Source organism: Paraburkholderia dipogonis (assembly GCF_046027395.1).
GTDB lineage: Bacteria > Pseudomonadota > Gammaproteobacteria > Burkholderiales > Burkholderiaceae > Paraburkholderia > Paraburkholderia dipogonis_A.
On sequence record NZ_JAQQEG010000044.1, the window covers coordinates 1 to 54,645 of the forward strand.

A 54,645-nucleotide genomic window follows, 5' to 3' on the forward strand; every position below is an offset into this window, starting at 1 on the left:
GCGGGGTCCCCCGCCCTGTGCCCCGCCCGCGCCCGATCACAGAACGTCTGAGTAACGACGCGCGAAAATTGACGGCTCAGGAAACCTGCGCGGCCCGGAGCGCGTCAGATCTTCCAGGCTGGACCCGCAGGAAAGTCATACTCATCAAGCGACGCCGCATGCATCTCGATGCTGTAACCCGGACGTTGCGGTGGCATATAGCGGCCATTGCGGATCACAACCGGATCGACGAAATGCTCATGCAGATGATCCACGTATTCGAGCACCCGGTTTTCCAGCGACGCCGACACGCAGATATAGTCGAACAGCGAAATGTGCTGCACGTACTCGCACAAACCGACGCCACCCGCATGCGGGCACACGGGCACGCCGAATTTCGCCGCCATCAACAGAACGACGATCACCTCGTTCAGACCACCCAGCCGACAACTATCGACCTGACAGAAGTCGATGGCCTGCGCCTGCAGCAACTGCTTGAACATCACCCGGTTATGACAGTGCTCGCCCGTCGCGACGCCGATAGGCCGAATTCGCTGACGGATGGCCGCGTGGCCGAGAATGTCGTCGGGACTCGTGGGCTCCTCGATCCACCACGGATCGAATTCCGCCAGGCGCCGCATGTTCGCGACCGCTTCGTCGACATCCCACACCTGGTTCGCGTCCATCATCAGCTTCAGGTCTTCGCCGATTTCTTCGCGCAGGATGCGAGCGCGGCGCATATCCTCGTCGAGATTGCCGCCCACCTTCTGCTTGAAGTGCGTCCAACCCTGCGCGACGCCTTCACGCGCGAGCCGGCGGATCTTGTCGTCGTCGTAACCGAGCCAGCCCGCGGAAGTCGTATAGGCCGGGTAGCCGTGCGCGAGCATCTCCTTTTCGCGCTCGCCTCGCGTCTTCGCGTGACGATGCAGCATGGCGATCGCTTCCTGCGGCGTGATCACATCCGTCACGTAGCGGAAATCGAGGCAACGCACGAGCTCTTCGGGGCTCATGTCGACGAGCAGCTTCCACACGGGCTTGTGTTCCGCTTTGGCCCACAGATCCCAGGCCGCGTTCACGACAGCCGCGGTCGCCAGATGAATCGCGCCCTTGTCCGGCCCGATCCAGCGCAACTGGCTATCCGACGTCAGCGCGCGCCAGAAAGCGCCCATATTCGCGGCGATATCCTCGAGACTTTTGCCGACGATCAACGGAGCAAGCGCCTGTACCGCAGTCACGCAAATCTCGTTGCCGCGTCCGATCGTGAAAGTGAGGCCGTGGCCAGTGAGCGCGTCGGGCGAATCGGTTTCGAGCGTGACGTAGGCGGCGGAATAATCCGGCGCGGCGTTCATCGCATCGGAGCCGTCCAGTGAGCGCGAGGTGGGAAACCGAATGTCACGGACGGACAGCTTGGTGATCGTGGGCATCTGAACACGCTCCTCTACGACAGCCATCGACTTCGTTCTAAATGCAAAGAGGGCCGTGGCATCGAACGATGCCGCGACCCTTCCCTCTCGACACGCTCAAAACGCGACGGTCAGTCGTAGAGCACTGCCGCGATCTTCGGATCACTCATATTGGTCTTGTCGTACCAGTAGAACCCCGTGTCGACTTTCTTGGGCAGCTTCTCGCCTTTGAGCGCCTTCACCGCGGAGTCGACCACGCACTTGCCGATGCCGACCGGGTTCTGCGTAATGGCGCCGGCCATCAAACCCGAATTGATGTCGTCCTTCTGCTCCTTGCCCGAATCGTAGCCGATCAGCACCAGCTTCTTGCCCGATTCCTTGACGCCGATCGCGGCGCCCTCGGCCGAGCCTTCATTCGCCCCGAAAATGCCCTTGAGATTGGGGTTGGCCTGGATCATCGTCTTGGCGATTTCCGCCGATTTCAAATGGTCGCCGCCGCCATATTGAACTGAGACGATCTTGACGTTCGGGTGCTTCGCTTTCATTTCATTGAGGAAGCCGTCGCGGCGATCGATGCCGGTGCGGCTCGTCTGATCGTGCACGATCACGCCGACTTCGCCGGCATTGCCGATCGCCTCGGCCATCTTGTCGGCGGCGAGGGCGGCCGCGGCGAGGTTATCCGTTGCACACGTCGTCAGCGGAATATCGCTGTCCACGCCGGAGTCGAACGCGATCACGGGTATCTTGGCGGCCTGCGCGCGCTTTAACAGCGGAATGGCCGCCTTGCTGTCGAGCGCGGCGATGCCGAGCGCCTGCGGTTTCTTGGCGAGCGCGGCCGAGAGCATGTCGATCTGCTTGTCGACCATGGCCTCGGTTTCCGGACCCTCGAAGGTGATCCTGACGTTGTGCTCCTTGGCCGACTGTTCCGCGCCGGCTTTGACGGCCTGCCAGAACTGATGCTGGAAGCCCTTCGAAATGAGCGGGATGTAGGTGTCCGCGTACGTCACGCTCGTCCCGCCGATGAGAGCGCCAACGCCGACCACGACACCGATTAGTTTTCTTTTCAACATGGTGTTTCTCCTCCTAAGATGGGCTATCAACTTCAGCCGTTGGGGAGCTTATGGCGCTCCATTCCTTATTCTTCCCCGCGTCGCGTCAGCTTTTCTTGCGCCGCAAAATATCGCCGTATACCGCGAGAATGATGATGAGGCCTGTCACCACGATCTGCCATTCCTGTGCGACGGACATGATGCGCAGACCGTTGGTCAACACGCTCATGATGAACGCGCCGATGATCGTGCCCAGAATCGTGCCCGCACCGCCGCTCAGCGAAGTTCCGCCGATCACCACGGCCGCGATCGCTTCGAGTTCGTAACCTTGGCCTAGCGCAGGCTGGGCCGAATTCAGGCGCGAGGCGATTAGCAGACCGGCGACGCCGCAAATCGCTCCGCTCAGGCCGTAAATGGCGATCTTCCACCGATCGACGTTCACGCCGGACAGACGCACCGCCTCTTCGTTGCTGCCGAGCGCGAACGTATAGCGGCCGAGCGCCGTGCGATTTAGCGTGATCGAACTCACCACAGCCAGGAAAAACAGAATCAGGACCGCGTTCGGAATCGGCAGGCCCGGCAATAGATCACCGATCAGAGAATCCTGCGAGATCATGTAGAAGTTTTCGGTGTCGGTGAAATAGATCGGCTTGTCGGCCGAGACGACCAGCGACAGCCCTTTCAGCAGCATCATCATGCCGAGCGTGGCAATGAACGGCGGTATTTTCATTTTCGCCGTGAGGGTGCCCGAAACGGTCCCACAGATCGCGCCCGTGCCAATCGCGGCAAGGACGCCGGTCCACATCGGCAAATGCCAGTAGGTCAGAAACACGCCGCAAATGACCGCCGTGAAGGTCATCAATGTGCCGACGGACAAGTCGATACCGCCGGTGATGATGACGAACGTGCAGGCAATCGCCAGCACGCCGTTGACCGCCGTCGCCTGCAGAATCCCGAGCATGTTGTCCATCTGCATGAAAGCGGGAGACGCGAAGCTGAAAAACACCAACAGCAGGATCAGGCTCCCGAAGGCGAGCAGCTTTTGCAAAGCGGTCGGCGTGAAGACGCGGGCTCTAAGGCCCGAGGACCTCTTTTTATTACCTAGCGCCGAAGTATCCGATTGCAATGTCATGAAAGACCTCTCGAGGCTCACGCCGCGTTTAGGGGTTCGCGCTGCGTCGCCAGTTGCATGATGCGCTCCTGGGTCGCTCCCGTCGCTGAAAGTTCACCGGTAATGCGGCCCTCGCACATCACGACGATGCGGTCGCTCATGCGCAGGATTTCCGGCAGTTCCGACGAGATCATTACGATTGCCTTGCCCTGATCGGCGAGCGAGCGCAGAAGCTTGTAGATTTCGCTTTTGGCGCCGACGTCGATGCCGCGCGTCGGCTCGTCGAAGAAGAGCACGTCGCAGTCGCGCTCGAGCCATTTCGCAATGACGATTTTCTGTTGATTGCCGCCCGAGAGCAACCGCACTTCCTGTGTCGCGGAAGGCGTGCGAATCGCGAGCAGAGTGATGAAATGGGCAGCAGTCTTGCGTATCTGCGCGCGGCGCAGGAAAAAGTTAAGCGACAGGAATTTGCGCAAGTTGGACATCACGATGTTCGATTCGACGCTCATTGCGGTAGCGAGGCCGAACCGCTTGCGGTCTTCCGAGAGATAGCCGATACCGCGCGCCACCGCATCGCTCGGATTCCTGATCGTCGCTTTCACGCCTTTCACGACGATCTCGCCCGACTCGATCGGATCGGCGCCGAATACCGCGCGAGCGACTTCCGTGCGACCGGCGCCCATCAAGCCAGCAAAACCGAGTATCTCGCCCTTGCGCAGCGCAAAGCTCACGTCCCTGACCAGCGGGCCGGCGTTCAGCTTGGTGACTTCAAGTGCGACCTCACCCTGGTTGGCGATGTGCTGGGAAGGCGCGGCGTCGGTCAAGGTTCGCCCGACCATCATGCCGATGATCGCGTCCACGCTGGTGTCTTTCGCCGCGACGGTGGCCACATATTCCCCGTCGCGCAAGACGGTGACGCGGTCGGCAATCTGCTTCAGCTCGTCCATCTTGTGCGAGATGTAGATGATTCCCACGCCCCGGTTCTTCAGCTCGCGAATGATGCGGAACAGCTCGGCGATTTCGGCATCGTTGAGCGCCGAGGTCGGTTCGTCCATGATCAGCACGCGCGAATCGAACGATAAAGCCTTGGCGATCTCGACCATCTGCTGCCTCGCGACAGTGAGCGTGCTGACCACCGCGCGCGGGTCGAGACTCACATGCATGCGGGCGAGAATGTCGTGCGCCTGCGCGTTGAGCTTGTCTTCGTCGAGGAACAGGCCGAGGCGCCCGCGCGGCTCGCGGCCAATGAACATGTTCTGGGCGACGGTCAGATGGTTCATCAGCTGGAGTTCCTGATGAATGATGCCCACGCCCACGGCCTGCGCCTCGCGCGGGCTTTGGAAATCGACCGGCTGGCCGTCATAGAGAATTTCGCCGGTATCTCTCGTGTACACGCCGGCGAGGATCTTCATCAGCGTCGACTTGCCGGCGCCGTTCTCGCCCATTAGCGCGTGGACTTCGCCCGCCATGAGTTCGAATTGGACCTCGTGAAGCGCCCTCACGCCGGGAAAGCGCTTGCTGAGCCGTTTGACGGAAATGAGCGGGGTCATGATGCGGATCGAACGACAAATCCGCGAGCGCCGCTGGCCTCATTGCGAGGAGCGGATCGAAGAAGCCTGGAACGCCGCTGCGCCGGGCGCCGCAGGGTATCACGGCGCAAAGCGCGGTTGAAATCGCAACGAGAAGCCAGACGCATTGCTGGGCCCTCAAATCGATGTGCCACGATTTTACGACGCTGAACGTCGCCGGCTCAAGGTTAGGCATTCCCTAATGTCATGAGGCGAATGCGGCGCGCGCCCGCTTCCCACTATTTGATTTTCCGCCGATTTCAGGCCGATGCGTTGGCCTTCAATATCAGAACAGTTGAGCGCCGAGTTCGCGCAGGCTGTTCCATTTCACGGTGCTGACAAACGTGCGGCCCGTGGTGTCGAGCGATTCGATCATCGCCCGTTGGCCGCGCGCTTCGGCGACGACGCGCACGATGCGCGCCCGGTAGCGCAGCAGCGCGCCAATCGGCGGGCACAGCGCTTCTCGGCGAATCCGCGATCGTTTCTTTTCCATACCCAATTTATATCGATGTCCAGCGAGTTGCAGGGCCGCCGACTATCCACGGCGTCTCTGCGCGTGATGCTACCAGGTTGGCCGGCAATGGTCCAGGCCGTCTAGCGGCGTGCGGCCTGGCCTCGCGGTGTACCGACCGCTGCCGGCCGCGAAGCTTACGGCAGCCTGAAACCGTGCTAATTCATCGCTAATTCAAGCCCGATATCCTCATCGTCATGGTAACGACGGAGATGACCCATGGTCGACGTGCTTGAATGGCTCATAGATATCTCGGTGGCGAGCGCGAGTGCCGCAGCCACCGGTTCGATCTTCCTGCTGCTGGTCGGCGTGGCCGGCGAGACGCGCCGGCATGTCGTCAAACATCGCGATGTGGGCCGGATGGGAAAAGCGCAGCGCCTCATGAAAATCGGTGCACTTGCAACGATAGCGACGGTTCAAACACCTGCCCGCCGCTATCAATGCATGCGAACAGACGCATCGGGATCAGCGAGCCGGTCTTAACGGAAATCCATTCCCCTATATTTTTACAGTGCAAAGATAACTTGACGGGCGTCGCGCTATGAGACGATAATCTTACCGATGTAAAGATATCGCACCTGACATGAACAGCATGGTGATTCGATCAGTGGCACTACTGAAATTCCGGATCGCCCCTAACGGCGCAGCCTGCCGCGCAAACAAGGAATCCACTTGATGACAGCCACCTGCATGAATATGCTGGGCGATGAACGTTTAGACACGTTAAGCGAAATAGCCAACGATTGTTTGGGCATCGAGCCCCTCGCTTCGCATGTACAAAGACAGGACGCACGCTTTGTCGTCGTCCGCGCCGAAGATATTGCTCGCGCGCTGGAGAGCGCGTAGGACGTCGGCCTGATCAACGGATACCGGCTGCATCGGCTGAACGGCATGTAGTCCGTGACGTATGCCGGCAATCGGCAGAGGAGCATCGCAGCGTGAATCACCTGTTCATCGCATTCGGCGTCTTTTTGTGTGTGTTCAGCAGCGCGCTGCTTGGACTGTACTTGAGTTCCGTGCTGCCCGATCATCACTTGAGCGAAGCGTCGAGCAGCGCGATCAAGCTCGCCATCGGCCTTGTGGCGACGATTGCGGCGTTGGTGCTCGGCTTGTTGATTTCGTCCGCGAAGGGCTCGTTCGATACCGTCAATAACGACCTGATTCACAACGCCGCCAACATCATCCGGCTCGATAGCGTGCTGTCGGAGTATGGGCCGCGGACTCAAGACTTGCGCGGTTCGCTCAGGCGCAATTACGCCGCCTGGATCGATCTGCTCGCCTCCTCCGACGCCACCCGCGCAGCCAGGTTGAACAGCCCGGAAATCATCGGGCGCATGGAGGAGTTCCAGCGCCGCATCACCGCGCTCGAACCGACCAGCGACGCCCAGCGCGAGTTGCGCGCACGCGCACTGCGTATTGCCGACGACGTCTTTACCGCGCGCTCGCTTGCCTTGTTGCAACGGGCCGGTTCGTTGCCGCTCCCGCTACTCGTTGTGCTCGTGTGCTGGCTGTCGATCATTTTCGGCACCTTCGGACTTCTCGCACCACGCAACGGCACGCTCATCGTCGCGTACCTGCTTTGCGCGCTGTCCGCGTCGGGCGCGATCTTTCTGATCCTCGAGATGGACACGCCGCTCGACGGCATCGTCAAGATTCCGATCGCCCCGATGCGTGATGCGCTCGCGCGCCTCGGTAGTTAGCCGGCCCATTGCGTGGCGCGCTTACGGGCCATGAGGCAGTCACGCGTGAAACACTTCCCGTCGATATGTTCAGCGCGAAGATTTTTGACTTTTCCCTTTCAGTCGGTCAATATATCTTTTCACTGTAAAAATACTGACCACGACCAACAACCATGAAAGAAGCAACGTCACGCCGCAAGGCGTCCGCGTCCCCAAAAACCACAGCCCCGGCCGATCACTCGTCACGCGACAAGCCCTATCATCACGGCGCGCTGCCCCACGCATTGCTTGAAGCGGCGGAGGTCGTACTACGGCGCGACGGCATTCGCGGCCTGACGTTGCGCGCTATCGCGCGCGAGGCCGGCGTATCGCATACGGCGCCCCAGCATCATTTCGGCGACACGGCCGGTGTGCTGAGCGAACTTGCCGCCAGCGGACACCGGCGGCTCGCCGCTTCCATGGCGGAGCAGGCGGACGGTATCGAAGCGGGCCAGGCGCGGCGCAAAGCCATCGCCCGCGGCTACGTCAGCTTCGCGGTGGCCAATCCCGATTTGCTGCACCTCATGTCGCGCAACGAAATGCTCGACGCGGCGCGCCCTGCTCTCGCGCAGGCGCGGCAAGTGTCGGCGCGCGCCCTGGCCGGCGTATTCGGCGCGCCAACCGAACGCGCGGAGGAGGATAAGTCCTCGTTCGGCCGGATCACCGCGGCTCAGGCCATCGCCATGACCGCGGGCTGGGCCTACGTTCACGGGCTTGCTTTGCTTCTGATCGACGGACGCCTGAATGCGCTGGCCGCATCCGCCGACGGCATACGAAGCGCCGAGGATCTGGTGGAAGCCGCGATCGAGCACGTCCAGATCGTTCCCGCCGAGCCCGCAGGCAAAGGCCGCAAATGAACCGTGGGGCTCACGCCGCGATGTAGCAACGCTCATCCTGAAGTCAATGACGGAAAGGCATGCTTCCTCTCGCGTCCTGGCCACTCCCTTCTCCTGAAGTTCACATCCATGCTCAAATCGCTCCGCAACCAACTCGTTATCGCAATCGGCGCCGTGGTGAGCCTGTTCGCCATTCTGCAGGGCGTGAGCTCCTACCAGTTCTGCGTGGCCGGCATGAGCGCGGTGCTCGACCTGCGCATGGAACAGGTCGCATCGCGTTTGCGAGTCGGCTTCGGCGACGGCATCCCGACGGTTCCGGCGCGCGGCTCGCAAGACGCCCGCGATATTTTCATCGTCATCTGGAAAGAAGGCGAAACACAGCCCGTGCGGTCCACCGAGCCGTCGCTGCTCCTGCCGCGCGATGCGGCCACGGGCTTCACGTCGCCGGTTGTCAATGGCGAACGGTGGCGGATCTATACGGCTCGCGACGGCGCTCAGACCGTCCAGGTCGCGCAGCGCCTGTCCGTACGTCATGAGATCGAGGAGACCGCCGCGACGAAGACCCTATGGCCGATCGTCGTGCTGATTCCGCTCGTCTGGGCCGCTGTTATCTTCGTCGTGAGTCGTTCGTTGCGGGAACTGAACCGGCTTGGCAACGAGGTCCGCGTTATCGATGTGAACCATCTGCAGGCGTTGCCGCTCGCGGGTGTGCCCGCCGAACTGCTGCCGTTCATCCGCTCGATCAATCTGATGATCGAGCGACTTGCCCGCTCCATCGAGAGTGAACGCAAATTCATTTCCGACGCGGCGCACGAGTTGCGAACGCCGCTCACGGCTCTGCAATTGCAGGCTGACAATCTGCAACGCGACATCATGCCGAGCAATCAGGAACGGTTTCGTGCGCTTCAAGGCGGTATCACGCGAAGCAGCAATCTGATTTCGCAGTTGTTGCGGCTCGCCCGCGCGGACGCGCCGCCCGTCGGTCAATCTCTGACACGGGCGATGGTCAGCGTCGATGTTGGGGCCGCCGTCGTCAACGCCATTGCTGATGTGCTGCCGATTGCCATGCAGCGTGGCATCGATATCGGCGCGGACGAAATGGTCAACGCCAACGTGCGCGCAATCGAGCTCGACGTCGGCACGGTGATCAAGAACCTCGTCAGCAATGCAGTTCGCTATACGCCCGACGGCGGCACAATCGATTTGTCGACCCGTGTGCAGAACGGCATGGTGAATGTCGAAGTGACGGACACCGGTCCCGGCATCGACGAAACCCTGCTGCCCCGCGTATTCGATCGTTTCTTTCGCGCCAATACGGACATTGAAGGCAGTGGGCTCGGGCTGTCGATTGTGAAGGCGATTGTCACGCGGTATGGCGGGACGGTGACGCTGCGAAATCGCAGCGACGGACAGTCCGGCATTGTTGCGACGGTCAGTTTTCCGATTGAACCGGACGGTGCTGCTTGATGAGTGGCCTATCCGGTAGCCGGAAACAGCGTGGCGCGATCGTGCCGCTCTACCTGCCTGGCACATAACATCACCCTGCGTTCATCGCCCCACTCATCGCTCATTTGCAACTCATTCTTCGCGCCTACGATGATGTTCATCGACGGGCAGCGCTTCATTTTGAGGCCATTCATTCATAACGCTCGTCGTACTAACGAACGGAGCACGTCATGTTTGAAAAATTTGCCAAGGGCCTGGGTTCATTCTTCTTCAATTCACGAGACCGTCATCGCGACGCGTTTCTGGCCGAATCGGTCGATTTCATCGACCTCGAAAGCCGCATGCGGATGCTCGAGATGAACCATCAACCGTTCGCGTTTTATTCGCGCGACGCGTCCCGAGTGCAGGCCGATTGAACCGCCTCGACTGCGGCGCGGAAATGCAATAGCTGAGCGTGAAACGCGGGTGGACTGCGATAGTCGGTCCGTGCCCGCGCACATTGCCGGAAACTGGGAAGACCAGGACGGTCGGCACTCGATATCACCATAGATCCGCTCAGGCGAACGCTGTCAGCGCGCCCGGCATTCGCGTCAAAACGCGCCAGTGCATAAATTAATTGGCGACTCGCAAGCGTTGAACCGGCGATTACTGCCCGACATGTGTCGGGAGTAATCGCCGGTTGCGATTTTCTGTCTGCGTCATTGTTTAGTGACGGAGGTAAATCGAATTCAAGCCCACGTTGTTCGGACGCAACATTTCGGCTGGAATTGCGCCAGCATGCGTGCCGTTGTTCTCGATAGCCGGAGCGGTATGCGTCGACATCTGCGGTGAATCGACACCGATGACTTCATAGGCCACCATCTCGACCTGCATTTCATCGACCTGAGTGACAGGTTGTGCGAACGCCGCAGTCGGCAAAGCGATCATGGCGGCGAGCAGTGTGGTGCGGAAAAACTTGTTCATGGTCATTCTCCTTCGGAGTTGCAGCTTCATTCTGGGTATGGGATACGGCTCGTGCTATCGCGACGTCGCTTGCCAGGTCGATCCCGGCTCCGTCCGCAAATGAACGGCGGCAGTTCGATGCGGCGAAGTCAGCGCGGCATCGAGCTTTTCCACGACGATTGCCAGCCACGCCGCGATGCCCATTCCACACAGGCCGACGCTCACAAAAACCAAAAGGGATGGATGAAAGCTCATTTCCAGGTCCTCAGCCGTCCGATGCTCAACGCGAGATAGCGGCGGCGACCTGTCCTTTTTATGAAGCAACCCGGCCAGCCACGAAGACATATTGCGCGCCCAGAATTAGCGCTGAATGAGCGAGTCCGGCTTACCCGCCTTGCCCTTCGGCCAGCCCTGTCCGCACCGCCTTGTGCTGCGCCGGACGTTCGAGACCACGGGCTCGCATCCGCCCGCGCCGCTCAATCCATTGCGCACATTCCCCGACAATGCCGCGCCTGAACAGCAAAACACAGGCTACGGACATCGCGCCGGTCGACCTGGAAGATGCTATAGCCACTTAGGCACATCGACACGTGCGTGGCTGTGAAGCTTGTCAATTAAAGCGCTCGCGTCTGCATCCACGGATATCGAATGCCGATGCGCCGCAGGCAGGAATTTCGTGTCGACCATATGGTCGATAAACCCTAGAAACGCTGCAAAGAAACCCGCCGTGTTCAATAGACCGACAGGTTTATCGATCTCCGAAAGTCGGTTCATCGTCCACACTTCCATCAGCTCTTCAACGGTGCCGATTCCGGACGGTGAGTAGTGAAGAAAGCAATGATGTGCGCGGCGGTGGCCGCTGGAATGCTCGTGAGCGGATGCGCAGCCACACCGCCCGGTGCGAATGCGGTGCCGGTGCCCCCTGAGCGCGTAATGGCGTATCAGGAGAAGCCGCAAGGTGTGGACTATGGCACCGTGATCATTACGCGCGATAGCTCGTTCTTCGGTGCGGGAAACGCCGCGACGTTAAACATCGACGGCAAGCCGGTGGCTGAAGTGGGAAGTAGTGAGCGCGTGCGGCTGTACGTGCCGGCTGGTGAGCACATCTTCAGCGCGAAGATGCCGATGCTTCCGCGCAAGGATGTGGAAGCGATCATCAAACCGGCGTGACCCCGCTACTACCGGCTCACCATTCACTCATCGGGTGATATTGATCTTGATCCGACACTCGCAGATGAGTGAGACGGAATACGGGATGGCGGGCGGGTTATATTCGATGTTTTCCTTGTTCCCTGAAGGACGATCCGCCTATGACTTACCACGCCGTTACTGTCACGCTTGAAGACATCGGCAGAGTAGTTGAACAGAAAGACCAATATGGACTGAGAACAGTCAGACTTACCTTTAACGTAACAGTCGCGGGAAGACGTCAGTATGCCGTGCAGATAGCCGGTGCACCCCGGCTTGAAAACGGCATGGTGGTGACGGCGGTCCTGCGCGATCCCAAGAACTGGCAAACGTTGGCAGGGTGGTTGAATCATGCTACCGGCGAGATTTGCGGTGTAGAGTCACCCGGCAAACCTCTGTTCTTTTTCCTATTCGGATTGCTTGCGTCAGTTCTCTATTCCCTCAAAACGTTAAGCGGAAATACCAGTACGGGCGGCCTGATTTTCACGTTCCTTGTGGTGATAGCGTTGAATGCGTGGCTGCTATCCTGGTGGCGTAAATCAGCGATGATCCACAGGCTTCTGAAGCCCCGTGCGTGAAGACTATTCACATCTCCCATTGTCCTGAGATAGCGAAATACGCCCGCGCGAAGCGGGCGTTTGCATTCAGACACGATCTGTCACCTGGCGCACCTACAGATAGCCTCCGACCGTGGCCGTGTTGATCCAGAACTTCGCTGACTTGCGCCGCAACATTAACACGGCTCCGACGCGGAGCCACGCACAAAGAGCTATCAGCGCGATAGCCCACACGCCTAATACGTAAAGATATGGACCACCCGATATAGTCCACGCGAGACTAAACGCCGCAATCCATTTGAGGAGGTCGTAACCGCGTCTTTTCCGTTTTATCCCCCAGCCTATTGCCAAAGGGTTTGCCACCACACTCGCGAACACCGCCAGATAACCCACCCAAGGCAAGGAATAAAAATGAAGTAGCACGATTTCGACCAGACCTTCACAGAGGAATGCAAGGAAGAAACAAATGAGCGCGGCTCGGATACAACTTGGCATTCGCAATCGGCTCATGGTTACCTGTACATCGTACTCTGGCAATAAGTCATCCAGCTGCTTTCATCTCTGCCATTAAGCTGAACGTAGTCATATTGGCAACGATCCGTTTTGTATTGGGATTCGTTGACCGGCGTGAAGCTACCCGGCACCGGTGACCCTTTAATTCTGAAGATGGTGCCCGACACCATGTCGTCGGTCATGCAAGCGAATAGCCCTTTCCCCGACATCAGTTCGTCGTATGAGTAGAGATTCCATCCACTCCCATCCGGCATGCCTCCCCAGTAAAGTGACGCGCTTGCCGGTGACACGGGGCTGGAAAGCTGCATCGTTTTTGACAGCGTAGCGCCGAGCCATATTTTCGCTGAACTCACATACGGTTGAAACGACGACTGCAAGTCAGCAGCCAGCGCGAGCGCACCAATTGCCGCCGCTGCGCCGGGACCGATTTCCGCCCACACAAGGAGCGTTACGACGATTGTTCCCGTGGCATTCATCAGTGTCAGCACATCTCCCGGTTGAACCTTTTTGTTCGGGTCTTTCCAGTCCGTCACGATCCGCGTTAATGCAGATGTGGCGGATAGGCCGTTCGTGATGATACGGATCGGTTGCAGTATTGGCGCGACATTGGAGACGGTCGCGACGAGATTACTGCCGTTTTGAATGAGTGACAGGGAGTCATTGGGGCTGTTCCCCGCAGACATAAACGCCTGATAGGTGCTCATCGAATTCGATCCGGACTCCACGCATTGCAAGACCATTTCTACTCGTGCCATTTTTTATTCAGCCTTTGATTCGGTATTCCACGGGGCAATTGAACTGACAATCGAACTCACGGACGGCGCATTCGAAGGATTCGAGTCGATCACATAGCGGTAATAGAGTTGCGTGCTACCGGCTTTCGGTGTGTAGACGGGTTGTGCGATAAAGGATTGCGCTGCGGTGAGAGTGAACGGCACGTTGTCGATGATCTGCGAGAACGACCGATCCGTTGCCACCTGTGGACTGGCTGCGATGTCGCCCTTCGGATTGTCGTAGTTGATGATGCGCACCCAGAATATCCACGATCCGTCATCGCGTTTCAGTGCGGTCGCACCGTTTGTTAACGCGTATCCATGCCGCGAGGTGGTAGAAACCTGGGGAGATGCGGGGGTCGCCCTTGCGATGTGCGAAGCGATACCCACAAGAGACACTGCGCTAGTGCGCAAAAATAACCGTCTGTTTGTCATCGTTTTTATCTGGTTGAATGGCTTTCGCCGTTTGTCAATGTAGCTTTCACTACAGTTACAAACTTATTACCACCGCAGACGCGTATGACATCAGAGAGGTCCTAAAGCTAACTTCCATCTTGCAGGGGAAACGGGGGGTGTTCAGGATGAGGGCGGGACTTGCCCTGGCGTGGCGCGATGGCGATTTCGGCCGTCCGGTTTCTTCGGCCTGTGACACGAAAAAAGGCACGATTGCTCGCGCCTTTCGTCACTCAAATCGCCTTTGGTTCATTCAGGCGGTGGCCCGTGGTCGCCGCTTGCCGGGTGGCTTACGCTGGGCAGGTTTCTGCTGCTTGGCTTCCTGCGGCGCGGCTTCCTGCTGGATCGTTTGCTCCTGCATGCCGAGAACGCTGCCGGTGGGGACCGGCTACGCGGTCTGGACCGGCATTGGCGCAGCGGGTACGGCGATACTGGGCATGGCGGTGCTGGGCGATTCCGCTGCGCCGATGAGGGTCATGTGCATCCTTCTTATTCTGGTGGGCGTCATCGGGCTCAAGTTGGTCTCGGGAAGCTGAAAGGGAGACTGCGCCGACGGTCAGGTGACCGCCGGCGACATACGCGACCAAACGCCCTCTCGAATGCCGACGCGTCCAGCAGCCTTCCCGCTCAATGAATGGTCTTCAATTGCGACCACAACCGGTTTTCAAGCCGCAGGATTTCAATCGGCTTCGGCTTCATCAGCGTCATCTTCCTGAACACGTCGTCCGGCGGATAGACCGACAGGTCCTGCGCAATGGCGGGCGTGACAAACTTGCGCGCAGGCACATTGGCCGTCGGGTAGAACACCTCGTTGGTAATTGCCGCGTTCACCTTCGGGTCCTCGATGTAATTGATCCACTTGAGTGCCGCCTCCGGGTGCGGCGCGTCCTTGGGAATCGCCATCATGTCGAACGCGACCAGCCCGCCTTCCCTGACGTTCGAGAACTTGACGTCGAACGGCTGTTTAGCCTCGGCACTGCGTCGATGCGCGATGCCCACATCGCCGGCAAAACCGATCGAGACACAGACGTCGTTATTCGCAAGATCGTTGATATAGCCGGACGAGTTGAACTCTGTCACGTAGGGACGCACTTTCTTTAACATCTCGAACGCGGCCTGGTAATCGGCCGGGTTGGTGCTGTTCGGATCCTTGTGCATGTACTGAAGCGCCGCTGCGAACACATCGACCGATTCGTCGAGAAACGAGACGCCGCATCCCTTCAGCCTGGAGAGATTGGCGGGATCGAAAACCAGCGACCAGCTATCGAACGGCGCGTTTGCGCCGAGCACCTTCTGCACCGCCTGCGCGTTGTACCCGATGCCGATCACGGCAAATGCCCAAGGCACGCCGTACTGGTTTCCAGGGTCGGCTCCCGCGACCATCTGCATGAGCGTGGGGCTCAAATTCGCGAGGTTCGGCAACTTCGACTTGTCGAGCTTCTGATATACACCGGCCTGAATCTGCGCGCCCATGTAATTCGACGTCGGCACGACGATGTCGTAGCCCGAGCTTCCCGCGAGCAGCTTGGCCTGCAGCGTGTCATTGCTATCGTAGTTGTCGTATCGCACGTGAATGCCAGTCTGCTTCTGGAAGTTCGGGACCGTGTCTTTCGCAATGTAGTCCGACCAGTTGTACACGTTCAGTTCATTATCGGCGGCGTGGGCTGGCGGCGCCGTCCATGCGGCCACGGCTGTCGCTATACAGGCACTCGCAAACGCCGCATGCCGCAAGCGGGATCCGAAACAGGAAACGCGCATCGTGTTTTCCTCGGGGCAGGTTATGAATGTGGAAAGGGATTGTTCAGTGAGGCCGTGATCGAACGCAGCGAAGGTATCAAGACTCGGTGGCCGCGCGATGAGCTTCGTATCGCAGACGCATGGAAGCGCCGATATCGAAGAACGGTCGGGGTGGGACCCAGCCCGGTTTTGCGTTGTCGAGGACTGCGGTCAGCAGCGCCGATTGACCGCCCGATGCCATTTCCGCAAGCAGCCGCCCCCACAGCGTGCCGCGTGCGACGCCCGAGCCGTTGCATCCGGCCGCGGCATAGACACCGTGCTCGAGTTGCGCGAAGCGAGGCTCACCGGAGCGCGTTGCACTCAGATGGCCCGTCCATGTGAATTGCAGATGCTCGTCTGTAATCCAGGGGAATCGGCGCTGCAATCCCTGCAGATGTCTGGCCCGGCGAACCGCGAGTGAGTGTCCCGCAAGATCGCGATGGCGATATTCCACGGTGTTACGAATCAGCAGGCGTTTGTCGCGCGTCAAGCGTAGCGTGGCACCTGCGGCACGGGTCGAAAGAATTCCCCATTCGGCCGCGTTGCCCAGTTGCGCCTGTTCGTCTTCGTTCAGCGGCCGACTGAGGGACGCACTGAGTTCGAGTGGAAAGACGGCGCGATCTGCCATTCCCACCCTAGGCAAAAAGGCTCCAACGCAAACAATGACCTGACCGGCTTCAATATCGCCGTTGTTCGAACGCGCGCGAATACCACCGCCATTCATCCGTTCGAGGCTGGATATCTCTGTGTTCTCGTAGAGTGAAATATTTTCGGGCAACGCATCCAGCAGTCCTTTGGCGTATTTGGCTGGCTGAAGCAGGCCGTTACCGCCGCCGCACCAGATTGCCGCCTGGTAGAAAGGCGAACCCAATCGTTGCGTCATCTCCCGGCTTCCCAGCAATTCCGCGTTTGCGCCTGCTTCACGCAGGGTTTGCACCTGGGCTTCCGCCTCGTCGAGTTTCGCTGGATCGTGGACGGCGAAGTAATAGCCGGCATCGCTGAAGTCGCACTGGATGCCCAAGGTCGCCACGCGTCGCCTCACCTCTTCGCTCGCCGCTTTGCCGATTGCGGTCACGTCCAGGTATTTCCCGTTCAGCGACCGCCCGGCCAACTCGTCGCGATCGGGACGCTCATAGGCGACCACGAAACCGGAGTTGCGCGCCGAAGCGCCTTGAGCCGCGCGCTGTCGATCGACCACGACAATGCGCGATTGCGGGTGCATTTCAGCCAGCGCATGGGCTGCCGACAAACCCGTGAAACCCCCGCCGATCACCAGCCAATCCGCTCGATGAGTTCCTCTCAGGACTGCTCCAACGGGCGAGACACCAGCCTGGGCAATCCAGCCGCATACATTTTCGATCAAAACAATTCTCCTACGTCGACGCGAGCGATCCTGGTTCGGCGAAAGCATGAAAAATTGGCATCGTTGCCCGACAACACCTGTGCTTTTGTGCAACTATATGGCGAGCTCAAAGCGGCAACCATCGTTATTAATTCATCGAAGCATTAAAAAAACGCATGGATAAACTCTATCGTCCGCCGTCTCTCCAAGCCCTTCAGGCGCTCGCACTGGTGGCGGAGTCGGCCAGTTTTACCGAGGGGGCAGACAAGCTGCACCTGACTCAAAGCGCGGTGAGCCGGAAGATTCAGCAGTTGGAAAGTCACTACGGTGCGCCGCTGCTCGTTCGCAACAGCCGCAACATGCAATTGACGGAGCACGGCAAAGCGGTGCTCGAAGTCGCCAGAAAGGTACTTGGAGAACTGCGAGCGCTCGATGAGCAACTCACCCGGCGTGACAGGCCGTTCCGCATCCGCATATTCGTGTCGCTCGCGGTTCGCTGGCTACTGCCGCGAATGATCGACTTTTATGCCCAATGTCCCGACCTGTCGCTCTCGATCGAGACGGTCGCGACGGAAGTCGTCGAACCATCGGGCGAGTGCGATGCCTATATCCTCTACCTCTCCGAAATGCCCAACGACCCGGCATTTCTGACGCTATTCGAGGAGTTCCTCGTACCGGTATGCGCACCTTCGGCCGTCAACGGCAAACCGCCGCCGACCTCGCTGGCCGAGTTGGCGGAACACACGCTCATTCACGGCTCGACCAGCCACCACGAATGGACTGTCTGGCTGCAGGCCAACGGCAAGTCGGCTACGAACGGCTATAAGCACATCACCTTCAATCTGGATGAATTGGCGATGGATGCGGCGAGCCGGGGACTGGGTGTCGCCATGACGGACCTGACGCTGGCCGAGGACGCGATCAGGCGCGGCAATCTGATTGTTCCGTTCGGCACGCCTTTGAAGACCACCGGGGTATATGTGCTTTGGCTGCAGACGGCCGGAGCCCTGCATCCGGCGCGGGAACGCATTCTCCAATGGTTCGCTCAGCATTCCGTACGGACGTAGATCGACTCTGCGCCGGATAGAACGGCATGCGGGTTAGCGGCGTTCATGCTCCGCGACAACTCGACAGCCAAACCACTCGAGCCATCACTTCGGCAACAGGCCCTTCGCCTGATCGAGCACTTTGTCGACGGCCTTACCAAACCCGCCTGCCTGATCGTCGCTCTTCTTCTGCGCCGGGGCCTGCGAAGCGGCGACACAGGCCGCACGCATTTCCGGATGCTCCGTCCAGCACGTGTTAGCCAACTGCTTGGCGCGGTTGATATCCCCATGCTCGCGGTACCACGAGACCACGCTCGGCCAGGTCACCGACGTCCTGCCGAAGTACTCGAACTGTTGCAGCAAAAACGCTTCGCCCTGCTTCGGGTCTTTCTGCCCTATGCGGTTGGCAAGATTGGTCTGTACCGCCCATGAGCGGTCGCGCGAATTCAGATTGCGCCGCAGCACTTGGGTCTGCGCATCCGACGGCGCGGACCGCGATAGTGTCATCAGATTCGACAAGAGGAACACGGGATAAGCATGGTCCGTGGTGGGACCGGATGCAACCATCGTCGCCACTTGCAACGCTTGCGAGTAGCTACCTGCCGCCTGCAGATCCTGCATCTCGGATATGGCCTTGTAGTGGGCCAGAATGAGCGCAGTCGAGCCGCGCTTCCGGGCGGCGTTCCAGGGCTCGATCCGCGGGTCGGGCCGCTTGTCTCCGAGCATCGGGCGCACGAGTTCGGTCAAGTTGTCCTCGCGAGCGGCCGGATCGCCGTGATCGTCGTGCAGCGTTTCGAGTTGAGCCGAGATCTGGTCGTCAATCACCGCGCGCGCGTCGAAGAGATTTTCTGCGACGCTCGCCTGCGCGCCCGCACGCGCGGACGTGTACTGCGAGACCGCGTCACGCAGCTCGCCAATGCTGCTGAGCTGGTTCACCGTTTGTGCTGCGCTGCCGCCGACACCCGGCGCGACCGGCTGCGTGCGTGCCTGCGCTGCGGCCTGCTGGCCCGCCTTCTCCCGCCCTGCCTGCAGTTGCTTCTCACGCAGCTTCTGACGTCGTGCTTTGGCATCCTGATCGTAGGCTATGACGCGCTCGAAGAAAGCCTTGAAACCGTCGACATACGAGTAGCCGCAACGCAAGCTGATCGTCGCGCCGAACCGGTCCGCCTGCTCCTCCACGCTGCGTTGCCAGGCGGGAAACAGCACCCGTGTACCAAGCGTCTGCACCACCGCGATATTGTCCACCCCGGTCCATGAGTTGGACGTCGGCGATTTGTTCGTCACCGTCCAGGCGAGCGACACGATGGCGAGCGACGTATCGCCGGCCGTGCGCGCGTCGAAAATCGCGTGATGGTTGAGGTAGATATGGCCGAACTCGTGAGAGAGGATCGCAAATATCTCGTCTTCCGATTCGGCTGACTGCAGCCAGCCCACGGACACAAAGATGTTCCCGCCCGGACTTGAGTTCGCGTTGAGTCCATTCTCCGAGATGATATGCACCGAGCCCGGATAGTTTGGCGTGCCCGCGGTTTTCTTGATCGTTGCGAGCAGGCCGTTCAGATACGCCTCCATCTCGGGCATCGGCACGAGGCCCCAGCCGTCGGCACGCGCGTTCATCAGATCGAGCCTGATGTCGGGCCAGTCGCGAGCGGGCGGCGGCGGAATGGAGCCGACGGTGTCGAGCGTCGGTCCTTTCGCGGAACCGCCGCCGATGCCCAGGTTCGACAAGCCGCCCGGCATTTTGACGTCCGCGCACGCCCCGAGCAGAAGGCCTGCGCATGCACCACAAAAGTATCGGCGTCCGGTGCGCATGATCAATTACCACACCGGTTGGCGGCGGCGCCCAGCGTGCCGGCGGCCTGGACGCCAGCAGACTGACTGCAGCGGGCCTGCGCATTGCGAACGACCTTCACAGTCATGCCGTCTACCCAATAGGGCTTGCCCTCGGACGTCACGGGATAGAAGCCATTTTTAGACGCGCCCATTACGGCAAGCCGCGATTCCGCCGCGTTTTTCGAACTGCTCTTGGTGTCTGGCGCACTGTAAATCTTCACAGCTTCGCCAGGTTTCAGCGCTTCGACAGATGTCGGAGTTTGAGCGAAGGCGTTGCCGCCAGTTATCGCAGCGAACGCCGTGGCCGCCGTTGCAGCCAGCAGGGCGTGCTTGATCCGCTGCCGGGCATCTCGAACTTTTTGCATGATCACTTCTCCTTGCTGTCGGTGATCCAGTTGAACAGATGTTCGCTCCACTCGAGCCATTCGACTGCAATAGCGCAGGCGAGGATATGCGCCACGACGAGAAAGGGAACATGCATCCCGGCGCCGAGCAGGATCATCGCCACGCCGAATGACACAAGCACGGCGAGGCTGATTGCAAGCAACGCGATATTGAAAACGGCCGTGATCGACTTCGCGAGCCACCAGTGCGGATGGAATCGCTTTCTCCAATGCGTGCGCTCGTGATGGAACTCCGCAAATATCTTCCTGACTTTCTTCTTGATGCTCACAATGATGAAGAACCCGATGAAACCAATGCCACCAAGAATGAGAATCTTGACCCACCGGCTGACGGGCATTTTGAATTTGAGCTCCCAGGCTTCGACGTCTTCCAGATCGGAGTGATCGGTCAGGAGATTGTCGAGCGCGGCGGCATGCAGAAAGACGCCAGGAATACGGTCTTGAAGGGGCGAGAGGACGAGGTCATTGGAATACGCGAACGATGTGCCAATCATCACGAAGCGCCCCCTGAACGCGTCGTTGAGTTCAGGATCACTGAGCTCCGTGTCTTTCGTCGCACCAACGTTCAGTCCGTCGCCCATCCGCTTTGGCAGCTGGCTAGCGTGGATAGTCCGATAATGCACGCAGAGCGGCCGGCTCAATGGACGCAAGAACGCACGTGCCTCCGCCCGCAACAAGAGTCTGATCTGATCCTCGTTCGAAGTGCAGTACATTTCCTCGTCGCCGTCCCCAGAGTCCACTCGCGGCCAAAACCCGTGACGCTCCTCCCTCTCTTCGTCCATGGACTCGTGCCAACGCAAGCCGTATGCCGCCGTGTCGAGCGGCCACGTGACCGACATGAACGCGGCCCTATCGCACGGCACATCCAGTTTTCCGCTGTACACGTCCTTGAAAATCGCGAAGGCGGCGCTCCGTGGACAATCGCCTTCCGAAGTGGCGGGTTGCTCCGGCATACTGTGCGCTGTTTGCTCGGGGCTCTGTTTCTGTTTGTTGGTGGATTCGTCCTTGGGATAAACGAGTGGATAAGTCCATGCTAGCCGGTCTACCGAATGGGCAGAAAATTCAATGCCAACACGTCTCAGGTTCATCAAGTCGTGATCGCTATCGAGATCCGGGTTGGTGACAAGCGTGTTTCCGGACGTCCGGCGAGCAGCCAGAAACACCGGTATTTTGTGCGACGTCAAGCGCATGACCGCTTTTTTGAAGTCGTTGAAGTCAGAGTCCTTCAATGTTTTGTGAGGACCAGGCTTGACTGTCTCGCCAAGGCATTCGGTTTCCTTGAGTTTTGCGGGACCCTGTCCCTTGGACTGGGAAAGAATCACATCGATGAACACACCCTTCGGCGGAAACTTGTTGAGATATCCCAGGAGCCAGCTGTAAAAAGGATAATGAGCCGGCCAGCCTTCCTTGCAGGCAGTGAGAACCTCGGCATCGATTACGAGCACGGTGATGCTCTTGCCGTACCAATCGGTCTGTTCCTTATCGACAACCTTCTTTCGCTCGCGGTCAAACAGATAGCCTGAGAACGGCGCCGCGTAGCGCGCCATCGTCTGCGCACCCATTTCCTCACCAAAACGTGTAGGCAGCAGAAAAGCAAGCACGATACCCAGCACTACCGATAGAGCAGCCCGGCCGAACAAATGCCAAAAGCCGCCGCCTTCGTGCTTCGCATCTTTATGCCCTTGTTCTTCTTCTTTCTGCGTCGCCATTGCCCGGCCTGGAATGTCAGAGGAACGAAACAACAGAAAGGAGTCTAGAAAATCCTCTATCTTTACGTTAGCTTAATTTTCGTCGGGTAAACGCGAGGCGAAGCCTCTACCGCGTGAGCACCTTATGTATGAATAAAGTCCTTCGCGGCTCACGACCGTCATTTTTTCGTCTGGATGACTAAGATTCTGCCACTGCTCTCCTTCCGCTCTGGCAAGGTCCGCGCTGGGTACATCAGCCGATAGTTAGCAATTCGCCGCCATTAGTCTTCCGCGCACCAGCCCTGCTCGCAAACAATGTTCCGGGCGGGCACAACTGGCGGATAAAGACTATTCAGTTGAAACTCGTTTCGCAACATTAGCGATCGAGTCGGGGCGCAGTCTTTTGCGACCGATGATATTCCGTGGCGTAGAGCGCGATCAAAGATTTGCCGGTCAAAACGACCGGCGTCACATCAAGCGAGCGCTGAAGAGCGAAATGGAATGAGCGGCGCCCCCTGCCGGGCGAGCGCGCGCTGAGACGGCCAGTCGACGACTATCCAGGCACTATGACACGCCCCTCGGAAGAACTCGTTCTTCAAGTCCGACCGGGAGCGTGCGCCCCTATAACGTTCCCGCCTCGAGACGCTTGCCCATCACCTCACGGCAACGTAATCGGCACCGGCCGCGTCAGCAGATCAACATAAAGACTAAAAAACCGATTGTTGTCGAACTGCGTAACGTACGTGATCTTCTGCGGCGAAGCACCTGCCGCCGGCTGATCCGGATAGACCTTCACATGCCCCTGATCTTCACCGCTCGCAGTGTCGATATCCAGGTACGCACTCTTCGCTTGCGTAGCGTACGTAGGATCAAGGAAATACGCGATCGTCAAAGTATCGAACAAATCGGTGTTACTCGCGAACGCGCCCGCATTGGCAATCCCATACGCCCTCGTCACCGCAGTCTGCTTGCTCGGGTTATTGACGATCTGGTCATACACACTTTGAGTCAGCGGCACCGTATTCGTCACGTCGAGCGGAATCACGGCCTGAGGAATCGACGTCTGCAACACCGTGCGCACAGCAAGCGGATCAAACCACCAGTTGAGCTCCCCCACGGCGTTCGCATTGCCCGGCACCGCCATCGCACCGCCCATATAGACGATCCGCTTGATCAGTGGCACGATCTCCGGCGCCTTCGTGATCGCTGTGGCAAGGTTGGTGGGCGGTCCCACTTCGAGAATGGTGACCTGGTTCGGATAGCGTTTGATAGTCTGGATCATGAAATCCGCAGCGCTCTGCGACTGCAGTTTCGTCGACACGGCGAACCCATCCGGCGGCGCAACGAGTTGGGACTGCGACGTCGGTTCGGGCCGGCTCCACGCGCCAAAATAGCCTTGCGGATTGGCCGCCTGCTGCGCGCGAATACTCGCCACGTCGTATTGCAACGGATAGTCGGCGCCGCCGTAGACACCCACGACGTTCTGCACACCCATGCGCTCCACTGCCTTGAGCGCATCCGATTCTTCCTGCAGCAGCCAGTCGTTGCCGGTGACGACGGTGAGTCCGAGCAGATTGACCTTGCCCTGCCCCATCAACTGCGTGGTCATGGCAAAAAGCTGGCCGTCGTCGCCCATCGTGTTGAAGTCTGAATCGATGATGACCTTCGGCGCATTGGCGAGAGGATCGGTGGTCGATATGCCGCCTCCGCACGCAGCCAGTCCTAGCGACATCATCAGTATGCCTACGCATTGTGATTTCATGTTTCGTCCATTCGAGAGCGTGATTAACAAGGGAACACCATCGTGAGATGGTGCCGATAAATCAACGTCGAGCCACCGAAAGTGGCAATACGGACCGCCTCATGTCACAACCGGCATCCGTGTCAGGCTGCGCTTTCGACTTCCGCCCGGGTCGGTATAGACGGCTGCGCGCCCGCGCGTGTCACGGAAATCGACGCCGCGCGTTGCGCGAGACTGATCGCGCCTTCCAGCGGCTGCCGCGAGGCGAGTTGCGCGGCGAAGACACCGATGAAAGTGTCGCCGGCAGCCGTCGTGTCCACCGCTTGCACTTGCGGCGCGGGGAAATGCATGCCCTCGCCGCCTTCCACCAATAGATAAGCGCCCTGCGCGCCGAGCGTGACGATCACATTGCGCGCGCCGCCCTGTTGCAACTCCGTCGCTGCGCGCCGCGCGCCACTTTGCGATTCGACTGGCAGGCCGGCCAGGATGGCGGCCTCGACCTCGTTCGGCACGAGGTAGTCGACCAGAGGCAGCCATTCCGCCGGCAACGGCCCCGTTGCCGGCGCCGGGTTCAACACCGTGATCTTGCCCAACCGTCGAGCCAGCGCGAGCGTCGCGTGAACGGAATCCCAGGGCGTTTCCAATTGGCACACCACGACATCGCAAGCCTTGATGGCCGCTTCATGGCGAGCCACGCTCTCCGGCGTGAGTTCGCCGTTGCTGCCGGCGACCACGACAATCGTGTTCTGCCCGTCGTCCGACACCGTCACCATGGCGACGCCGGTCGGCTGGCTCGGATGGACCTCGACTCCGCTGCAGTCGATTCCTTCCGCTTCCAGATCCTTGACCCGCTGCGCGCCGTTCGCGTCTTTGCCGACGCAGCCGACCATGGCCACCTGCGCGCCGATGCGCGCGGCGGCGACAGCCTGGTTCCCGCCCTTGCCGCCGGCAACCTGCGAGAACTCATGTCCGCCAATCGTCTCGCCGGGGCGCGGCAAATGCGGCGCACGGGCGACTAGATCCGTATTGATGCTGCCCACTACCAGCACCCGGCCCTGCTTCGTTTCTTTCGACACTTTCATTCTCTCCTGTCGACCAGAGTTGGCGCTTTAGCGCTTACTCTGGTCCCATGCAAAGCGGTCGACCAGAGTTGGCGCTTTAGCGCTTACTCTGGTCCCATGCAAAGCGGTCGACCAGAGTTGGCGCTTTAGCGCTTACTCCGGTCCCATGCAAAGCGGTCGACCAGAGTTGGCGCTTTAGCGCCTTACTCTGGTCCCATGCAAAGCTGCAGACCATCCACGAAATAGTCCAATTATGCGGCGCGACGCCGGCTTCGATAAGTATCCAGCACGACAGCCACGACAATCACGGCTCCCGTAATGATGCGCTTGGTCGGCTCGGTCGCGCCGATCTGCGCGAGACCCGCGGCCAGCACCGAAATGATCAACACGCCGAAGAAGGTGCTCGTCACCGACCCGCGCCCGCCCATCAAACTCGTTCCGCCGATCACCACCGCCGCGATCACCTGCAGTTCGATGCCCTGCCCGGCGTTCGGGTCCGCGGCCTCGAGCCGCGAGATCTGGAACAGCGAAGCCAGCCCGGCCAGCAGGCCCATCATCGCGAAGACGGCGATTTTGTAGGGCCGCGGATTGACACCCGCGAGCCGCACCGCTTCCTCATTCGTGCCGATGCCGATCAGATAGCGGCCAAAAACCGTCCGCGTCAACACGAACTGCGCGGCGACCATCACCACAATGGCGATGATGAACGCCGGCGAGATGCCGAACGCGACCGGGTTGGAGAGAAAATCGAAGGCGTCGCCGATATAAGCCGTGCGCGAGTTGGTCAACTGATACGCGAGACCACGCGCCGCTTCGAGCACGCCGAGCGACACGATGAACGACGGAATCCGCCACGCCACGGTAATCGCGCCGGTCACGCAGCCGGTCAACGTCGCGCCCGCCATGCCGAGCAAGGCCGCGGGCAGCGCCGGCCAATGCCACTGCAAAGCCGCGACGCTCGTGAGCGCCGCGCCGAGCGCCAGCACCGAGCCGACCGACAGGTCGATGCCGGCGATGATCAGCACGAAAGTCATGCCGATCGACATCACGACGAGATCAGGAATCTGGTTCGCGATCGTGCTGAACGTGTCGTACGTCAGGAAGTGCGAACTCAGCAGCGAGAACAGCACGATCATCCCAAGGAGCGCGCCGAGCAATCCAAGGTAGTTCGAAAATCCGAGTCGCGTGCCGAGCGGCTTCGCTTTTTTGGGTGGTTCGTTCTGCAGCGTAGGCAGGCTGGTTTCTACGGTCATGCTCAATACTCCACTAATTTGCTTTCGTCGGGCGCCTTCGCGTCGGGTTCGATCGGCTCGTGCAGCATGTCATCGCGTTTCGCGTAGCCCGCGAATGCCGCCGCCAGCAGCGCGTCCTGAGTCCAGTTACCGCGCTCGAACAGGCCCGTCATGCGTCCCGCCGACATCACCGCGATCCGGTCGCAAATCGCCATCAATTCGCGCAGATCACTCGATACCACCACCAGCGCGCGGCCTTCGCGAGCCAGCGCGCCCATCAATGCATAGATGTCGAACTTCGCGCCGACGTCGATGCCGCGCGTCGGTTCGTCGAACAGCAGCACCGTGCAATCGCGCGCGAGCCACCGGCCGATCACCACCTTCTGCTGGTTGCCGCCCGATAATTCCGACACCGGTTGCGACGGCCCGGAACTGCGAATGCGCATGGCATCGATCTGCCGGTGCGCCAACGCCGCCTCGCGACGGCCATCCACCACGCCCTTGCTCGACACCGAACGCAAGTGGCCCAGCGAAATGTTGGCGGCAATCGGCTGGGTCAGCAGCAGTCCCTCGCCCTTGCGATCTTCGGTAATCAGCGCGATGCCGTGCTTCACGGCGTCCGACGGCGAGGCGATCGTCACAGGCTCAGGTGCGCCGCCATCACGCGCAACCGACACCGTGCCGGCGTCCGCGCGGTCCGCGCCGTAAATCAGGCGCATCAGCTCCGTGCGGCCGGCGCCGATCAGCCCGCTGATGCCGAAAATCTCGCCGGCCCTGACCTCGAAGGACACGTCGCGGACCACCGGCTCGCGCGTCATCCCGATGACCTTGAAGGCCACTTCGCCGATGCGCCGCTCGCCGAGATCGATCCTGTCGCCGATATCGCGGCCTACCATCAAGGTCACGAGACGGTCGGTGGTGAGATTGGCCATCTCGTCGACATGCACGAGCCGGCCGTCGCGCAACACGGCAGCGTGCTTCGCGATGCGCTTCAATTCCTCCAACCGGTGCGAGATGTACACCAGCGCCACGCCGCGCGCCTTCAACCGCTCGACCTGCTCGAACAGCAGGTCCACTTCGCGGGCGGTCAGCATCGCGGTGGGTTCGTCGAGAATCAGCACGCGGCAATCGCCGATCAGATTCCGCGCTATTTCGACCATCTGTTGATGCCCGATGCCCAGCGTGCCGACCAGCGTGTCGGGATCGATCGCGTCGAGGCCGACTTGCGCCATCGCATGCCGCGCGTCCTCGCGCAGTCTGGCGCGGTCGATCCAGCCGAACATGCCGCGCTGCGGCAAACGGTTCAGAAAAAGGTTCTCCGCCACAGAGAGCGTGGGCAGAAGGTTCAGCTCCTGCATGACCATGCGCACGCCGAGCGCCTCGGCGTCCTTGCGGCTGGCCGGCGTGTAGGCCGCGCCGCCGAGGGTCATCGAACCGGTCGTCGGCGTGACGAGGCCGCCGATGATTTTGGACAAGGTGCTCTTGCCCGCGCCGTTTTCGCCGGTCAGCGCCAGCACTTCGCCCGCGCGCAATTCCAGCGAGACATCGGCGAGCACGGGCTCGGCATAGGTCTTGCCGATACCGTGGACACGCAGCACGGGCGCGGCGTCAGCAAGGGATGAAATGGGAGTGGACATCAGAGTGATCAGGCTGGACGTAAATCAGGCGCGTGGCCCCTGGATGGAGCGGGCCACGCGTTGCACCAATCTTACTTGGTGACCAGATCGACCGGCGTTTCGACGACGCCGGACAATTCAGACTGCTTCTTGTGTTCGGAGATCGCCTTCAAAGCCGTGTCGATGCCGAACACTGCCTGCTTGGCGGCGTATTGATTGGCGGTGGCGAGCACGCGGCCGTCCTTGAGCATCGGCTTGATTGCGTTGATGTCGTCATAGCCGACGACCTGCACCTTGCCGGCCTTGCCGGCCGCGCGCACGGCCGACACAGCGCCGATCGCCATGTTGTCGTTGCCGCACAGCAGTGCCTTGACGTCCGGGTTCGCGTTGAGGATCTGGCTCGCCACGGCGTTGCCCTTGTCGATTTCCCACTCGCCCGATTGCAACGCGACGACCTTCATGCCACCCGACTGCATGGCCTGCTTGAAGCCGGCCGTGCGTTGCTGCGCGTTGGTCGTGGTCGTGACGCCTTCGATAATGCCGACGTTGTCGCCCGACTTCAGGTGCTTGGCCAGGTAGTCACCGACCTTCTGCGCACCCTTCGCGTTATCCGGCCCGACGAACGGGATATTCAGGTCCTTCGACTTGAGGACGTCGTTGTCCAGCTTGTTGTCGATATTGACCACGATGATGCCGGCATCGACCGCTTTCTTCAGGACCGGCACCAGCGCCTTGGAATCAGCCGGCGCGATCACCAGCGCGTCGACCTTCGAGACGATCATCTGCTCGACGATGCGAATCTGGTTCGCGGTGTCCGTCTCGTCCTTGATGCCGTTGGTGACCAGATCGAATTTCGCCGGATTCTGCTTCTGATAATCCTTGGCGCCCGTTTCCATGGTCAGGAAGAACTCGTTCGCCAGCGACTTCATGACAAGCGCGACTTTCGGTTTATGGGCGGCCTGAGCAAACGCCGCCGGCATCGGCAAAATCGACACGGCGAGGAAGGCTGCGCTGGCTGCGATGGCGCGACGCCGCGCCGGTAGGAAATGGCGAATCATTGATGTCTCCGTATCGCTCGTTCGGTCTACTGAGAGCCGTTGAGTCGTGTGATGGGTAGGAACGCCGCACTTGCCACCACTTGCTCAACCCTTCGGGTCTTTCGCGTGATGCCGGGCAAGTATGGCCAGATCCAATCCTATCCTCGCGAACTGCGTTATGCTATGCCAAATTTCAAAACCTATCGTTTCAAAAATGGAACACGTGGACTGGGACGACCTTCGGATTCTGGTGGCGATCGCTCGCGAGGGAACCATGCGATCGGCCGCCGCGGCGTGCGACCTGAGCGCGCCGACCCTGTCGCGCCGCCTTACGGAGCTTGAGCGGCGGCTGGGCGAACCTTTGATCGACCGGGTGCCGTCGGGCTGCACGGTGACGGCGTTCGGCGCCAAGGTGCTGGCCTGGGCGGAGCAGATGGAGGATCTCGCGCACCAGATCGAACGCGCCGCGGACGTGAACGGCGGCGCACCCGCGCATGGCACGGTGCGGATCAACGCCGTCGAATGGCCGTCGTACATTCTGCTGAAGCTGCTCGGCTCGTTTCAGGACAGGCTGCCTGGGCTCGCCATCGAAGTCCTGACTTCCCGGCGTCCCTACAGCCTTGCGCGGCGTGAGGCGGACATCGCCCTATGGTCCGAGTGCCCGGAAGAGGGTGACCTGTACGTCCGGCGGATCGGCAGAATCCGCTTCGGGCTGTTCGGCTCGCGCGATTACTATCTCCGCCACAAGGCGGCGATCGTGAAGAAGGAGTGGGACAAGCTGTCGTTTGTCGGCTATGACGACCGTCAACCGGACCATCCGGCGACGCAATGGCTGAAGGCGCTGCCCGGCGCGTCGGCGCCGTCGCTTCGCAGCAGCTACGGCATGGGCGTGTTCGACGGCGTTCTCGGCGGCTCCGGACTCGGCATACTCGCCCAGCTAGCCGGTGACACGACGAGCGAACTGGTCTGCGTGGAGAAGCACATCAAGGCGCTCGACCAGGACGTTTGGATGGTGCTGCATCCGGCTCTGCGCGACAGCGAGCGGATCCGGACCGTGGCGAACCTGATTGCCGAGATTTTCCGCTAACGTCGCCTGACGAACGATTGCTAGCGTATCGGCCGATTGCGGCTAACCTGCGCGAAGCTGAGCGCGATCGCACCTCGGGAAGAGACACTGCGTGGCTCGAAATCCGTCGCTTGGTGGCCGGGTCGGGTCAGTAAGCCGTAGAGTTCCGGGCGGCGGGCCGTGAGCCATTGCTGCCCTGCGCTTGCGTCGATCAACTCGCTGTCCAGATCGGCGGAAATGAGTGCGTCTCGCGCGCTGCTCTCGGCGAGCATGCGGCCGCCTGGATCGATGATCATCCCCGCCCCGCTCGACTGGTCTGGGTCGTCGATCGCCCCCCCTTCGCTAAAGACGACGAACATGCCGTTGTCACCAGCTCGCGCCGGCAGCCAGCGACGCAGCGATTGCTCCATCGAACCAGGTTGCGTTCGGCAATTGCCGGTCCGGTTTGCGCCGTCGCTGCGGTGCGGCGCGATCAGCAGCGTCGCACCCATGAGCGCCGTCATGCGCATGTTCTCGACCAGGTAGTTGTCGCCGCCGATGAGGATGCCGACGCGAACGCCCCACGCCGTATCGAAGACGGTGATCGACGGCCCGTCGAGCGGTTCTGCAAGCGCATCGAGTTCGGCGCGATGAAGCTTCGCCATGCTTCCGTAGCCGCCGATACAACTCTCCGGAAATACCACCAGCCCAATGTCTTTCTCAGCCGCAAGCGCCAGGCAATCCGCAATGCGCGCGACGTTATGCGGGGCGTCGCCGGGACGTGAAACGAGCGACATAGCTGCAACGCGAAGCGATGGAACAGTGGAGGAGAACATCGTCACGACCGGATGAATAGAACGACACCATTGGACCGCTCCCCCTTCGATAAGTAAAATGAAAAATTATATGCGTTCAATCACTTGGTGGAATGGAACTCAAACTGCTGCGTGCTTTTCTCACAGTCGCTGAACTCCGCCACTTCGGGCACGCCGCCGAAGCGCTTTATGTCAGCCAGCCCGCTCTAAGCAAGCAGATCGTAGCGTTGGAAGCGAGCCTTGGCGCGCGGCTGTTCGAGCGCGGCCGGCACGGCGCGGAACTGACGATCTTCGGCGAAGCCTTTCTTGCCGACGCTGAGGCGCTGGTCCGCGACGCGGACAACATCCTTGCGCGTGCGCGCGAGGCGAGCAGCGGCACGCGCGGCTATCTGCGCGTCGGCCTCGGACTTTCGACCCTGACCGAGGCGCCGCAACTGATCGCCCAATTCCGCAAGCTCCATGCGAATGTCAGCGTCACGCTGAACGATCTTTCTTCCGCGGAGCAAACCCGGCGGCTTCTCGCCGGCAAGCTCGACGTCGGGTTCCTGCGCTTGCCCGCCGACGCCGGCCTGTCCACGTTGCCGATACTCGACGAGGCTCTGGCATTGGCGATACCGCAGCACGCGCGCTGGAAACGCGTTCCGTCGAATCTGCAGGAATTGAACGAGCCCGGCTTCATCGCGCTGTCACGCGGACGCGGTCCCGGCCTCGCGGCGCAGATCGACCACTGGTGTGGTGAGCATGGCTTCGTGCCCAAGGTCATCCAGCAAGCCGACGACATTCAATCGGTTCTCGCCGGCGTAGCGGCGGGCGTCGGCGCAGCATTCCTGCCCTCGCGCGCGCAATACCTGTTACGCGACGCAAGGGTGCTGCCGTTGCGCGATGCCGCCGCCCGCTGGCGTGTCGGACTGGCGTGGCAGACCACACGCGACGATCCCGTGGTGGCGAATTTCGTCGCGTTCGTCCGCGCGGCGAAGAAGTCGCTGCGCGCCGGTTCCACTGCGACGGCCTGACAGATAACGCGTCGGCGGACTTGCGCGCTTGGCAAAGCCTTCGCCGGCCATCGCACCACGGCCGTTTCGAACTACACGATTGCCTTATCCGGCATGGCGCACATGGCGCATTGATGGAAATCCGTCATTTTTCAGCGTGAACCCGCGCGTCCGTTCCTCTATCGTTGACCCAACGAAAAGCGCGCCTGCTCCGTCGCACTGACGGGAAGCCCGCAAACAAAGAACAGTCATCGATAGCAGCACCACGTTGCATGGGACCAGCGTAAGGCGCTAAAGCGCCAACGCTGGTCAACAGGAGACACCCCATGTCCACGACTCCCGGCGTCGGTAGCACAGCCGCACCTCGCGTCACCGACACAGCCTTCGAAGACGGCATCGGCCAGCAGTGGTATCAGCCAGTGATTGCACGCGCCGTGCTCAAGGATTTGATGAAGCGCAGCGACGCCGAAGGCTGGCGCAATTTCGGACTGTGGCTGGTCTTGCTGATCGCGTCGGGTGTCGTCGCGGCAATGACATGGGGAAGCTGGTGGGCGGTGCCGGCGTTCTTCGTCTACGGCACGATCTATTCGTCGAGCGACGCGCGCTGGCACGAACTCGCGCACGGCACGCCGTTCAAGAGCCGCCGCGCCAACGACTTCTTCTATCACCTGTCGTCGTTCATGACGATTCGCGAAGCCTACTGGTGGCGCTGGAGCCACGCGCGGCATCACACGCACACCTACTTTCAGGCGCGCGATCCCGAGATCCAGGTCGCACGGCCGACCAAAGTCTGGCCGATCGTCATCGACTTTCTCGGCCTGATGGGCTGCACGGTGGAAATCGGCAAGGTCGTACGGCATGCGTTCGGGCGCGTCGACGCCGCGACCGACGCGTTTCTCCCTGCCTCAGAGAAACCCAGGATGATCTGGTCCTGCCGCATCTACCTCGCCGTCGTGCTGGGCACGATCGTGCTCGCGATCGCCACGCGCAGCTTCCTGCCGCTTATGTTCGTGTGGACGCCGCGCTTCTACGGCGGCTGGCTGCATCAACTGCTCGGCCTCACGCAACATGCGGGACTCGCCGTCAATGTGAAGGACCATCGCCTGAACACGCGCACGGTGCATATCAATCCGGTGTTCCGCTTTCTCTACCTCAACATGAATTACCACCTCGAACACCATCTTCTGCCGATGGTGCCGTTCCACGCGCTGCCGCGTCTGCACGCAGCGATCAAGGACCAGTTGCCGCCGCCCTATCCGAGTCTCTTTGCGGCGTATCGCGAGATGCTGCCCGCGCTGTGGAAACAGCGCTCCGATCCTTCGCACGTGATCGAACGGAAGATCCCTGTCGAGGACGCGCCCGCATGACCGGCGAGGCGCAGTCCCCGCACAGTCGAGCGCTTGAACGCCTCTGAACCTATCAAACAACGGAGACTCTCGTGACCGTCGAAACCAGTGACATCAAATGGATGGTGGCCTGCGCCACCGGCGATATCGATGAAGAAGACGTGATCCGCTTCGATCACGCCGGCGCGAGCTACGCGGTGTACCGGATCGATCAGGGCTTCTTCGCATCCGACGGCTGGTGCACGCACGAACGCGCACATCTCGCCGACGGCTTCGTCGTGAATCGCGAGATCGAGTGTCCGCTGCATCAGGGACGTTTCGACATTCCCACCGGCGAGCCGAAAAGCCCGCCTGTGTGCGTGCATCTGCAAACCTATCCGGTGCGTGTGGAGAACGGCAAAGTGCTGCTGGGCGTTCCCGCCAGGGACGAGTCATGACAAGCCATCCCGCGATGGCCATCGTCGGCGCCGGCCCACGACTCGAGATCGACCAATCGTCATGAACGCCCCGTGAACGGCGCTAGTCGCTGAGCGGCAGATTCTCGCGCAATAGCACGGTGACGGGAATCTGGTGCGGCAAGGCAACGCCCGGATCGCGATGGTAGTGCCGCAAAACGATTTCGATGGCACGCATCGCTTCGCCGGCTGGATTCTGATCGAGCACGGCGTCGAGCGTGCCTTCTATCAGCAGCCGTCGCGAACTCTCGTTGAGCTCGTGCCCGACGAACACCGTCGAGCGCGTGCGCTCGAGTGCCACGAGTGCCGCGCCGACGCCTTCGTTGCCGACGGAAATGTTGTAGATGCCGCGCAGATCGGGATAGCGCCGGAAGGCGTCGCGCGTGAGCCGCTCGGTGATCACCGACTGCTCACGGCTCTCCACGGTCTCTACGATGTCGCAGTTCGGAAAGCGCCGCCGCAGCACGGAACGAAAGCCGCTTTCGCGTTCTTCATGGCCGAGGAAATCGTGCATGCCGGTCAGCACGAGCACCTGACCGCCCGCCTCGCCGATAAAACGCCCGACCAGTTCACCCGCCACACGTCCCGCGCAGCGATTATCGACGCCGACGTAGGCAAGCCGCCCCGCGCCCGGCAGATCGCTGGCGAGCGTCACGACCGGAATGGTGCGGCTGATCTGCCGCAGCACCGTGATAATGTCCGGATGCTCATACGCGACGATGACGAGCGCGTCGGCCTTCTGCGTGGCGCGGCGAATGGTGTCGACCACGGGCGTCGGCTCGAGGCTGTCGAAGTAAGTGACCGCGCAGATTACGCGCTGCCCTTCGAACGTCTTTTGCGCCACTTCGAAGCCCTGCTTCAACGACACGTAGTAAGGCGACGCCGGTTGCTGCAACAGGATCGCGATCCGCAGCCAGCGTACCGACACCGAGTCGAGCGCGCGGTCGATCTTCAGCTTGCGCGCCCATTCGAGCACGCTCATTTCCTTTGCACGCGACACACCGCCTCGCCCGTTCAGCACACGGTCGACAGTCGCCTCGCTGACACCGGCGGCTTTCGCGATGTCGGTCATGCTCGTTTTGCGGCGGGTGGAACTGGGCATTCGCGTCAGGCTGACAGAAAGAGGAAGCGACGATGACCGGATCATCGCACCCCGGCTGTGGCGCATCAAGCCAGGCTCGCCAGCAGCGAAGCCTCTCCGAACATACGTATGTCGCGCACAAAAGAGTAAATTTCACGGATGATGAGACCCGCCGCAAGCGGCTCCGCCACGCCGACGAACCGCGCACGGCGGACACCGAAACCGACTTCCCGGTCGTGGACCTCGAGGTCGCATAACCAGTACGGGCAGCTCAGGCTCGCCCGCTTTCAGGAGATACGCCATGTCCCGCACCGTCGCCGAGAAGCGCGCCGCGTTCAAAGCGTTGCACACGTCCGGCTGTTTCGTCCTGCCCAATCCGTGGGATGCCGGCAGCGCGCGCTATCTGCATACGCTCGGTTTCGAGGCGCTCGCCACGACCAGTTCCGGCTTTGCCTGGTCCACCGGACACGCCGACAACACGTTGCCGCGCGAGGCGATCCTCACGCATTTGCGTAAGATCGTCGAAGCGACCGACCTGCCCGTCAACGCGGACTTCGAGAACGGCTTCGGCAGCACGCCGAACGAGGTCGCGGAAAGCGTCAGGCTCGCCGTCGAAACCGGTGTGGCCGGCCTGTCGATCGAAGACTCCACGGGCGACGCCGCCGCGCCGCTCTTTCCTATCGAAGTCGCCGTCGAACGGATCAGCGCCGCACGCCGCGCCATCGACGAAAACGGCGGCGATACGCTGCTGGTCGGCCGGGCGGAGAACTTCTTCGCCGGCTCGCCCGATCTCGACGACGCGATCGCGCGCCTCAAGGCCTATGCCGCAGCCGGCGCCGATTGTCTGTACGCGCCGGGCATCCAGACGCGCGAGCAGATCGAGGCCGTGGTCGCCGCCGTGGCGCCGAAGCCCGTCAATCTGCTGATCGGTTCGACGTCGGCGTTCACGCTGCAGGACGTGGCCGCGCTCGGCGTGCGGCGCATCAGCGTCGGTGGGGCGCTGGCTCGCGCGGCGTGGGGCGGCTTCATGCAGGCGGCGCAGTCGCTGGCCCAGGGCCGCTTCGACGGCTTTGCCGGCGCGGCGCCGGGCTCGCAACTCAATGAACTGTTCCAGAACCGTGCTTGATGCGTGGTGACGCGGCTTGCGGCGAGGGTATCGATGCGCTAATCGGGCGTCAGGTCGAATTGGGCTGCAAAGGCGCCATCGTTCGCTGACGCACGTACGCTCTTCGCGCAGCCATGAGAGACTGATGTCTAGCGTGCGTTCAGCCTGCCGACGCCCGCAGTTCGGGCCGTCAGCCATGGAATCTCGTCCTTTCAGAGTGCTTGCCGCACTCCTCGTCTCAAGCGTCGGCTTCTGCCCGCCGGCCTCGCATGCCTACGCGCTCGACGCACAGTTCGACTGCCAGGCGCGTCCCCACGCCTTCATCACGCAACTCATCGACGACAACTACATCGAGTCCAATCCCATGCGGGTCGACACGAACTCCGTCAACGCGTTTCGTCCCGTGCACGGCAGCGACATGACCGTCTTCGGCTTTCGCGTTTACGCCGTGCTCGGCTACGAGCCGGACGACGGCATGTTCAAGAAAGGCCGCGGCCAGGCTCTCGCGGGCCCGTTGTACGGCGTGGTGCTGTCCGCGCCGAGCGAATCGGTCGAAACGCGCGTGCGCGCGGCCGGAAGCACCGCCAAGGTGCACTCGGTCATTCCGTTGCTGCTGACCGCGGTGGTCTGCACTGGTTGACGGAGGGCGGCCGAGCGTCGTGGTGCTATGCTTTTCGCTCTCATCGCCCACGTCGCCAAGGACTTCACGCCGATGCCCTCATCCGTGCGCAACTCGCTCATCTGGATCTTCGACGCGTTCGAGCGCGATCCGACTTACATCAGCAAGCGGATGTTCGGCAGCGACGCCGCCTATATCGATGGGCTCTTGTGCCTCATTGCCGCGGATCGCGACAAGCCGTGGAATGGCCTGCTGGTGTGCACGTCGCACGAGCGCCACGCCGCACTCATCGATGAAATGCCGGCTTTGCGGCCGCATCCGGTGCTCGGCAAATGGCTCTACATACCGCAAGACGATCCGGCGTTTGAAACCGTCGCCGAACAATTGACGGCGCGCGTGCTCGCCCGCGATCCGCGCGTGGGCGTCGAGCCGAAGCCGCGTGCGCGCGGTAGGAAATCGAAGCTGCCGAAGGCGTAGCGCATCACGCCAACACGTGATGCCCGAACGTCGGAAGCCGCATTGCGAAAAAGCGAATTCAGGCAGACCGCACGTTCGACTACGACGGCTACCCGTCCGTTTGCGCCTGCGCCGCAGCGTCGCCAGTCTAGCTGAGTTCCTTGTTCTGAACGAGCGCCCGCTGGATCAGGCTGTCGAGCACCGGGTCGTTGAACTGGTTCGCTCTGAATACCAATCGGATCTACCGTTGCGCCGACCATGCCGTGGCAAAATCAGCGACACCGCAGCATGTCTCCTGGAGGCTTGTCATGGGCAACGAAACGCACGTCGAACATCAGACCGACGCAGCCAGCGGGCCGGACACCGCACCGGACATTCCCGGCCAGATTGTCCTGGTCTTTCAGGGCGGCGGCGCCCTCGGCGCGTACCAGGCGGGCGTGTATCAGGCGCTTCATGACGGCAAAGTCGAACCTCACTGGGTCATCGGCACGTCGATCGGCGCGATAAATGGCGCGATCATCGCCGGCAATCTGCCCGAGAACCGCATGGCGCGCTTGACCCAGTTCTGGAACGGCGTGGCACGTCATGGCATCGAAGCGGCAAACTGGCTGCCGGAACTCGCAAACTGGCTGCGCGACCTCGCCACGGTCACTCAAGGCGTGCCGTCGTTTTTCACGCCACAGTTGCAATCCTGGGCGGGCATTCAGGGACGCGTTCGTTCCGATCAGGCCGCTTTCTATTCGACCGGACCGCTGCGCGAAACCTTGTCCTCGCTAGTCGATTTCGACTACCTGAATCAGAAGGCGACGCGGCTGACAGTCGGCACAGTCAATGTCCGCAGCGGACGCATGCGCTACTTCACCAATCGCGACGCGCTGCTGGACGTCGAACACGTGATGGCCTCCGCCGCTTTTCCGCCCGGCTTCCCAGCGGTGCAACTGGAAGGCGAATCGTACTGGGACGGCGGCATCTATTCGAATACGCCGCTCGAAGCCGTGCTCGACGACCGCCCGCGGCGCGACTCGGTGATTTTTTCGGTGCAGTTATGGCCTTCGAGCGGTCCGGAACCCGAGTCGATCTTGCAGGTCATGAGCCGGCAGCGCGACATTCAGTATTCGAGCCGCGCGGAAAGTCATCTCGCTCGACAGAAGCAGATTCACCGCTTGCGCCACGTGATTCGAGAACTCGGTCAGCATCTCCCCGAAGAGGTACGCGATGATCCGGACGTGCGCGATCTCCTCGGCTGGGGTTGCGGCACCACGATGCGAGTGCTGGAACTCGACGCACCGGCATTCGATAACGATGACCTGAACAGGGACATCGATTTTTCGTCGGCGGGCATCAAGCGGCGCTGGCTTGCTGGTTACGAAGACACGGTCCGCTTACTGAAGCGCGCGCCCTGGCGGGAAACACTGGACCCGATGGAAGGCCTCTCGGTCTTTCGCATGGCCTCGGCGGAAAGCCAGAAATAAATCGCGCTAGCGCCGCAAGCAGCGACTAGCGACGCCGGGCGCGGCGGAAGCCTCGCGCGCCCAACCACCGTGAATTCCATTTGTACCTCCCACGCAAGACTGTTTGTCCATGGCGGGTGTTCGAGATCGGCGCCGATGCGCCTAGATTTCATACCCATCGGAGCCGCTGGCCCGATCAGCATTTGATCCCAAGTTACTTATCCGGAGATTTAGCCATGAACACGTCACAAAAAGTCGTCGTCGTTACGGGGGCATCGCAAGGCATCGGCGCCGAACTGGTCAACGCGTTTCGCAAGCTCGACTACCGCGTCGTCGCCACCGCGCGTTCGGTCAAGCCCTCGGAAGATCCCAACGTCCTGACCGTGGCAGGCGATATCGGCGACCCGGCCACCGCGCAGCGCGTGATTACCGAAGCCATCGCCCGCTTTGGCCGCATCGACACTCTCGTCAACAACGCCGGCATCTTCGTCGCCAAGCCCTTCACCAGCTATACGGCCGAAGACTACGCAAACGTCACCGCCGTGAACCTCAACGGCTTCTTCTTCATCACGCAACTCGCCATTGCCGAGATGGAAAAGAATGGCAGCGGCCACGTGGTCAGCATCTCGACGAGTCTCGTCGACCACGCCATCGACGGCGTGCCCTCGGTGCTGGCCTCGCTGACCAAGGGCGGCCTGAACGCGGCCACGAAGTCGCTGGCCATCGAATACGCGAAGAGAGGCATCCGCGCGAACGCCGTCTCGCCGGGCATCATCAAGTCGCCGATGCATGCGCAAGAAACCCACGCGGCGCTCGGCGGGCTGCATCCTGTCGGGCACATGGGCGAAATGAGCGATATCGTGGGCGCTGTCCTGTATCTGGATTCGGCGCCGTTCGTGACGGGCGAAATCCTGCACGTCGACGGCGGCCAGAGCGCAGGCCACTGATCACGCCAGGGCGCCGCCGATCGGCGCCCTTCACGTCAACCGAGGATTTCGGAGAACGCCATGCCTATCGTCACAATTCAGGTGACCCGCGAAGGTTCCAAACCTGGCAACAATGCCGTCACAGCCGACGAAAAAGCCCAGCTCATCGCAGGCGTCAGTCAGTTGCTGCTGGACGTGCTGAACAAGCCGCTCGCAGCGACCTTCGTTGTCATCGAAGAAGTGGACACCGAGAACTGGGGCTGGGGCGGATTGCCGGTCGAGGCCTATCGCAAGCAGTTGGCCCAGAAGCCGGGTTGAGCGGCGGGGCGGGGATCGCTCAACCCATGGGTTGGTCTGTTAGTTTTTAGTTCGCGAACTGCCGCAGCTGCTCGATGCTCTGCTTCAGTTCGCGCTCCAGCTGGGCCATCAGTTCCGTCGCTGGCAACGACCTTGCTAGCGCGGCGGCCTGGCCTGCCCATTGCGCGCCGTAGCCGAACTCGCCTTTCGCCTTCGCTGCCGCATTCAGCGCCTTACCGGCGTCGTAGGCAATGGGATAGGCGGGCGGCGCGGGTGAACGCGCGTCGGCGCCGAGCGCCGTGAAGCTGTTCGCCATGCTTCTCGCCAGCCGCCCGGAGATCGCCGCCGTGAAGGTCGTGCGGCGAGCCGCCTCGCCCAGCATCGCGCGACGATAACCCTCGTCGATCGACGTTTCCGGGCACGCGACAAAGGCCGTGCCAAGCTGCGCGGCCTGAGCGCCGAGCGCGAGCGCCGCCGCAATGCCGGCGCCGTCCATGATGCCGCCCGCGGCGATCACCGGCAGCCGGCATTCCCTGACCAGCAGACGTGTCAGGGCGAACGTGCCCAACCTGTCGTCGACTGCATCCGGGTCGAAGACACCGCGATGCCCGCCCGCCTCGATCCCTTGCGCCACGATCGCATCGACGCCCGCCGCTTCGACCTGCGCCGCTTCCTCCAGATTGGTCGCACTGGCAAGCAGCTTGATGCCCGCCTTCCTCAGTTCGGCGATGACATCGGCAGAAGGCAAGCCGAAGTGGAAACTGACAATCGCCGGCTTCTCCTCCAGAAAAACCGCCAGCATGGCGGGGTCCGCAAGGAAGCTCGTGTAGATCTCCGACAGCTTCGCCGGCGGCGTCGCCCCATACTTTTCGAAGTGCGGCGCAAGCCAGCTCAACCATTGCTGCTCGAGCGCCGCGTCCGCTTGCGCAGGCTGATGGCAAAAAACGTTGATGTTGAACGGCTTGCCCGTCAGTGCGCGCGTCTCCCTGATCACCTTGCGCGCGCCGTCAGCGTTCATCGCTCCGACGCCCAGCGAGCCGAGCCCGCCTGCATTCGAAACAGCCGCGGCCAATGCGGGCGTGGTGACACCCGCCATCGGCGCCTGAACGATCGGTTTGTCGATGCCCAGCACGTGCAGCAAGGCGCGGCTGTCTGGCTGGTGGGTCATGTCGCTTCCTCATCGAGTCTCACTACAATATAGTCCTGATATTCCGTATGAACCCTTGTTCCGCATCCAACGCAGCCGCGCCGCCGTTGCGTTCGCATTGCGGCCGTTCCGGGCGGCATTCTGCCTGGACAAGATAGCGCGATCAGGCACTTCGCCGAGAGACCATGCAGCGTCAATTTGAAGATGTCCTTCTGGGCAGTATCGAACTGTTCTGTCTGGCGGCCGAACTGGAGAGTTTCACCGAGGCCGCCAACGCCGCGAGCGTCACACCGGCTGCCGTCAGTCGTACGGTCGCGCGTCTGGAGGAGCGTCTCGGCGTGCGATTGTTTGTGCGGACCACCCGGCAGATCCGTCTGACCGATGCGGGACGACGGTACTTCGAACAATGTCGTCTGGCGCTGGCCCAGCTCGCCGAAGCCGAGCGCGAAGCGACCGGACAGCAAACCGCGCCGACCGGCGTGCTGCGCATCAGCATGCCGACGCCGTATGGACACTACCGCGTGCTTCCCCTGCTGGCCGAGTTTCGCAAGCGCTATCCGGGCGTGACGGTCGAAACGCATCTCAGCAATCGCAACATCGATTTTGGCGAAGAAGGCTTCGACCTGGCCATTCGCGGCGCGGCGCCCGGAGACTCCGGGCTGATCGCGCGCACGATCGAGGACGCGGAACTGGTGGTCGTCGCTTCGCCGGCTTATCTGCGTGGCGCCGCCAAACTGAAAACGCCGGACGATCTGATCCATCACGACTGTGTCCAGTACGCGTTGCCGAGCACCGGCCGCAATCTTCCGTGGCTGTTCAAATACGAAGACGAAGTTGTCGAGACGATGACGAGCGGCGGTTACACGTCGTCGGGCGACGTGCTTGCCGGGGCAACGCTCGCGCGTCACGGGGCGGGTATTTTTCAAACCTATCGGTTCATCGTCGAGAAAGACATTGCCGCGGGAACGCTCAAGGAATTGCTCATTCCGTATGGCGGTTGCTCGCGGCCGTTCGTTCTGCTTTATCCGCATGCACGGCATCTGTCCTCACGCGTGCGCAGTTTCGTCGACTTCCTGATGGAAAAGCTGGGATCCTAGGCTCGCGGATGGCCGCGCGACGCTCTCCACAGTGGCCCGTTACAAGCGCAGCGGGAAGATGAACTTCGCCGCGAGCAGTCCAAGCACGCCGCCGAGCAGCGTCTCCCAGGCGCGCGCACCAAGAATCGAAATGGAGTGCACGCCGCCGATCGCCAATGTCACGATCAGCGTGAAGGCGAACGCTCCGCAAGCGACGTCGTAGCGATCGGGCAATGCCATCGCGTAGATGATCATGGCGGCCGCGACGGCGGCCCAGGCGAGCAGCGGCACGTGCTCGACGAGCGGCAGGCAGGCTAGACCCACCGGAACGCCGATCAAGGTGCCGATAATCCGCCGGCGCACCCGCTCCGCCGTGCCGCTCGCTGAGCCCGCAACCACGTAGGTGCTCGCCGTGATCGCCCAGGCCGACTCCTTGAGTCCGATCGTCTCGTTCAAGACAACGACGACCAGCGCGCCGCTTGCCGCCTGCAGGCCCATGATGAGTTCAGCCGACAGTATCCAGCGATCTGGCACGTTGACGGGCGAAAGCACCGTCGTGGCGGGACGTTCCGCCGGGCCGCTGAGCAGGCGCGGAACGATGCACGCGATGATCGCGATCAGTCCCGCCACCACGACTGCCGGCAGATCGACCGGCGTCAGATGGACGTTGTAGGCCAGCAATTGGCCGATGTATATCTGGGAGCCCATTCCCGCGCCCAGAATGCCGAAGCGCTTGAGGTAGCCGACCAGAAAGGCGCCCGTGACGAGCGTCAGTTCCGGGCCCGATTTGCCGATGGCCTGCAGGAGCGGGGCGAATGCGATGAACATGGCCGCGCCGAGCACGGCGGCAGCACACAGGAGCGCCAGGTCGCGGCTGGATTCGGGCCGCGAGACGCGCGCTTCCGAGACGCTGGCCCACAGCGCGAAGTTGCCGGCCAGCGAAGCTACGAGCGTCGCGCCCGGCAAACCATGCGTGATGTCCTGCAACGTCCCGAGCGCGGCGGCGATACCGTAGGCGGTGATAAGCCGCAGTCCCTTGATCCGGCGATGCGTGCCGGGATCCATCTGCTCCAGCCATGTCGCCGCCCGTCTTAGGGCGCCACGCCCGCCCTCGCCGACGGGTTCACCTCGAATGCCATCGCTCGCCGCGCGATTTTGCGCGTCGGCGCCGATCTTTTTCTCGTCGTCCTCCGGGATCGTCTTTCGCTTCACGGCGTTGTGCGCGTCGGATTGGGCTACCCCGTAGTCTAGTCGATCGGAACGGCGCGGACCGGTCGGAAATCGTTGTCAGCGGCTTGCTTCTCCAGCCCGGTTAGACAACCGCGTCCTGACGGTCATCGACCAATCGTGGTTCTGACTATCAAAACTCGTATGCGATTTAATCGTATGCGCTTGACAAGGCCAAACTTCTCGATCATTATTCGACGCATGCGATCGCATCGCATGCGATTTAAAGCGATTTGACACCCTCTCTTCTTCAAGGAATTCATCATGACCAAGATCGAAACTGTCCTGCTCACCGGCAAAACCCACACGAAGTTCAGCGGCCGCGGCGGCCGCGTCGACCTCAATCTGTCGGCGGCCAAAGGCGCCGGCGACGACATCACCTTCCCGGCCGTTCAGGCGCATCCGACCGCCGAGCAGTTGTTCGCGGGCGCCTGGTCGGCCTGTTACATCTCCGCGATCGGCCTTGTGGCTCAGGCGAAGAACGTGACGCTTCCGGCCGATTTGTCGGTGGATATCGAGGTGGATCTGGGCATGACCGGCGATGCCTATTTGCTGCAGGCCCGCTTCGACGTCAGCGTGCCGGGCGTGGCGCGCGAAGTCGCCGAAGCCATCGCGCATGAAGCGCACGAAATCTGCCCGTATTCGAAAGCGACGCGGGGAAACATCGACGTCGTGGTCAACGTGGTCTGAACCTTTCCCATCACTGAACGGCATTTCAGGGCGCGATCCGGCAAGGCTCGCGCCTCTCACCGAACATCTTTTAAGTGGCGTTCCATCATGAAAACCAAATTCGTTGCTGCATTGCTCGTCGCTCTTTCTGCTTCCGCCGCCGCACCCGCGTTCGCCAGCGGCTATGGTCCGGCCCCCTTCTACCGGCCTTCGGTCGGCGCCCCGGCGTCGCAACGCGGGCAGAGCGCGCAAACCGTCGCGGCGAATGCCGATGACGCGGCCGGCTCGCAAGCGGCGTATGGCGGTGCCGTCTCCGGCCACTCCGAGTCCGCGAGCCGTGCCGCCGTCGCGCCCCACGACAATCTGTACGCACGTCACTAAAGCGCGCTGGCGGCCGCGGCACACAGCGCGGCCGGTTAGCTTGCCAATGCCAGGTCAGCTCGATGGGCTTTTCCTGTCGGCCGACCGGCCAACGACCGCGACGGCGCGCGCAGCGCCGCCGGAAGAATGACTGCTGTGTCACGAACGCGGAGTGTACGAGAGCACCGATTCCAGATGCACCACTTGCGTGGCTGCGCGAGGAACCCGCTTAAGAACTGGCGATGCGAGCTGCTTTCTTTTGCCTACTTTTCTTTGGAGCCCTCCATGTCAGGCTAGTTGTCGCCTCGCCCGAACCGGCAGCGGCAGCGGCAGCGGCAGCGGCAGCGGCAAAGAAAAGTAGGTGCCGCCCCGCAAAGGGGCAACGCGAATAGACCACCATGAATTCAAGAAAAGGCCAACGCCACCAGGCACACAACCAATACCCGCTGCAGCAAAAACAAGCCCCATAACCCGCGACCAACACCCCATCCACGGAGCGGACAACGCCGGCTACGCCGATCTCTGGCATCCTTGCAGGATCGCATCCGACAAAACCGCGAGCCAACCACTAACGAAAAGGATTGGATAGAAATGACGACGCAAACCGAAACCGCCATCCTGGCCGGCGGCTGCTTCTGGGGCATGCAAGACCTGCTACGGCGCTACCCCGGCGTGCTATCCACGCGCGTGGGCTACACGGGCGGCGACGTGCCCAACGCCACTTACCGCAACCACGGCACACACGCCGAAGCGCTAGAAATCGTGTTCGACCCAAACCAGATCAGCTACCGCAAGATCCTGGAGTTTTTCTTCCAGATCCACGATCCGACGACGAAGAACCGCCAGGGCAACGACATCGGCATGAGCTACCGCTCGGCCATCTTCTATCTCGACGATGAGCAGAAGCGAGTCGCCGAGAACACCATCGCCGACGTCGAGGCATCCGATCTCTGGCCCGGCAAGGTCGTCACCGAGGTCGCGCCCGCCGGCCCGTTCTGGGAAGCCGAGCCGGAACATCAGGACTATCTGGAGCGCATTCCCGACGGATACACGTGCCACTTCGTCCGCCCGAACTGGAAACTGCCCGAGCGCGGCTGAAGGTTAATCAAGCGCCAACGGTCGAGCAACGCCGTGGCGCACCAAAAAAGAAGCCCGCGGACATCGTTCGCGGGCTTCTTCGTTTGGCAAGACGCTCAACGGGCGCATGGATCGCGTGGTCCGCCGCTCAATCCCCGTTCTGAACCGCTTTGACGAGATTGTTGCGCAGCGTCACGATCGCCTTCTGCACCTTTGAGAACTCGTCCGGCGCGAGGCCGGTTGCCTCGACGAGGTCCATGCTCAGCCCTTTTTCGCGCAACCGCCGACCGCTTTTCGTCAAGCCGACCCGCACCTGACGCTCGTCTTCAGGGTCCCGCTGCCTTTCCACATAACCCGCCGCCTCCAGCTTCTTCAGGATCGGCGTGAGCGTGTTGGACTCGAGAAACAGCTTCTCACCCAGACTGCTGACGGTCTGGTTGTCCTCCTCCCACAGCGCAATGATCGTGATGTATTGCGTATAGGTCAGCCCAAGCTCTTCGAGAATCGGCTTGTAGGCCTTGCCGAACGCCAGGTTCGCGGAATAGACCGCAAAGCACAGGAAGTCGGAGAGCTTCACATCCGCGGAAGCCGGTTGGTCGGTCGATTTCATCTGCGTCCTCGTTGGGTAGAGGCTGATGCCTCGCTAAAGACATTATACATCGCATGCGATTATATCGTAATCGCGTCAAATGTGCCTGGTTGGCGGAGGAGCACTGACGATCGGCTTCACCGTCCTCGTCGGCACGAGTAAGCTACGAGCGCAAACAATCATGACCTTGAAATCGGCCGCGGCGCCGATGACTTGAAGGTCCGCACGAATTTCCCATGGGAGAACGTCTTGAAGCGGATCGTGGTGATCGGCGCAGGCTTCGCCGGACTGTGGAGCGCGGTGGGCGCGGCGCGCAAACTCGACGAACTGCGCGTTCCCGCCGATCAGGTGGAGGTGGTCGTCATCAACGGCACGCCGTATCACAGTATTCGGGTGCGGAATTACGAACAGAACCTGGACGAGACGCGCGTGCCACTGGCCGATGTTCTGGAGCCGATCGCTGTGCGGCTCGTCGAAGGCACGGTATCCGGCATCGATGCGGCGAACGGCAGCATCACGCTGCAGACCCAAGGCCCGACGCAAACGCTGACCTATGATCGGCTCATCATCGCGGCGGGCAGCCAACTCGTCCACCCCGATATCCCCGGTTTGACCGAGCACGCATTCGACGTCGATACGTTCTCGGGCGCAACGAAACTCGCTGTGCATCTGCGCGGCTTGCCGTCGCGCGCGACCGCGGCGAGTGCGTTCACGGCTGTGGTGGTCGGCGCCGGCTTGACGGGAATCGAATTGGCGGCCGAACTGCCGGCGCGGTTGCGCGGCATCGCGGGCGACGCGCATCGCGACGCCGTGCATGTCGTGCTGGCCGATCGCTCGGCGAAGATCGGCCAGGCCATGGGCGGCGCGCAGCCCGTCATCGAGCGCGCGATGGACGCCCTCGGCGTCGAAATGCTCGCCGGCGTGTCCTTGCAGTCAGTGGACGCCGACGGCGTCGAACTCACGAATGGCCGGCGCATTGAAGCGGCCACGGTGATCTGGTGCGGCGGCATGCGCGCGAACGCGCTGACCGCGCAAATCCCTGTGACTCTCGATCCCCTCGGACGCCTCCCAGTGGATGCGTTCATGCGCGTGGAAAACGTACCGCATGTCTTCGCTGCCGGCGATTGCGCGCGCGTGTTGATCGACGGCGCGCGGCCGTCCGTCATGTCATGCCAGCACAGCCGGCCGATGGGACGCTATGCCGGTCACAACGTCGTCTGCGATCTGTTCGGCGGCGAGATGCTGCCGCTTCATATCGACTGGTACACGACCATTCTCGATCTCGGTCCCTGGGGCGCCGTGTACACAGAGGGCTGGGACCGGCATCTCGTGTCCGAAGGCGACGCCGCCAAAGCGACCAAGCAAACCATCAACTGCGTACGCATCTATCCGCCGCGCACTCGCCTTCGGGACGACATCCTGCAAGCTGCCGCGCCTGTCGTGCAGACACCGCCGCCAACAGCCCCCGCCCGTTAAACACGCACTCAACGTTCAAGCCGCGCCGTCAGATTTGAGCTGCGCTTCGATGGCCGCCTTATCGATCACTGACCATACCTGCTCGATCTTTCCATTGCGGAATTGATAGAACACGTTCTCCGTGAAGGAAACGCGCTTCCCGTTGACGGCGAGGCCGAGGAACCTGCCTTTCGGCGTGCAGGCGAAACCGAGCCGACTGGCTATATAAGGCGGATCGGAAATCAACAACTGGATGTCGAAATAAAGATCCGGAATTTCACGGAAGTCCCTCTCCAGCATCTCGCGATAACCGGATAAGCCAATGCGCTGACCGTTGTAGTGCGCGTCGTCTCCGACGAACTGGCCGAGATTCGGCCAATCCTGTCTGTTCAGGCAGGCAATGTAATTCCGGTAGAGGTTGGTGAGGTTGGTCGAGTCCACGGCAATTGCTCCGTCCTTGTACAAGGTCCGTGCTGCGAGGCAGGAAGACTTGAAATTCTACCGCCGTGGATGACGGCTCGGGAATCGCAGCGGCTGCCTCCCTGGCAGTGTCAGCCCCGCACATCCAGCGGCACGACGTCAGGCTGCCGCGCCGACCTGCGTCCGATGCGCACCGACCGCCTCCAGCACCGCTTGTACGACCCGCTCGATGCTCGGCCAATTGCGCGCGTGTTCGCCCGCCACATACTGCTCGGGCGACACGCTGCGATACGGCGGAGGATAACCCCAGATGGCGTCGTGCCGGTCGGGTTTGGTCACGCTCCCGCCAATCACGGCGACGGTCGGACGACGAAACGCCGCCGCGACGTGCATCAGCATCGACGAGTTCGTCAGCACGACGCCGGCCCCTTCGGTGAGGGCGAACATGACGCGCATCGGCACCTCGCCCGCCAGCGAGCGGACCGGCACGCCCGGACCCGCCGCGGCGATCGCCTCGGCGGCGCGCGCCTGATCCGCCTTGCTGCCGACGATCACGATATCGCACGCGTCGCCGGCTTTTTCCAGTGCCTGCGCGATCTGCGCGAGCGCGGCGCCGGCCTGGCGTGCATCCCATGCCTTGGTCGGAACGCCGGCCCCGACGCCGACGATCAACCGCACGGTACGGCGCCCCGGTACGCCGCCCGCATTCCAGATTTGCGCGGCTGTTACACGCTCGTCATCGGTCAGGAACAGTTGCGGGCGCGCTTCCGGCAACACCGTCGCGCCGAGCAGTTCACCCTGCGCGAGCGCGGCGCGTCCGCATTGCCGGGCGGCGAATTCGATAAACGCCTGACACCCGCTCCAGCCGCCCCGATAACCGCGCACACCGATGCGATAGCGTACCCCTGAGCGCATCATCAGCAGCGCGCCCATATAGCTGCCGAGCACGTCGATACCGACATCAAAGCCGCCGCGCGCGCGCAGTGCGGCGACCTGCGGGGACTTCCACAGAAAACGCAACACGTTGCCGTGCGAGCGGTCCTCCACCAGCTTGTTATTCCAGGGCGCGTCGATCTCCACGATCTCGTCGACGAAGGGATTGTTCTCGAGTATCGGACGCCCCCAACTGCCCACGCCGGCGATCAGGCGCGTCGTCGGAAAGCGCTTGCGCAGCGCCTCGAAGAGCGGCGTGGTGGTGAGCAGTTCGCCGAAATCGTTCGGGCGCAGCACGAGAATCTCGCGCGGCGTGTCGCGATTTGGATCGAACCGTGGCGGGTAGAAACGGCCCATCAACCAGACCGGCGTTTCGATCAGCAGACTTTTCCAACCCATTGCTTCTCCAATGCGGCAGTTCCGGTCGCCGTCGCCGCGCATCGCTTCGCGCGGGAGGCGGTACGGGCGCGCGGGGCGCGGGTGCGCCGCAGGCGCCGCCCGGATATCACTCCGATTGTGCCTGGTTGCCGCAGCGCGCTCTGTGGCCGGGCGTACAGAGCCGTGGACTGTTTATGCGTCCGCCGCGTCCAAATCCAGCCTCGCGATCTTGCCAGGTCGCCAGCAAATCCGGCCGGGGACGCCGCCCGGTTCTGCGCTTCGCTGTCAGCAGGTCTCGACCGCGCGGCGATTTACTGCACGGCCGGCGAACACCAGTACCAAGCCCGCCGCGGCCAGCACCGCGCCGGCAATCGGTACGGCTGTGTAGCCCCATCCCGCCGAAATCACCGCACCGCCGGCAGCCGCGCCCAGCGCATTGCCGAGATTGAACGCCCCCACGTTCACCGACGACGCCAGCCCCGGCGCGTCGGCCGCCGCGTGCATCACGCGAATCTGGACCGGCGGCACGATCGCAAACGTGGCCGCGCCCCACACGAGCATGCCGAACAACGCCCCCACGTGGCTGGTGAGAACAAACGGCAGCGCCGCCATGATGACCGCCAGCGCGCCGAGAAACAGCTTCGTGCTGCCGTCGAGCGACCAGTCGGCGAGCCGCCCGCCCAGACCGTTGCCGATCGTGAAGCCGATGCCGATCAGCACCAGCACAATCGTGACGAAACCCGCGGAGGCGCCCGTCATATTCTCGAGCACCGGCGCCACATAGGTGTAAAGCGTGAACATCGCGCCGGCGCCCATGACGGTGGTGGCCATCGCCATCAGCACTTCAGGACGCGCCAGCACGCGCAACTCGCGGCGAATGTCCGGCATCTTGCCTGCGTCGCCTCGCGGCAGCGCGACGGCCAATGCGGCAATCGCCAGCACACCGAGCCCGGCGGTGCCGGCGAACGCCATGCGCCAGCCGATCTGCTGACCGATCCAGGTCGCCGCCGGCACGCCGCCGATGTTGGCGATCGTCAAGCCCATGAACATGGTGGCGACCGCGCTCGCGCGCCTCTCGCGCGGCACGAGATTCGCCGCGACCACCGAGCCGATGCCGAAAAACGCGCCGTGGTTCAGGCTCGTCACGAGGCGCGCGGCGAGCAGCGTCCAGTAGCCAGGCGCGATCGCCGAAAGCAGATTGCCGATGACGAAGATCGACATGAGCGCGATCAGGGCTTTCTTCGCACGCAACCTGCCGAAGGCGAGCGTCATCAACGGTGCGCCGAGCATGACTCCAAGCGCATAGGCGCTGATGAGGAGGCCCGCGGCCGGAATGGAGACACCCACGCCGTTCGCGATCACGGGCAACAAGCCCATTGGCGCGAATTCCGTGGTGCCGATGCCGAATGCGCCGACAGCCAGGGCCAGCAGTGCCCAGCTTGATTTCATGCCTATTCTCCGTCCAGATATCACAAGCGAACGATTGTCGGCTAACGGACGCGTGACAAACAGCCCTGCCGCAGCAATTGATTCTTGATCGCGAGGCACGAATGACGAATCACGCAGGAGTCCGGGCACGTCACGTGCTTCCCCATACCTACGTACGAAGCTGACTGTTGAACAGACAACAAGGAGCCGGAAATGAAAGCAAAAACGCTGATCTGCGCGACCGCACTCGCCGCAATCTGCGCCTCGCAAGGCGCCTACGCGCAGATTGCCGGACTGCAGCCGCTCGGTGGCACGGTCGAGCAAACCAATGCGCTGCTGAAGGGCTGGAGCGTGCGGCGCGCCCTTGTCGACGAGCCGGTCTACAACGATCTGAACGACAAGGTCGGCAGCATCTATGACGTGATCATTTCGCCGGACCGTAAGGCGACGTATGCGATTGTGTCGGTAGGCGGCTTCCTCGGCATGGGCAAGCACTATGTGGCGATCCCGGTCGATCACTTCGAGATCCGCGACGGCAACCTGTTCCTCGCCGGCGCGACGAAGGATGCGCTGAAGTCGGTACCCGAATTCGAGTACAACAAGCTCGAAAAAGCAACCAAGCCGCACAAGGTCAAAGTGGAATAACCGAAGTAGCAGGCCTTGACACGAGAGCGAGACGACTCACTCTCGCTGCAGCCGCATGAAGGCCCGCGCTCAGTGGTTCGCGGCCGTGACGAGTTGCAGCGGTGTTTCGATCACGCTCGACAGTTCGCTCTGCTTCTTCTGTTCGGTCACCGCCTTCAATGCGACGTCGACGCCGAATACGGCTTGCCGCGCGGCGAACTGATTGATCGTGGCGAGCACGCGGCCATCGGCGATCAACGGTTTGATCGCATCGATATCGTTGTAGCCGGTGACGTAGACGCCGCCGGTTCTGCCGGCATCGCGAACCGCGTCGACCGCGCCCATCGCCATATTGTCGTTGCCGCACAGCAGCCCGCGGATTTGCGGATGCTCGTTGAGCATTTTCGAAGCAGCGTCGCGGCCCTTCCCATAGTCCCAGTCGCCGGCCTGAACGGCAACGATGTTGATGCCCGCCGCGTTCATCGCATCCCTGCAGCCGTCCGTGCGTTGCTGTGCATTGCGATCGGCTGAACTGCCTTCGATGATGCCCACCTGGTCGCCCGCCTTGAGCCGCTGCGCCAGATAATTGCCGACCTGCTGCGCCCCTTTGCGATTGTTCGGCCCGACAAACGGCACGGAAATGCCGGCCGCGCCCTGAAACGCCTCGTCGAGCGGATTGTCGATGGAGACCATGATGATGCCCGCCTTGATCGCACGCGCGACGACCGCCGTCAGCGCCTTCGAATCGGTCGGCGCGATGACGATCGCGTTCATCTTCGCCTTGATCATGTCCTCGACCATGCGGATCTGCCCGGCCGTGTCGCTTTCGTTGGCCGTGCCGCGCACCGTCAAATCGAATTGCGACGCGTAATGCTGCTGGTAGTTCTGCGCGGCGTTCGCCATCGCCACCGTGAACGGATCGCTCAGCGACTTCAGCACGAGCGCGATCTTGAGCTTGCTGCCCGGCGTGACCGCCGCATCTGCCGCGCCGCGGACGCCGGCCGCGGCCAGCGCGCCGGCAAACATCAGGCGGCGGCGCATCTCCCGAGAGGACGTCCTTCGGGGCGTCTTCTGCATCATCGAATCTCTCCTTCTGGGCCGGGCTGACGAAGCGCGGTATTGCACTCGGATGAAAGGCCGCCGTGGCACTGCCTGCGGCTCATCAAGCGTCCTTCAGCGCCAGCAAACGCGCTGCGATTTCGTCGAACAACGGCCGGCTATCGATAGCCTCGCTCAAACAATTGTCCTTCAACTCCGCTAAGCGCGCCTGGATGTTCGCCTGCGCCAGCGGCCAGTCGCATCGTTCGAGCAACTCTTCGAGCAGACAACCATAGGCTCTGACTTCGAGGCGCTGAAGCGCGAGACCGATGCTCCGATCGTCCAGATCATAGAAAGACGCCGCTCCGAAGTCTCCCAACAACGCGCGCCCCTGTCCGCCGTCCAGGATATTGTGAGCGTACAGATCGCCATGCATGATGCCTTGCTCATGCAGATGGCACGCCGCCGACGCGATCCCGTACGCAATGCCCAACGCCGAAGCCAGATCAAAGCGTGTGTCGGCGCCATAGATATCGCGCGTGCAGGATTCGAGGCTTGGCGGACCGGCGAGGTTTGTGAATTGCGGATCGATCAGTTCCATCACGAGGCCGTGCGTGCCTGCGGGATGATCCTTCACTTTCCCCGCGACCGGGATCAGGTTCGCATGATCGCCCGCGCGAATGCAGGCTGCCATTTCGCAGTCGGGCAGACCATCGCTGGTCACTGCGCCCTTGAACAGTTTCACCGCGACGGGGCGGGGCGCGCCATGCGGACCTGCAAGCTCCGCGCGATAGATGACACCGGAAGCACCTTCGCCCAGCGCCGTCTCGAGCTTCAAGTCAGGCCACGCAATCGCGGCGATCGGTGTGTCGATCAACGCCGCCGCTTCGAGCGCTTCACTGAACGGATTGCCGGCGTACGCCAGCCAGGACAACCGCGGCAGACGCAGCAACCAGGCCGGCAGTTTGCCGAGCCGATTCGCCGCGAGACGCAGCAATTCGAGCCGCGAGCAGGCGGCCAATTCTTCGGGAAGCGTCCGCAGACGGTTGCCTGCCAGCATCAGCTTTTGCAATTGCGTACAACCGCCGATTTCAGCAGGCAACGCTTCGATCTCGTTGTCGGTGAGAATCAGCCAGCGCAATTGCGGTGACAGCGCTTTGCCGGACACATGCCGGATGCGGTTGGCCTTGAAGCCGACCATGCTCAATTGCGAGCACTGTCCCAGCACTTCGGGCAACTCGGTGAACGGGTTGTCGGAGCCGAAGAGAATGCGCAGCCTGGTGAGCCGTGGCAGATCGTCGGGCAGCGACGTGAGCGCGTTGCCCGACAGGTCGAGAACTTCCAGTGTGTCGGCGAGGTCGAAAATCTCGCGCGGAAATTCAGTCAGGCCGCAGGCCAGTTTCAGCCGGCGCGTGCCCGCGAGCTGGCCGGCCCGCAATTGATCAAGTGTCGTCGTCACAGTCGTGGAAGAGAGGTCCGGTTGCCAGTGCGCTTCGTATCGAAGGTATCAATTCTACTGAGTCGCGGGCCTGGCCCGAAAAGGGTTGTACAGTGATGCATCGTCCCATCCAGAACAACGAGCCGCCGACCGTCATCGGTCGCGAGGAATTGGACAGCAAGATTCGGAGCGCAATCAGAGAGTACGAGGCTCACACTGTCGGATATCGGCGCGCTTGGCGCGTGTATTCGCAGACTCGCCTTGCAGCATCTGCGCGTCCAACCAGTCAGGAGCAAGCAAAGTGACATACGCCTACAAGTTGATGGACTCGCCCGTCGGCCAGTTGAAACTCGTTGCAAACGGCGACCGCCTCGCCGCCATTCTGTGGGAGCACGACAAGCCGAACCGCGTACGTCTCGGAGAGCGGGTCGAAGCGAACGACCGGCCTGTGTTGATCGAGACCGAACGGCAGTTGAACGAGTATTTCGCCGGCACGCGGCATGAATTCGACCTTCCGCTCACCTTCCAGGGAACGGACTTCCAGAAGCAGGTCTGGGCCGCGCTGTTGACCATACCGTTCGGCCAGACGCGCAGCTATTCGGAAATCGCGACGCAGATCGGCAACGTCAATGCAGTGCGGGCGGTCGGCGCGGCGAACGGCAGAAATCCGATTTCCATCGTGGCGCCGTGCCACCGGGTGATCGGCGCGTCCGGTGATTTGACCGGGTTTGCGGGCGGCTTGGCGAACAAGATGCTGCTGCTGTCGCTCGAAGCCGGACAGACTTCGATCGAAGCAGAGGCGGACAAGCAAACGGACATGTTCGCGCTCGAAGAAAGCGCCGCGGTCAAGCTTCAGGTCAAATCCGAAGCTCAGACAAAACCCGCGCGCCATGCGCCGAATCGCGGCACGCAAGCCTCGTTGTTTGGAAACTGACGGATGCATGGTCTGCGATGGCAGCGGACTCACTGCATCGTGTTGAACGCTTCGTGATGGATCACATTGCCGTCCGCATAAAGCACCTATCCTTAAGAAGCCCTTTGGGCGTCAACAGGAGGATGACATGCGCATGCTTCTCAACATACGAATCCCGCACGAACCGTTCAACACCATGGTGCGTGATGGCACCGCCGGGCAAGTGATCGGGAAAATACTGGAAGAGATAAAACCGGAGGCCGTCTACTTCACCGAGCAGAGTGGGGCACGCGGAGCAGTCGTGGTGGTGGATATCGACAACGCATCATCGATTCCCGCGCTCGCGGAGCCGTGGTTTCTGAAATTCAACGCCGACTGCGAAATGCGCATTGCGATGTTGCCGGAAGACCTGATGAAAGCCGGACTGGAAAATCTCGGCACGAAATGGAAATAGCAGTTGCC

General features: G+C 61.7%; 61 protein-coding genes. 30 read left to right on the top strand and 31 right to left on the bottom strand.

The window, feature by feature from the left end; genetic code table 11:
• Nucleotides 1-104 precede the first annotated feature (104 nt).
• From PQR32_RS33980 to PQR32_RS33995, 4 genes are all read right to left on the bottom strand, one after another.
• Nucleotides 105-1,403, bottom strand: coding sequence for an L-fuconate dehydratase (locus PQR32_RS33980; protein WP_408237712.1), 1,299 nt, complete (start codon nucleotides 1,401-1,403; stop codon nucleotides 105-107).
• Between the two features lie 110 nt (nucleotides 1,404-1,513).
• Nucleotides 1,514-2,452, bottom strand: coding sequence for an ABC transporter substrate-binding protein (locus PQR32_RS33985; protein WP_408237715.1), 939 nt, complete (start codon nucleotides 2,450-2,452; stop codon nucleotides 1,514-1,516).
• 85 nt (nucleotides 2,453-2,537) lie between these two features.
• Complete coding sequence (locus PQR32_RS33990; protein WP_408237718.1) at nucleotides 2,538-3,563, bottom strand: ABC transporter permease; 1,026 nt, start codon at nucleotides 3,561-3,563, stop codon at nucleotides 2,538-2,540.
• Nucleotides 3,564-3,580: 17 nt separating this feature from the next.
• Nucleotides 3,581-5,092, bottom strand: coding sequence for a sugar ABC transporter ATP-binding protein (locus PQR32_RS33995; RefSeq protein ID WP_408237721.1), 1,512 nt, complete (start codon nucleotides 5,090-5,092; stop codon nucleotides 3,581-3,583).
• Here PQR32_RS33995 and PQR32_RS34000 point away from each other — a divergent pair.
• Complete coding sequence (locus PQR32_RS34000) at nucleotides 5,091-5,213, top strand: hypothetical protein (RefSeq protein ID WP_408237724.1); 123 nt, start codon at nucleotides 5,091-5,093, stop codon at nucleotides 5,211-5,213. The genes PQR32_RS33995 and PQR32_RS34000 overlap by 2 nt on opposite strands.
• A gap of 183 nt (nucleotides 5,214-5,396) precedes the next feature.
• Here the strand turns inward: PQR32_RS34000 and PQR32_RS34005 are convergent, their stop codons facing one another.
• Complete coding sequence (locus tag PQR32_RS34005) at nucleotides 5,397-5,603, bottom strand: hypothetical protein (protein ID WP_408204575.1); 207 nt, start codon at nucleotides 5,601-5,603, stop codon at nucleotides 5,397-5,399.
• Nucleotides 5,604-5,840: 237 nt separating this feature from the next.
• Here PQR32_RS34005 and PQR32_RS34010 point away from each other — a divergent pair, with 237 nt between their 5' ends.
• From PQR32_RS34010 to PQR32_RS34030, 5 genes are all read left to right on the top strand, one after another.
• Entirely contained in the window at nucleotides 5,841-6,104 is a 264-nt protein-coding gene (locus PQR32_RS34010; protein ID WP_408237727.1) for a hypothetical protein, read from the top strand.
• 189 nt (nucleotides 6,105-6,293) lie between these two features.
• Nucleotides 6,294-6,467: a hypothetical protein gene (locus PQR32_RS34015; RefSeq protein ID WP_408237730.1), complete on the top strand. Its 174-nt coding sequence runs from the start codon at nucleotides 6,294-6,296 to the stop codon at nucleotides 6,465-6,467.
• A gap of 92 nt (nucleotides 6,468-6,559) precedes the next feature.
• Nucleotides 6,560-7,321, top strand: coding sequence for a bestrophin-like domain (locus PQR32_RS34020; RefSeq protein ID WP_408237733.1), 762 nt, complete (start codon nucleotides 6,560-6,562; stop codon nucleotides 7,319-7,321).
• Nucleotides 7,322-7,584: 263 nt separating this feature from the next.
• Nucleotides 7,585-8,196, top strand: coding sequence for a TetR/AcrR family transcriptional regulator (locus tag PQR32_RS34025; protein ID WP_408237736.1), 612 nt, complete (start codon nucleotides 7,585-7,587; stop codon nucleotides 8,194-8,196).
• Between the two features lie 108 nt (nucleotides 8,197-8,304).
• A complete protein-coding gene (locus PQR32_RS34030; protein ID WP_408237739.1) occupies nucleotides 8,305-9,642 on the top strand; it encodes a sensor histidine kinase in 1,338 nt (445 codons plus the stop codon).
• Between the two features lie 8 nt (nucleotides 9,643-9,650).
• On the opposite strand, the gene PQR32_RS34035 is transcribed toward PQR32_RS34030, so the two are convergent.
• On the bottom strand, nucleotides 9,651-9,815 hold the full coding sequence (locus tag PQR32_RS34035) for a hypothetical protein (RefSeq protein WP_408237742.1): 165 nt from the start codon (nucleotides 9,813-9,815) through the stop codon (nucleotides 9,651-9,653).
• Between the two features lie 36 nt (nucleotides 9,816-9,851).
• Here PQR32_RS34035 and PQR32_RS34040 point away from each other — a divergent pair, with 36 nt between their 5' ends.
• Nucleotides 9,852-10,037, top strand: a complete 186-nt coding sequence (locus tag PQR32_RS34040; RefSeq protein ID WP_408237745.1) for a DUF3563 family protein — start codon at nucleotides 9,852-9,854, stop codon at nucleotides 10,035-10,037.
• 289 nt (nucleotides 10,038-10,326) lie between these two features.
• On the opposite strand, the gene PQR32_RS34045 is transcribed toward PQR32_RS34040, so the two are convergent.
• From PQR32_RS34045 to PQR32_RS34055, 3 genes are all read right to left on the bottom strand, one after another.
• On the bottom strand, nucleotides 10,327-10,584 hold the full coding sequence (locus PQR32_RS34045; RefSeq protein WP_408237748.1) for a hypothetical protein: 258 nt from the start codon (nucleotides 10,582-10,584) through the stop codon (nucleotides 10,327-10,329).
• Nucleotides 10,585-10,638: 54 nt separating this feature from the next.
• Entirely contained in the window at nucleotides 10,639-10,908 is a 270-nt protein-coding gene (locus PQR32_RS34050) for a hypothetical protein (protein ID WP_408237751.1), read from the bottom strand.
• 219 nt (nucleotides 10,909-11,127) lie between these two features.
• A complete protein-coding gene (locus tag PQR32_RS34055) occupies nucleotides 11,128-11,508 on the bottom strand; it encodes an LOG family protein (RefSeq protein WP_408237924.1) in 381 nt (126 codons plus the stop codon).
• Between PQR32_RS34055 and PQR32_RS34060 the strand changes: the two genes are divergently transcribed.
• Together PQR32_RS34060 and PQR32_RS34065 are read left to right on the top strand one after the other, a co-directional pair.
• Nucleotides 11,389-11,733 carry a hypothetical protein gene (locus PQR32_RS34060; protein ID WP_408237948.1) on the top strand — a complete coding sequence of 115 codons (345 nt, stop codon included), beginning with the start codon at nucleotides 11,389-11,391 and terminating at the stop codon, nucleotides 11,731-11,733. The two genes, PQR32_RS34055 and PQR32_RS34060, sit on opposite strands and share 120 nt — an antisense overlap.
• Nucleotides 11,734-11,873: 140 nt before the next feature.
• Complete coding sequence (locus PQR32_RS34065) at nucleotides 11,874-12,329, top strand: hypothetical protein (RefSeq protein ID WP_408237754.1); 456 nt, start codon at nucleotides 11,874-11,876, stop codon at nucleotides 12,327-12,329.
• 491 nt (nucleotides 12,330-12,820) lie between these two features.
• On the opposite strand, the gene PQR32_RS34070 is transcribed toward PQR32_RS34065, so the two are convergent.
• Together PQR32_RS34070 and PQR32_RS34075 are read right to left on the bottom strand one after the other, a co-directional pair.
• A complete protein-coding gene (locus tag PQR32_RS34070) occupies nucleotides 12,821-13,525 on the bottom strand; it encodes a hypothetical protein (protein ID WP_408237757.1) in 705 nt (234 codons plus the stop codon).
• A gap of 54 nt (nucleotides 13,526-13,579) precedes the next feature.
• On the bottom strand, nucleotides 13,580-13,852 hold the full coding sequence (locus PQR32_RS34075; protein WP_408237760.1) for a hypothetical protein: 273 nt from the start codon (nucleotides 13,850-13,852) through the stop codon (nucleotides 13,580-13,582).
• A gap of 314 nt (nucleotides 13,853-14,166) precedes the next feature.
• On the opposite strand from PQR32_RS34075, the gene PQR32_RS34080 reads away from it, so the two are divergent.
• Nucleotides 14,167-14,583, top strand: a complete 417-nt coding sequence (locus tag PQR32_RS34080) for a DMT family transporter (RefSeq protein WP_408237763.1) — start codon at nucleotides 14,167-14,169, stop codon at nucleotides 14,581-14,583.
• Between the two features lie 91 nt (nucleotides 14,584-14,674).
• On the opposite strand, the gene PQR32_RS34085 is transcribed toward PQR32_RS34080, so the two are convergent.
• Both PQR32_RS34085 and PQR32_RS34090 read right to left on the bottom strand, forming a co-directional pair.
• On the bottom strand, nucleotides 14,675-15,805 hold the full coding sequence (locus tag PQR32_RS34085) for a polyamine ABC transporter substrate-binding protein (RefSeq protein ID WP_408237766.1): 1,131 nt from the start codon (nucleotides 15,803-15,805) through the stop codon (nucleotides 14,675-14,677).
• 76 nt (nucleotides 15,806-15,881) lie between these two features.
• A complete protein-coding gene (locus PQR32_RS34090) occupies nucleotides 15,882-17,045 on the bottom strand; it encodes an NAD(P)/FAD-dependent oxidoreductase (protein ID WP_408237927.1) in 1,164 nt (387 codons plus the stop codon).
• Between PQR32_RS34090 and PQR32_RS34095 the strand changes: the two genes are divergently transcribed.
• Both PQR32_RS34095 and PQR32_RS34100 read left to right on the top strand, forming a co-directional pair.
• Nucleotides 16,995-17,333 (top strand): hypothetical protein, encoded by a 339-nt coding sequence (locus tag PQR32_RS34095; RefSeq protein WP_408237951.1) that lies wholly within the window; start codon nucleotides 16,995-16,997, stop codon nucleotides 17,331-17,333. The genes PQR32_RS34090 and PQR32_RS34095 overlap by 51 nt on opposite strands.
• Nucleotides 17,334-17,341: 8 nt before the next feature.
• A complete protein-coding gene (locus tag PQR32_RS34100) occupies nucleotides 17,342-18,232 on the top strand; it encodes a LysR substrate-binding domain-containing protein (protein ID WP_408237769.1) in 891 nt (296 codons plus the stop codon).
• Between the two features lie 84 nt (nucleotides 18,233-18,316).
• Here the strand turns inward: PQR32_RS34100 and PQR32_RS34105 are convergent, their stop codons facing one another.
• The 8 genes from PQR32_RS34105 to PQR32_RS34140 form a co-directional block, all read right to left on the bottom strand.
• Entirely contained in the window at nucleotides 18,317-19,951 is a 1,635-nt protein-coding gene (locus tag PQR32_RS34105) for a M48 family metalloprotease (protein ID WP_408237772.1), read from the bottom strand.
• Between the two features lie 74 nt (nucleotides 19,952-20,025).
• Nucleotides 20,026-20,409, bottom strand: a complete 384-nt coding sequence (locus PQR32_RS34110; protein WP_408237775.1) for a hypothetical protein — start codon at nucleotides 20,407-20,409, stop codon at nucleotides 20,026-20,028.
• Between the two features lie 2 nt (nucleotides 20,410-20,411).
• Nucleotides 20,412-22,157 (bottom strand): CHASE2 domain-containing protein, encoded by a 1,746-nt coding sequence (locus PQR32_RS34115; protein WP_408237778.1) that lies wholly within the window; start codon nucleotides 22,155-22,157, stop codon nucleotides 20,412-20,414.
• A gap of 637 nt (nucleotides 22,158-22,794) precedes the next feature.
• Nucleotides 22,795-23,898: a nucleoside hydrolase gene (locus PQR32_RS34120; protein ID WP_408237781.1), complete on the bottom strand. Its 1,104-nt coding sequence runs from the start codon at nucleotides 23,896-23,898 to the stop codon at nucleotides 22,795-22,797.
• 122 nt (nucleotides 23,899-24,020) lie between these two features.
• A complete protein-coding gene (gene rbsK, locus PQR32_RS34125; protein WP_408237930.1) occupies nucleotides 24,021-24,953 on the bottom strand; it encodes a ribokinase in 933 nt (310 codons plus the stop codon).
• Nucleotides 24,954-25,189: 236 nt separating this feature from the next.
• Nucleotides 25,190-26,191, bottom strand: coding sequence for an ABC transporter permease (locus tag PQR32_RS34130; RefSeq protein ID WP_408237784.1), 1,002 nt, complete (start codon nucleotides 26,189-26,191; stop codon nucleotides 25,190-25,192).
• A 2-nt stretch (nucleotides 26,192-26,193) separates the two neighbouring features.
• Nucleotides 26,194-27,807, bottom strand: coding sequence for a sugar ABC transporter ATP-binding protein (locus PQR32_RS34135; RefSeq protein WP_408237787.1), 1,614 nt, complete (start codon nucleotides 27,805-27,807; stop codon nucleotides 26,194-26,196).
• Nucleotides 27,808-27,878: 71 nt separating this feature from the next.
• Nucleotides 27,879-28,844, bottom strand: a complete 966-nt coding sequence (locus tag PQR32_RS34140; RefSeq protein ID WP_408237789.1) for a sugar ABC transporter substrate-binding protein — start codon at nucleotides 28,842-28,844, stop codon at nucleotides 27,879-27,881.
• 193 nt (nucleotides 28,845-29,037) lie between these two features.
• Here PQR32_RS34140 and PQR32_RS34145 point away from each other — a divergent pair, with 193 nt between their 5' ends.
• A complete protein-coding gene (locus PQR32_RS34145) occupies nucleotides 29,038-29,910 on the top strand; it encodes a LysR family transcriptional regulator (protein WP_408237792.1) in 873 nt (290 codons plus the stop codon).
• A gap of 20 nt (nucleotides 29,911-29,930) precedes the next feature.
• Here the strand turns inward: PQR32_RS34145 and PQR32_RS34150 are convergent, their stop codons facing one another.
• Nucleotides 29,931-30,665 (bottom strand): nitrilase-related carbon-nitrogen hydrolase, encoded by a 735-nt coding sequence (locus PQR32_RS34150; protein ID WP_408237795.1) that lies wholly within the window; start codon nucleotides 30,663-30,665, stop codon nucleotides 29,931-29,933.
• A 131-nt stretch (nucleotides 30,666-30,796) separates the two neighbouring features.
• Between PQR32_RS34150 and PQR32_RS34155 the strand changes: the two genes are divergently transcribed.
• The 3 genes from PQR32_RS34155 to PQR32_RS34165 all read left to right on the top strand — a co-directional run bounded on the left by PQR32_RS34155 (nucleotide 30,797) and on the right by PQR32_RS34165 (nucleotide 33,458).
• Nucleotides 30,797-31,696 carry a LysR family transcriptional regulator gene (locus tag PQR32_RS34155; protein ID WP_408237798.1) on the top strand — a complete coding sequence of 300 codons (900 nt, stop codon included), beginning with the start codon at nucleotides 30,797-30,799 and terminating at the stop codon, nucleotides 31,694-31,696.
• Nucleotides 31,697-32,001: 305 nt separating this feature from the next.
• Nucleotides 32,002-33,042: a fatty acid desaturase gene (locus tag PQR32_RS34160; protein WP_408237801.1), complete on the top strand. Its 1,041-nt coding sequence runs from the start codon at nucleotides 32,002-32,004 to the stop codon at nucleotides 33,040-33,042.
• A 101-nt stretch (nucleotides 33,043-33,143) separates the two neighbouring features.
• Nucleotides 33,144-33,458: a Rieske 2Fe-2S domain-containing protein gene (locus PQR32_RS34165; protein WP_408237933.1), complete on the top strand. Its 315-nt coding sequence runs from the start codon at nucleotides 33,144-33,146 to the stop codon at nucleotides 33,456-33,458.
• A gap of 82 nt (nucleotides 33,459-33,540) precedes the next feature.
• Here the strand turns inward: PQR32_RS34165 and PQR32_RS34170 are convergent, their stop codons facing one another.
• Entirely contained in the window at nucleotides 33,541-34,548 is a 1,008-nt protein-coding gene (locus PQR32_RS34170; RefSeq protein WP_408237804.1) for a LacI family DNA-binding transcriptional regulator, read from the bottom strand.
• A gap of 310 nt (nucleotides 34,549-34,858) precedes the next feature.
• On the opposite strand from PQR32_RS34170, the gene PQR32_RS34175 reads away from it, so the two are divergent.
• The 6 genes from PQR32_RS34175 to PQR32_RS34200 all read left to right on the top strand — a co-directional run bounded on the left by PQR32_RS34175 (nucleotide 34,859) and on the right by PQR32_RS34200 (nucleotide 39,432).
• Nucleotides 34,859-35,683: an isocitrate lyase/PEP mutase family protein gene (locus PQR32_RS34175; protein WP_408237807.1), complete on the top strand. Its 825-nt coding sequence runs from the start codon at nucleotides 34,859-34,861 to the stop codon at nucleotides 35,681-35,683.
• A 175-nt stretch (nucleotides 35,684-35,858) separates the two neighbouring features.
• On the top strand, nucleotides 35,859-36,302 hold the full coding sequence (locus tag PQR32_RS34180; protein ID WP_408237810.1) for a hypothetical protein: 444 nt from the start codon (nucleotides 35,859-35,861) through the stop codon (nucleotides 36,300-36,302).
• A 72-nt stretch (nucleotides 36,303-36,374) separates the two neighbouring features.
• Nucleotides 36,375-36,758: a hypothetical protein gene (locus PQR32_RS34185; protein ID WP_408237936.1), complete on the top strand. Its 384-nt coding sequence runs from the start codon at nucleotides 36,375-36,377 to the stop codon at nucleotides 36,756-36,758.
• Nucleotides 36,759-37,045: 287 nt separating this feature from the next.
• Complete coding sequence (locus tag PQR32_RS34190) at nucleotides 37,046-38,209, top strand: patatin-like phospholipase family protein (RefSeq protein WP_408237813.1); 1,164 nt, start codon at nucleotides 37,046-37,048, stop codon at nucleotides 38,207-38,209.
• A 215-nt stretch (nucleotides 38,210-38,424) separates the two neighbouring features.
• Nucleotides 38,425-39,135, top strand: a complete 711-nt coding sequence (locus PQR32_RS34195; RefSeq protein WP_408237816.1) for an SDR family NAD(P)-dependent oxidoreductase — start codon at nucleotides 38,425-38,427, stop codon at nucleotides 39,133-39,135.
• A 60-nt stretch (nucleotides 39,136-39,195) separates the two neighbouring features.
• Nucleotides 39,196-39,432 (top strand): tautomerase family protein, encoded by a 237-nt coding sequence (locus tag PQR32_RS34200; RefSeq protein WP_408237819.1) that lies wholly within the window; start codon nucleotides 39,196-39,198, stop codon nucleotides 39,430-39,432.
• A 46-nt stretch (nucleotides 39,433-39,478) separates the two neighbouring features.
• Here the strand turns inward: PQR32_RS34200 and PQR32_RS34205 are convergent, their stop codons facing one another.
• On the bottom strand, nucleotides 39,479-40,579 hold the full coding sequence (locus PQR32_RS34205; RefSeq protein WP_408237821.1) for an NAD(P)H-dependent flavin oxidoreductase: 1,101 nt from the start codon (nucleotides 40,577-40,579) through the stop codon (nucleotides 39,479-39,481).
• A 164-nt stretch (nucleotides 40,580-40,743) separates the two neighbouring features.
• On the opposite strand from PQR32_RS34205, the gene PQR32_RS34210 reads away from it, so the two are divergent.
• Nucleotides 40,744-41,655, top strand: a complete 912-nt coding sequence (locus PQR32_RS34210) for a LysR family transcriptional regulator (RefSeq protein ID WP_408237824.1) — start codon at nucleotides 40,744-40,746, stop codon at nucleotides 41,653-41,655.
• 39 nt (nucleotides 41,656-41,694) lie between these two features.
• Here PQR32_RS34210 and PQR32_RS34215 read toward each other — a convergent pair whose 3' ends face one another.
• Nucleotides 41,695-42,846 carry an FUSC family protein gene (locus PQR32_RS34215; RefSeq protein WP_408237826.1) on the bottom strand — a complete coding sequence of 384 codons (1,152 nt, stop codon included), beginning with the start codon at nucleotides 42,844-42,846 and terminating at the stop codon, nucleotides 41,695-41,697.
• 279 nt (nucleotides 42,847-43,125) lie between these two features.
• Here PQR32_RS34215 and PQR32_RS34220 point away from each other — a divergent pair, with 279 nt between their 5' ends.
• The 3 genes from PQR32_RS34220 to msrA all read left to right on the top strand — a co-directional run bounded on the left by PQR32_RS34220 (nucleotide 43,126) and on the right by msrA (nucleotide 44,988).
• Nucleotides 43,126-43,551 (top strand): Ohr family peroxiredoxin, encoded by a 426-nt coding sequence (locus PQR32_RS34220; protein ID WP_408237829.1) that lies wholly within the window; start codon nucleotides 43,126-43,128, stop codon nucleotides 43,549-43,551.
• Between the two features lie 87 nt (nucleotides 43,552-43,638).
• Nucleotides 43,639-43,911 carry a hypothetical protein gene (locus PQR32_RS34225; protein WP_408237832.1) on the top strand — a complete coding sequence of 91 codons (273 nt, stop codon included), beginning with the start codon at nucleotides 43,639-43,641 and terminating at the stop codon, nucleotides 43,909-43,911.
• Nucleotides 43,912-44,481: 570 nt separating this feature from the next.
• Entirely contained in the window at nucleotides 44,482-44,988 is a 507-nt protein-coding gene (gene msrA, locus PQR32_RS34230) for a peptide-methionine (S)-S-oxide reductase MsrA (protein ID WP_408237835.1), read from the top strand.
• Nucleotides 44,989-45,115: 127 nt separating this feature from the next.
• Here the strand turns inward: msrA and PQR32_RS34235 are convergent, their stop codons facing one another.
• Nucleotides 45,116-45,577: a MarR family winged helix-turn-helix transcriptional regulator gene (locus PQR32_RS34235; RefSeq protein WP_408237838.1), complete on the bottom strand. Its 462-nt coding sequence runs from the start codon at nucleotides 45,575-45,577 to the stop codon at nucleotides 45,116-45,118.
• 228 nt (nucleotides 45,578-45,805) lie between these two features.
• Between PQR32_RS34235 and PQR32_RS34240 the strand changes: the two genes are divergently transcribed.
• Nucleotides 45,806-47,032: an NAD(P)/FAD-dependent oxidoreductase gene (locus tag PQR32_RS34240; protein WP_408237841.1), complete on the top strand. Its 1,227-nt coding sequence runs from the start codon at nucleotides 45,806-45,808 to the stop codon at nucleotides 47,030-47,032.
• Nucleotides 47,033-47,047: 15 nt separating this feature from the next.
• Here PQR32_RS34240 and PQR32_RS34245 read toward each other — a convergent pair whose 3' ends face one another.
• The 3 genes from PQR32_RS34245 to PQR32_RS34255 all read right to left on the bottom strand — a co-directional run bounded on the left by PQR32_RS34245 (nucleotide 47,048) and on the right by PQR32_RS34255 (nucleotide 50,191).
• A complete protein-coding gene (locus tag PQR32_RS34245) occupies nucleotides 47,048-47,452 on the bottom strand; it encodes an ester cyclase (RefSeq protein WP_408237844.1) in 405 nt (134 codons plus the stop codon).
• Nucleotides 47,453-47,590: 138 nt separating this feature from the next.
• Nucleotides 47,591-48,763 (bottom strand): glycosyltransferase family 9 protein, encoded by a 1,173-nt coding sequence (locus tag PQR32_RS34250; RefSeq protein WP_408237847.1) that lies wholly within the window; start codon nucleotides 48,761-48,763, stop codon nucleotides 47,591-47,593.
• A 264-nt stretch (nucleotides 48,764-49,027) separates the two neighbouring features.
• A complete protein-coding gene (locus tag PQR32_RS34255; protein WP_408237850.1) occupies nucleotides 49,028-50,191 on the bottom strand; it encodes an MFS transporter in 1,164 nt (387 codons plus the stop codon).
• Between the two features lie 192 nt (nucleotides 50,192-50,383).
• On the opposite strand from PQR32_RS34255, the gene PQR32_RS34260 reads away from it, so the two are divergent.
• Nucleotides 50,384-50,815, top strand: a complete 432-nt coding sequence (locus PQR32_RS34260; protein ID WP_408237853.1) for a PRC-barrel domain-containing protein — start codon at nucleotides 50,384-50,386, stop codon at nucleotides 50,813-50,815.
• 69 nt (nucleotides 50,816-50,884) lie between these two features.
• On the opposite strand, the gene PQR32_RS34265 is transcribed toward PQR32_RS34260, so the two are convergent.
• Entirely contained in the window at nucleotides 50,885-51,874 is a 990-nt protein-coding gene (locus PQR32_RS34265; protein WP_408237856.1) for a substrate-binding domain-containing protein, read from the bottom strand.
• Between the two features lie 82 nt (nucleotides 51,875-51,956).
• Entirely contained in the window at nucleotides 51,957-53,291 is a 1,335-nt protein-coding gene (locus tag PQR32_RS34270; RefSeq protein WP_408237859.1) for a leucine-rich repeat-containing protein kinase family protein, read from the bottom strand.
• Between the two features lie 280 nt (nucleotides 53,292-53,571).
• Here PQR32_RS34270 and PQR32_RS34275 point away from each other — a divergent pair, with 280 nt between their 5' ends.
• Together PQR32_RS34275 and PQR32_RS34280 are read left to right on the top strand one after the other, a co-directional pair.
• Nucleotides 53,572-54,204 (top strand): methylated-DNA--[protein]-cysteine S-methyltransferase, encoded by a 633-nt coding sequence (locus PQR32_RS34275; RefSeq protein WP_408237862.1) that lies wholly within the window; start codon nucleotides 53,572-53,574, stop codon nucleotides 54,202-54,204.
• 127 nt (nucleotides 54,205-54,331) lie between these two features.
• Entirely contained in the window at nucleotides 54,332-54,637 is a 306-nt protein-coding gene (locus tag PQR32_RS34280) for a panthothenate synthetase (RefSeq protein WP_408237865.1), read from the top strand.
• Nucleotides 54,638-54,645: the final 8 nt, after the last annotated feature.

What these genes read in the sequence shown, in the direction of transcription:
- PQR32_RS34150 (WP_408237795.1), bottom strand. Translation starts at nt 30,665, where the DNA reads ATGTCGCTCGTTTCACGTCCCGGCGACGCCCCGCATAACGTCGCGCGC.
- PQR32_RS34170 (WP_408237804.1), bottom strand. Translation starts at nt 34,548, where the DNA reads ATGACCGACATCGCGAAAGCCGCCGGTGTCAGCGAGGCGACTGTCGAC.
- PQR32_RS34265 (WP_408237856.1), bottom strand. Translation starts at nt 51,874, where the DNA reads ATGATGCAGAAGACGCCCCGAAGGACGTCCTCTCGGGAGATGCGCCGC.
- PQR32_RS34065 (WP_408237754.1), top strand. Translation starts at nt 11,874, where the DNA reads ATGACTTACCACGCCGTTACTGTCACGCTTGAAGACATCGGCAGAGTA.
- PQR32_RS34145 (WP_408237792.1), top strand. Translation starts at nt 29,038, where the DNA reads ATGGAACACGTGGACTGGGACGACCTTCGGATTCTGGTGGCGATCGCT.
- PQR32_RS34255 (WP_408237850.1), bottom strand. Translation starts at nt 50,191, where the DNA reads ATGAAATCAAGCTGGGCACTGCTGGCCCTGGCTGTCGGCGCATTCGGC.
- PQR32_RS34160 (WP_408237801.1), top strand. Translation starts at nt 32,002, where the DNA reads ATGTCCACGACTCCCGGCGTCGGTAGCACAGCCGCACCTCGCGTCACC.
- PQR32_RS34210 (WP_408237824.1), top strand. Translation starts at nt 40,744, where the DNA reads ATGCAGCGTCAATTTGAAGATGTCCTTCTGGGCAGTATCGAACTGTTC.
- PQR32_RS34260 (WP_408237853.1), top strand. Translation starts at nt 50,384, where the DNA reads ATGAAAGCAAAAACGCTGATCTGCGCGACCGCACTCGCCGCAATCTGC.
- PQR32_RS34195 (WP_408237816.1), top strand. Translation starts at nt 38,425, where the DNA reads ATGAACACGTCACAAAAAGTCGTCGTCGTTACGGGGGCATCGCAAGGC.
- PQR32_RS34165 (WP_408237933.1), top strand. Translation starts at nt 33,144, where the DNA reads ATGGTGGCCTGCGCCACCGGCGATATCGATGAAGAAGACGTGATCCGC.
- PQR32_RS34100 (WP_408237769.1), top strand. Translation starts at nt 17,342, where the DNA reads ATGGATAAACTCTATCGTCCGCCGTCTCTCCAAGCCCTTCAGGCGCTC.
- PQR32_RS34000 (WP_408237724.1), top strand. Translation starts at nt 5,091, where the DNA reads ATGATGCGGATCGAACGACAAATCCGCGAGCGCCGCTGGCCTCATTGC.
- PQR32_RS34040 (WP_408237745.1), top strand. Translation starts at nt 9,852, where the DNA reads ATGTTTGAAAAATTTGCCAAGGGCCTGGGTTCATTCTTCTTCAATTCA.
- PQR32_RS33980 (WP_408237712.1), bottom strand. Translation starts at nt 1,403, where the DNA reads ATGCCCACGATCACCAAGCTGTCCGTCCGTGACATTCGGTTTCCCACC.
- PQR32_RS34090 (WP_408237927.1), bottom strand. Translation starts at nt 17,045, where the DNA reads ATGCACCCGCAATCGCGCATTGTCGTGGTCGATCGACAGCGCGCGGCT.
- PQR32_RS34180 (WP_408237810.1), top strand. Translation starts at nt 35,859, where the DNA reads ATGGAATCTCGTCCTTTCAGAGTGCTTGCCGCACTCCTCGTCTCAAGC.
- PQR32_RS34185 (WP_408237936.1), top strand. Translation starts at nt 36,375, where the DNA reads ATGCCCTCATCCGTGCGCAACTCGCTCATCTGGATCTTCGACGCGTTC.
- PQR32_RS34130 (WP_408237784.1), bottom strand. Translation starts at nt 26,191, where the DNA reads ATGACCGTAGAAACCAGCCTGCCTACGCTGCAGAACGAACCACCCAAA.
- PQR32_RS34110 (WP_408237775.1), bottom strand. Translation starts at nt 20,409, where the DNA reads ATGCAAAAAGTTCGAGATGCCCGGCAGCGGATCAAGCACGCCCTGCTG.
- PQR32_RS34200 (WP_408237819.1), top strand. Translation starts at nt 39,196, where the DNA reads ATGCCTATCGTCACAATTCAGGTGACCCGCGAAGGTTCCAAACCTGGC.
- PQR32_RS34220 (WP_408237829.1), top strand. Translation starts at nt 43,126, where the DNA reads ATGACCAAGATCGAAACTGTCCTGCTCACCGGCAAAACCCACACGAAG.
- PQR32_RS33990 (WP_408237718.1), bottom strand. Translation starts at nt 3,563, where the DNA reads ATGACATTGCAATCGGATACTTCGGCGCTAGGTAATAAAAAGAGGTCC.
- PQR32_RS34085 (WP_408237766.1), bottom strand. Translation starts at nt 15,805, where the DNA reads ATGCGCGTTTCCTGTTTCGGATCCCGCTTGCGGCATGCGGCGTTTGCG.
- PQR32_RS34115 (WP_408237778.1), bottom strand. Translation starts at nt 22,157, where the DNA reads ATGGCGACGCAGAAAGAAGAAGAACAAGGGCATAAAGATGCGAAGCAC.
- PQR32_RS34070 (WP_408237757.1), bottom strand. Translation starts at nt 13,525, where the DNA reads ATGAGCACCTATCAGGCGTTTATGTCTGCGGGGAACAGCCCCAATGAC.
- PQR32_RS34105 (WP_408237772.1), bottom strand. Translation starts at nt 19,951, where the DNA reads ATGCCGGGCGGCTTGTCGAACCTGGGCATCGGCGGCGGTTCCGCGAAA.
- PQR32_RS33985 (WP_408237715.1), bottom strand. Translation starts at nt 2,452, where the DNA reads ATGTTGAAAAGAAAACTAATCGGTGTCGTGGTCGGCGTTGGCGCTCTC.
- PQR32_RS34045 (WP_408237748.1), bottom strand. Translation starts at nt 10,584, where the DNA reads ATGAACAAGTTTTTCCGCACCACACTGCTCGCCGCCATGATCGCTTTG.
- PQR32_RS34010 (WP_408237727.1), top strand. Translation starts at nt 5,841, where the DNA reads ATGGTCGACGTGCTTGAATGGCTCATAGATATCTCGGTGGCGAGCGCG.
- PQR32_RS34155 (WP_408237798.1), top strand. Translation starts at nt 30,797, where the DNA reads ATGGAACTCAAACTGCTGCGTGCTTTTCTCACAGTCGCTGAACTCCGC.
- PQR32_RS34140 (WP_408237789.1), bottom strand. Translation starts at nt 28,844, where the DNA reads ATGATTCGCCATTTCCTACCGGCGCGGCGTCGCGCCATCGCAGCCAGC.
- PQR32_RS34235 (WP_408237838.1), bottom strand. Translation starts at nt 45,577, where the DNA reads ATGAAATCGACCGACCAACCGGCTTCCGCGGATGTGAAGCTCTCCGAC.
- PQR32_RS34190 (WP_408237813.1), top strand. Translation starts at nt 37,046, where the DNA reads ATGGGCAACGAAACGCACGTCGAACATCAGACCGACGCAGCCAGCGGG.
- PQR32_RS34205 (WP_408237821.1), bottom strand. Translation starts at nt 40,579, where the DNA reads ATGACCCACCAGCCAGACAGCCGCGCCTTGCTGCACGTGCTGGGCATC.
- PQR32_RS34030 (WP_408237739.1), top strand. Translation starts at nt 8,305, where the DNA reads ATGCTCAAATCGCTCCGCAACCAACTCGTTATCGCAATCGGCGCCGTG.
- PQR32_RS34120 (WP_408237781.1), bottom strand. Translation starts at nt 23,898, where the DNA reads ATGAAATCACAATGCGTAGGCATACTGATGATGTCGCTAGGACTGGCT.
- PQR32_RS34175 (WP_408237807.1), top strand. Translation starts at nt 34,859, where the DNA reads ATGTCCCGCACCGTCGCCGAGAAGCGCGCCGCGTTCAAAGCGTTGCAC.
- PQR32_RS34005 (WP_408204575.1), bottom strand. Translation starts at nt 5,603, where the DNA reads ATGGAAAAGAAACGATCGCGGATTCGCCGAGAAGCGCTGTGCCCGCCG.
- PQR32_RS34035 (WP_408237742.1), bottom strand. Translation starts at nt 9,815, where the DNA reads ATGAATGGCCTCAAAATGAAGCGCTGCCCGTCGATGAACATCATCGTA.
- PQR32_RS34250 (WP_408237847.1), bottom strand. Translation starts at nt 48,763, where the DNA reads ATGGGTTGGAAAAGTCTGCTGATCGAAACGCCGGTCTGGTTGATGGGC.
- PQR32_RS33995 (WP_408237721.1), bottom strand. Translation starts at nt 5,092, where the DNA reads ATGACCCCGCTCATTTCCGTCAAACGGCTCAGCAAGCGCTTTCCCGGC.
- PQR32_RS34225 (WP_408237832.1), top strand. Translation starts at nt 43,639, where the DNA reads ATGAAAACCAAATTCGTTGCTGCATTGCTCGTCGCTCTTTCTGCTTCC.
- msrA (WP_408237835.1), top strand. Translation starts at nt 44,482, where the DNA reads ATGACGACGCAAACCGAAACCGCCATCCTGGCCGGCGGCTGCTTCTGG.
- PQR32_RS34135 (WP_408237787.1), bottom strand. Translation starts at nt 27,807, where the DNA reads ATGTCCACTCCCATTTCATCCCTTGCTGACGCCGCGCCCGTGCTGCGT.
- PQR32_RS34050 (WP_408237751.1), bottom strand. Translation starts at nt 10,908, where the DNA reads ATGTCTTCGTGGCTGGCCGGGTTGCTTCATAAAAAGGACAGGTCGCCG.
- PQR32_RS34280 (WP_408237865.1), top strand. Translation starts at nt 54,332, where the DNA reads ATGCGCATGCTTCTCAACATACGAATCCCGCACGAACCGTTCAACACC.